The sequence below is a fragment of the Streptomyces sp. NPDC056987 genome (assembly GCF_042673865.1).
Classification (GTDB): domain Bacteria; phylum Actinomycetota; class Actinomycetes; order Streptomycetales; family Streptomycetaceae; genus Streptomyces.
The window spans coordinates 10,207-66,298 of record NZ_JBHURV010000031.1; the positions used below are offsets into that span (position 1 = coordinate 10,207).

Consider the following 56,092-nt stretch of genomic DNA (forward strand, 5'->3'; position numbering starts at 1 on the left):
CGCCCGCTTTGTGGTGGTGTCTCATGGCTTGGGTCCTCGTCGGGGGGGGCGGCGGTGGGGGTGGGGCTCCGCCGCACCCCCCCCGGCCCCAACCCCCCCCCGCTGCTGTCCCCCGCGGCGCACCGCGGAACATTCAGGCCATGCGTCGGGCGAGCGAGATGAGCGCGTCGCGTTCTTCCACGACAGCCGAGTCCGGATGGCCCCCCAAGCAGGCGGTACGTACGTGGAGTGTGTGGCGTGCGGGGCGATGGCAGGCTGAGCGCACGATCCGCCTCTCACCGTTGATCGCCTGGCGTGTTCGGTTGGTGACAGGCGAACTGCGGGAGGGAGGTAAGAGGGGAAGGAAGTCCTGACCGAGTTGATCCGTCAGTAACCAGGCTGTGGGGTGCCGAGCGCCCGGGACCTGCTGACATGCTGAGCGGCATGGTGGAACTGAACGAACAGGCCGTATCAGTGGAAGACTTGCTGCCTCTCGCACTGACGTCTTACGGACACTTCACCTCCATGCGCGTCGGCACAGATCGCCGCATCCGCGGTTTGTCCCTGCACATGGAACGGCTCGTGCGGGACAGCAGGATCGTGTTCGGTGTCGCCGTGGACACCGGTCGTGTCCGCGATCTGGTCGGCAAGGCTTTGGATGGGCGGGACGGGCCCTGTGTCGTCCGCGTCACGCACTTCGACCCGGCGGTGAACATGGCGCACCCCGAGGAAGCCACCGGGCCGCAGATCATGGTGACCGTACGCCCCGCCGGTGGATTGACTCCGCCGCCGCTGACCGCGTTGAGCGTGCGGTACGAGCGTGACCTTCCCGAGGTCAAGCACTGCGGCCTTTTCGGCGCCCTGCATGCCCGCCGCACGGCACGACTCAAGGGTTTCGACGATGCCCTGTTCCTCGGCCCCGACAATCACGTGACCGAGGGCGGAACGTGGAACGTGGGCTTCATCGACGAGGACGGCACCATCCTCTGGCCGGAAGGCCCGGTGCTGCCCGGCGTGACGGCGGCCCTGCTCCAGGAGCGCACCGAGTTCAAGGTCGCCCCGGTCACTCTCGATGAGGCCAAGACCATGCCGGTCGCCTTCGCCACCAACACGTCCATCGGCGTCCGCGCCCTGTCCGCCATCGACGACAGGCCGATGGCGGTTGAGCACCCGGTACTGAGCGCGCTGCGTGAGACATACCTGTCCATCCCGGGCGAGGAGCTGTGAGGGGATGCACGGAGGAACGGTCGCAGTGCCGGGGCGAGACCATCGGCCTGCGTCGCGGCCATCAGGAGGTCCTGGATACCCTCCTCGGTCGCGATGGCGCCCCGTCGAGACTCACGCGCCCCAATGTGCCCTGGCCGCCCGACGGTCCCTTCACGGGCATGAAGAAGGCGGAGCCCGAAAGCCCCGCCCAAACCGCACGTAATCCCGGTTCAGGGCCACACCAAGCAGTACGGCTGGTGTCCCGCCTCGTGCAGGCGGACCGAGAAGTCCTGCCACTCGTGCAGCGAGTGGCGGCGGGAGCCCGCTGACCTGGTCCTTCTCGGTGAAGCGCGCGTTGACCTGGGAAAACTGATCCCGCCAGTTCTCACGGTTCAACGCCGTTTCCCAGGCTCATGTGCCCTGGATGTGCCCTCCGACATCCGGGGTGGAGCGGGCCACGACGGCGGAGGGGGTACGCGAGCACCCCCCTCCGCCGCCCGTGGTGACCCTCCAGGGGTGATGACGACGCCAACCGCCTAGGCAAGGACACGGCGAGGCTGAGGTTGCGACCCCTCCAGGGGTGATGACGACCTGACCACGGTCCTCATCAGCCCAGGAGGGTTCGCAACGCGGCGACCGCTTCTGCACCACGCGCACATCGTCCTCACCGAAGGCTCCAGCCTGCGGCTGACCCAGGCCACCACCGGCCAGGGCGTCGTCCCGCTGAACCAGCCGGGTTAGAACGTGTCTCCGCTGACGGGTTCGCCGGCCGGTCGAGAGGAAGGACCTGGCCAGGAGGCTTTGCTGCCCTCGACGTTGGCGACCATCCTGCGCAGCACCTTGAGCGCGGCTACGTACTCTTCGTCGCTGATGCCCTCGTGGACCACACCGCGCAGCTCGGTCACCAGCTCGCGCAGCCGCACCCTGGCAGCCTCCCCGGCATCGGTGAGCTGCAGGCGCTGCCCGGTGTCGATCCTGAGCCAGCCGCGGTGGAACAGCTGGTCGATGACACGAGCGATCTCGTGCGGCCCGTCCGCGAGGGGCGTCAGCTGGATGACGACCTCCTCGCGGCTCGGCGCCGCGGACCCACCGTTCACCCGGTTGAGCACCCAGTACTGCGGCTGCGTGACGTCGATCCTGGCCATAGCGTCACGCAGCTGCCGAGTGACGGCCACCTGCGCGAGGCCACTCCAGTATCCGATGGGCTGAGTGGCCAGCATGTCGTCGGTGGCAGCCGGATCAGCCGGCGCCTGGTCGGTGGCGGTGTCAGTCAGGGGTCTCATGATGGCGACGCTATATCCACCATCCGAGGGACGAATAGTCGTACCGGCCAGGGAGGTCAACTGTCCGCACACAAGGATCTGAGATGCCCGCTCACCCGGACAGCTCGCTGTCCGTTGACACGCCGCCGCTGCCGGGTCCTCATCAGCCCAGGAGGGTTCGCAACCACATCCAGTCCTGCGGTGCGGCCCACACCAGGCGGCCGAGGTCCTCACCAGCCCAGGAGGGTTCGCAACGTCAGGAGGCCAGGGAGCTGAGTGTGCAGGTGTGGGTCCTCATCAGCCCAGGGGGCTCGCAATATGGCCCAGATCAGCGTGTCGGGCATCTGGGCGAGCGGCCTCATCAGCCTGGGAGGGCGTGCAGCCGCAGTCGGCATGAGCGTACCGATTCGCCACCGCCGTTATCCGAATCGGAAGTTTCCCGGTCGCGCCTTGGCGGGTGCGCGGCGTTGGTCGTTTACGCCCCCAAGGCGGCCTTGCCTTCCTCGCCGAGGATCGTCTCCCGGGCCGCTCGCGCCCAGATGGCTTGCTGGCTCGTGCTGAACCCCATGCGGTTCCAGTGGAACAGGATGTGCCGGGCCAGGATGCTGCGTGTGCCGAGGCTGAGGCGTCCTTCTCGGCCGACATCGGCGAGTGCTCGGCCGGCGTGTTCGACTGCTGTGGTCCAGTCGGCCAAAGGCGCGAGTGAGCCAGCGGCCTCAAGCAAGGGGCCAGCATCGATGGCTAGGAGCTTCCGTAGTGTGCCCGTCAGGGTGCTCACCAACTCGACGGGTACGCCGTACGGCACTGTCCGCTTCGCCTCCACTATCGACCAGACGTCGCCCTGCTCACTCCACTCCTGTCCAGCGGCACGCAGGAACAGGCTGATCAGGAGGAAAGAAGTCGCTTTGGGATCGAGAAGTCCGGGGTCCGTCTTGGTTGCCGTACAGCGCAGGTAGTTGAGGACACCGACGCTGTCGGCGTGGAAGAGTTCGTGAGCGATGGCGGTACCGGCCAGGCCGCCGAACGCGAAGGACTCGGGCTCGTAGAGAGACGGCCACCAGCGCCTCGCCACGCCCCACGAGACCATGCGGTCAAGGGCATCGGCGACGTGCTTCTTGACGTCCTCGACGGCTCCGGCCGGTCCAGGAGAGATCCGGAATCGCCAGCATGGGTGCTTGCGGACGAACCACCAGGCCCCGACCACACCGGCGTTTGTCGCCTCTCCCAGCGCAGGAAGCAGGTAGGCGCAAATGGCCTGTTCGGCAGTCGGGTAGTCCGCGAACTCTACGTACACCTGGTACCAGCCAGAAGGGTCGGGCAGGGCGTCGAGTGCGGTTCGGCCCGCGGAGCGGTACAACTCGACGGCTTCAGCGAGACGTTCGGTGGATGTGGGCACCCTGACGGCGGCTTGCGCGAGTGGCGTTCCGGCGAGGACGGCCAGGATGGCTTCTTCGGAGGCTCCCGTGTCGTACAGGTTCACCAGGACTTCCCTTCGACAAACGGGCGGTTCAGACGAGCAGCAGGCAGACATCCCAGTCGCAGGCAGGCAACTCGTCGGCCTCGGCGCTGTAGAAGGCCAGGGCTGATCCGGCTGAGCCGTCGAGGAAGCCGGCGTCCCTCGGGGGATCCGCCGCGAGGAAGCGTTCGCGGAGCTGCGGCAAGTGGGCGGTGAACGCGGTCGGCGTCTCCGAGTCCGGGGCGACGCGTTGCACGACGCGCATCAGCCCGCCGACACCGTGGCAGAGGCCGCGTCCGGCCAGGTGGTTGAGCTGAACGGAGTCGGCCAGACAGTAGAGAAGGGCCCGTTCGGCCATGCGCTGTCTCGCGCGGTCGCCCAGGGCGATGCCGGCGAGCTGCTGTGCGCGGGCCACACCGGGGGTGCCGTAACACCAGGACGGCGCGGCGGGCCCACGGGGAACGGCGGCTTTCTCGGTGACCCACCGAGCCCACCAGGTGCCGTGGTGGTTCGTCTGGCGTATCCCGTCCAGCCAGCGGCAGATCCGGCGCATCGCATCGTCCTGACCATCCACCGTGATACCGCGTCGGCCGGCCAGCGCGAGAAGAGCGAGCGGTCCGCTGATTCCGTGGGCCACGCCGACGTTCGCGTGGCCGCCGGGCGCGGGTGCGGCAAGGCCGGTGGGGCCATGCCACACCCACCAGCCCGGCAGCGTTCCACCGCCGGGGCCGGATGGAAGGGGTTCGGTCAGACGTACCAGGTAGGAGAGGACTTCCTTCAGGACGTCCCCGTGGGGAGCTCGGCGCAGGAGGAGGGCGCCCAGCCCGGTCAGCCCGCGCAGCAGGTCGTATTCGGCGAAGCTGGTCTGTTCGCCACGGCCGATACGGGCGTGCGCCGCGTCGAGGCGCCGTTGGGTATGTACGGCAACGACGGAGTCCAGGGTGCGCAGCGCTCCCGCGTACCGGTCGCTGTCGGCGGCTGCGAGGTGCATGGCATACGCCATCGCAGGCGCACCGAGGAACAGGCCGGTGGCGCTGCCGTCGATGAGGGGCCGATCGGCCGCGGCGGAGAGCCAACGGTGCACCGTCTGCCAGGTCCCGGTGTCCCGGTGGGCTCGCTCGATGTGGAGCAGCGCGGTACCCAAGGGCCCCTGTGAGAGGGACTGTCGGCCGATGATGTCAGGCTTCACGGCGGGCGGGACGGTTGCGGAGATCGTCACTTCGGTCCTCCTCCATGCTGCGCTGTCCAGGACAGGGCGGCGGCGCGTGCCATACGGCGGCATGTGGCTTCAGCGTCGGTGTCGATACCGGCGGCCCGGTTGTGATGCATGTGGAGCAGTGAGGGCAGGACAACGGTCGGATCGGCGCCGCTGTCCATCAGCGAGGTGCGGTAGAGCGCAAGGGCTTCCCGGCGGTGCCGCCATGCCTCGACAACGTCTTCTCCTCCTGGCAGGGCACGCAGACCAGCGTGATCCGCGTGTGCGGCCGGTCGACGACGCGGCCCGCGGGGAGCTGGTCCTCCGGCGTGCCCGCCGGGAAGACCTGGATCTGGGCGCGGTCGCCGCGGTGTTCGCGGTCCCACACCTGGATCTGTTCGACCAGGCGGTAGGCGATCTCCTTGGCATGCGGGCCGTGGCCGACCACGCCGAGTTCGAAGCGGTCCGGGTCATCGGTGGCACGTACCGTTCGGTAGGCGAAGGTGCCGCCGTCCACCAGCGTGGGGATGCCGTGAGGCGAGATCGACGCGACCAGGCCGCGTGTACGGGCGGCCGGCTTTCCGGCAAGCAGCGGCAAGTTGTCGAACACCGTTGTCAGCCAGATGTCCAGGTGCTCATTCGACTCGTTGCCGGCGAGCGTCACGCCGGACCACGCCTTCACCGGCGGCGTTACCAGAGCAGCGCGCAGGGCTTCGGCGTCGGGCTCAGGATGTCCGTCGAGCCGCAGTCCGACCTCTTCGCCCTCCGTGTCGTGGAGCAGTACCAGGCGGACGCGGTTCTCGCCGATGCCCTGCATCGGGACGAACCCGCACAACTCGAAGCCGTCGCTGACCAGCCGGTCGCCCCGGCGTACGAACGCGACCGTCCTGGTCATACCGCGCATCCGGAGCGGCACGACGAGACGACCACCGTCGACGAGTTGCTCGATCCAGGCCGACGGAATGTCCGCGGCTTGCACGGTGACGACGATGCGGTCGTATGGAGCGTGCTCCGGCACTCCGAGTTCACCGTCGGTCGTGACGACATGCGTCCGGCTGTCGTAGCCGGTCGAGGTCAGGAACCTCTGGGCCCGCTCGGTGACCTCGTGATCGATGTCCGCAGTGACGAACAGGCCGTCCTTGCCGACGATCTCAGCGAGATAAGCCGCGTTGACACCGCCGGATCCGATCTCCAGGATGCGCGTCCCGGGCCTGATGTCGGCCTGTTCGATCTGCATGGCCTGGATGCGCGGTGCGGATACTGAGCTGAGCTGTAGCCCATCGGCGTCCGTCTTCGTGACCACAGCGTCTTCCACGAGGTAGGTCTTCGCCACATCCACGTCGGGGGTGGCGAGATGCCGCGGTACGGCGCGGAAGGCCGCCTCGACCCGTTCGCTCCGGACAGCCCTCATCCTGACCAGGCTGCCGACCATCTCGTTGCGCAATTGCTTGTCGGAAGTGGCGGGTTGAGCTTCTTCGGTCTTCATGTCGGGGACGTCATTCATTGAGGTTCTCCTTCTCGGCGCAGCGCCGAGGGTGGCCGCGACCTTGCTCTGTGCAACCCGGCACGAGGCTTCCGCCTAGCGCGGTGAGCGAGCGTGAAGCCGCTCGCCCCGGGCCGGGATTTGGGACTGCTCAGAGGGCCGGGCCGAAGCATTCGGACCGCCGAGCGGTTGTCTGGGATCACGGTCACACCACCCGGGTCTCCATGGCGTATGGCGTTGACGACCAGCTCGGTCGCGATCAGCCCCATGTCGTCCGCGATCCTGGGAACGCTCCACAGCCGGAGGGCGGCGACGACCGCGTGCCGTACGGGGGCCACGAGGTGGAGCTGCGGGGCGATGCCCACGCGCAGCGCCCGCCGGAGCCCGGTGTCGGCAGGTGCCGATTCCACGGTGAGGAGGGTCGTCTTCACCGCTGCCACCGCCCTTGCCGGACAACGGCATCGAGGCGCCTGAACGGGCGTACCGCTGGGTGCGGTGGTCCGTCTGTGCGGGTTCCCGCGCTGTTTCGCTCGACCATCTCCGGCATGGCAGCAAGCTTCGATGCATCACGAACAGAGGACCCGGACAGTTTGTCAGGGTCCTCTGTTATTGCAGATCAAGGTAGTTGACGCGCCGTCATCCCATTGTTTCCATGGCGCGGTCGATCGCGTCCAGCACCGCCCCCCACGGCAGGTCCCGCCCGGCAGGGGCCGCGCGCGGCTCGTGCAGCGGCCAGATGTCCGGGCCGTGGACGAGGTGAACGCCGGCCTCTTGCAACGCGGCGATATGGCGCCGCCACGCGGGGTGGCGTACATGGGCTGCGTTCACCCTCGGAAAGACGACGACCGGTAGCCCCAGGGTGCCGATGGCTTCCCCCACCTGCGTCAGCGCCTGGTTGTCGGCGATACCCGTCGCGAGTTTGGCCACCGTATTCGCGCTGGCGGGGGCGACCACGTAGCAGTCCACGCTCGGGTGCGGCCTTGCCTCGCCGGGCAGCCGGGGCTCGTCTCGAACAGGCAGACCGGTCAGCTCCTCCAGCCGGTCGACCTCACCGTTCCTCCGCAGCCACCGGCCGGCAGTTGGGGTGAGCGTCACGGCGACCTGCCACCCACGCGCCAGAGCCGGTTCCACCAGCCCGCTGCGCAACGCTTCGATCCCGCCGGCACTCGTGCCCACGACCCCGAGGACTCCGCGCTTCTTGGTGTTCACTCCACCGCCCTGCATCGTTGAGCCATCATGAACAACTCCGACGTACGAGCGCCGCCGGTGACCGGGGACTGCTTGATCAGGTCGCGCAGCGTGTCTCGTACACGGGGATTGTTCCGTACGAGCTGGGGCGACGCGTGCTCGGCTGTGCGCAGTTCCGCGAACGCGCTGTCGCCCCGGCCCGCCAGCGAGAGGGCACGGGCGTAGTCGATGCGGTGGGAGACGCCGCGCTCCGGGGGCATGTGGTCCACGTCGATCTGGCCGTGCCCCACGACATACGAGATGTTGTCGAGGTCCAGCTCCGCCGACAGCCGGTGCAGTACGACGTTCGTCGGCCCGAAGCTCGTCTGCCAGTGATTCCCGTCGGAGCCGAGTTGGTTGGCGAGCACCTCTGCTCGGTTCAGGAGACTCGTTGCCGTGGCCCGGTCCTGATGCCGGGCCGCTGCGATGGCAGCCCGTAGGCAGAACATGCCCAGCAGGCTCAAGGCGGCCGGATCGGTCTCATCGACTCGGGCCGACAACCACGCCGACGCGGTGTTGCCCAGTTCCATCGCATCGTCGTACCGGCCGTTGGCCAGCAAGGCATGTGTGCCGGACCGCGCGGCGGACGCCAGGACCAGCGGGTCGCCGGATTCGTCGGCGGCCCGCATGGCTCGTTCGGCGGCGAGCCACGAGATGTCCGATTCCCCGATCTTGGCGAGCGTGGTGGCGGCGAGGTGGTGTACCCGGGCGGAGACGGCCCAGCAGTCCCGGCGTTCCGCGGCGGAGCGGGCAGCGAGGTCCTCAAGCTCCTGGGCTGTCCGGAGGAGGCCGGGGAGCCCGGCGATCACCTTGCCGAGCCGACCGGACTGGTAGTCGTCCCAGGTCTGTTCCACGAGCTCGGCTGTCGGGCCGGGGCTAGGGAGCTGTGCCTCGGCCTCCGGACCGAACAGCAACCGGGAAAGACGACGCGGACTCATCAACGCGTCCCGCACGGCCGGGACATCGTCCTGCTGCCTCTCATCCTCCATGAGCACGGGTTGGCCGACCAACTCCCCGAGCGGCACGCGGAGCACACGGGCCAGCTCGGCGAGCATGTCGATACGCGGCGGCTTGCGCCGACCGGACTCCGCTTTCGCCAGCCAGTCCGTGCTACGGCCGACGAGACCGGCCAGCACCTGCTGGGTGTAGCCACGGCGTCTGCGGTGGAAAGCGATCCGCTCGCCGATGCTCAGGTGATCTCCGAGACCACGCATACGTGCTGCCTCCCGTGATGTAGGGGCATTCCCCACGATAGCGACGCGGCAGCGTGACGAACGGAGCCGGAGTTTCGGACGATCCGTGCGCTGCACGAGCTCAGCGTGAGAGCAGTGGTGCGTGGAGGCACGGACGATCTGTCCGGGACTGAGTGATCAGCGGAAGCTACTGGCCTTGGTGTCGAGGAACATCGCGAGACTGAGGCCATCGTCGGTGGCGGGTTCGCGAAGCATGGCGCGGACGGCGCCACGTAGGGAGCGGGCGTGCACTCTTCGAGTACCTCGGTCACTCGGACCCGGGCTTCACGCCGCGGATGTACACGCACCTGCTGCCGTCCAGCGAGACCCGCACCCGCAAGGCGATCGACGACGCCTTCACCGAGAACCCCGAACTGGAAGCCCGGGGCACATCGGCGCCCTCACCGAAACCCATGTGCCCTCAAAGTGCCCTGGCCGCCCGACGGTCCCTTCATGGGCATGAAGAAGGCGGAGCCCGAAAGCCCCGCCCAATCCGCGCGTAATCCCGGCTCAGGGCCACACCAAGCAGTACGGCTGATGCCCCGCCTCGTGCAGGCGGACCGAGAAGTCCTGCCACTCGTGCAGCGAGTGGCGGCGGCAGGCCGCTGACCTGGTTCTTCTCGGTGAAACGTGCGTTGACCTGGGAAAACTGATCCCGCCAGTTCTCACGGTTCAACGCCCTTTCCCAGGCTCATGTGCCCTGGATGTGCCCTCCGACATCCGGGGTGGAGCGGGCCGCGACGGCGGAGGGGGGTACGCGAGCACCCTCTTCCGCCGCCCGTGGTGACCCTCCAGGGGCGATGGCGACCGACGACGGAGGCCCAGGAACCCGGTCAGGCGTACGTGTTGCGACCCCTCCAGGGGTGATGAAGACTGCCTTTTGGTGTGAAGTGAACCCACCCCTGAACTGGTTGCGACCCCTCCAGGGGTGATGACGACACCCGTCGGCATCGACCCGAACGACGCCGGGTTCATGTTGCGACCCCTCCAGGGGTGATGACGACACCCGCGACCATCCCCTGGACACGGTCATCTACGCCAAGTTGCGACCCCTCCAGGGGTGATGACGACACATCGAATGGGGCACCCAACGCGCCGTGATCAACAAGTTGCGACCCCTCCAGGGGTGATGACGACACCCGACGGTAAAGCCGCTGGTCACTGCTGCCTTCGTCCGGCGTTGCGCTGCTCATTCTGCAGCGACCCGCCGGTAATGCATCAGTGCAGGTCAGGGCGTCGCGAAACATTGGTGCGGAGCTTGCCACAGGGAGGCTGTCAGTGGTGCCCGCTAGCTTACGGCTCTGAGTGTCCGAGTTGCGTAGGGCGACCACTGAGTCCTGGCGGAAGTCCCCTATAGCATATTTGGTAATGCTTCAGGGGTATTTATAGATTACCGCCACTTCTATTCGCATGGTCCGCTACCTTCCTGTTGTCGCCCCCCCCCTCAACCGATCGGGGTGGCGTAACGCCGTTGTTCTGTAGCGTCCTTGGGGGTGCTGTGCGGGTCAGGGTGGACATCGACGCCGATGTTCCGAGCATGGGCTGGGAGCACGTGCACGGGCCGGCGCGCGCTGTCATGTACGAGTTGCTCGGAAGCCAGGACGCAGCCCTCGCACGGTCGTTGCACGACGAGGGCTGGAAGGGGCAGTCGCTCAAGCCGCTGGGCTTGACCGCGCCTCAGTTCAAGGGCGCGCCGAGGAAGCGCGGTGTGTACACGACTTCGACCGAGGGGTCGGTCTGGCTGGGGTCGCCGGTACCGGAGATCGCAGCGGTTCTCGTGGCGGCCCTCGCTTCCCGTACCGAGATCGTTTGGGGACCGGCGCGGTTGAAGATGCGGGGTTTCACCGTTGATGTCGGGGCTCCGGTGGCGGACGGTCCGGTGGAGCTGGCGACCGCGACTCCGGTCGTGGTCAAGCACGAGGGTCGCTATCTCCTGCCGGGGGAGCCCCATTACGTCGCGCGGCTCCAGCACAACCTGGCCCACAAGGCGGACATCCTGGGGCTTCCGGCGCCGAGCGGGTTACGCGTGCTGGAGGCGGGACCGCGTCGGCGGTTCACGGTGCGGGGGGCGCCGCGCATCGGGGCGCAGGTGCGGGTGGGCATGGAGGCCGATGCCCGGTTCGTGGACGCGTTACGGTCCTGGGGCCTCGGGCTGGACACGGTGCAGGGGTTCGGGTGGATCCGGTGAGCCCGCTCGCCATCGACTCGCCGGGGCTGACCGCGACGAGTCACCCGATCCAGCGGGCGGGAGCCTGGGCGGTCGCCGTACTGGCCGGCCGGGCAGCGCCGCAGGATGTTACCGAGGCCGACCTGGACGCGGTGGCCGCCCGGCTGGTCGAGGACGTGATGACCGCCGCCTTGGCGCCCAAGGACTCGACGGCGTACGACTGGTGGAAAGTTCTCTTCGCGCTCTACCCCAACTCCAAGGCGACGCACAGCAAGCGACCTCGCGATCACGCCGCCCTGCTGCCGGAGATCCTGGCGCTGTTCGTCCCCGATGCCCCGGGCTCCCCGACCTGGCCGTGCACCTTCTGCGGAGTGCCCGCCGCCGTGGTGTGGACGAAGAAGAATCTGCCGATGTACGACACCGACAAGACGCTCAACACGTTGCCGCCGGGCGTCGCGGGCTGGCCGATCTGCCGTGGCTGCCGTGTCGCCGCCTGGGCCTTGCCGTACGGAGCGTGGGTCACCGCCGGGTCGGCGACGGTGCTCTCCTGCGAGCAGGACGCGGCCGAGCGCGAGTTCTCGGCGCGCAATGTGATCCGTGCCAGGCGGATCATGCAACTCGGCTTCGACGGGCTTGCGGCAGGCGCCCGGCCCGAGGCGGTGGTCCTGCGGGCACTGAAGGCGCTGGGCCCGGATCTGCCGGCCGCCGCCACGCTGTGGAGTTTCAAGAACGACAACCAGGATCCGTGGGTGCGGGTCACCCGGACCCGTCGCGCCATGTCTCTCTTCCTGGCGACGGTGGAGGGCAACGCCGAGCCGCGACGCGGGTGGCGCCTGCTGGAGCTGGCTCTCACCCGTCGGGACAAGGAAGGGCAGCCGGTGAAGAGCGGGCCGGCCGAGGCGGCCCGGCTGCTGTTCGAGGCCGAGGACGGCCGTAGCCGGTCGTTGCTGTCCCAGCTCCACCAGCTTCTGGACGAGCCGGAGAAGTCCTGGAGCCTGCGGAATCGGGCAGCCCTGACGCGGCTCGCCTTCATCTACGCCGAGGAGATTCTGGGCATGAACCCGGACCTGAAGCCGGTGGCGACGGTGATCGCCGACTGGATCGAGTACGGCAGCGGCGCGCCCCGGGGGCGCCTCGCGGAGTACCGGAACGTCGCGCTGAGCGACTACAAGCTGGGCGCCCTGCTGATGCAGGCGCATTTCCGCCTGACCCTCGACGGTCGTGCGGTGTCGGCCGGGCCCGAGGACTGGCGTCCGCTGATCCAGCAGCGCCCCCGCGCCTGGGAGCAGCGCATGCTGCTGTCCGCCACCGTGCTTCAGCTCCTTCAGGAACGGGGCGTGGCAGTGAACGAGCGACCGGTCGATCCGGAGGACGAAGCCCGTACGGAACTGCTCGTAGGCCGGCCGATCCTCGGCGGCGAAGACGATGACGACGACAGGGGAGCGGCGTAATGGCCTATCTGGCAGGGAAGATGGTGCTCGCCGTCGAGGCGGGAGCGCCCAACAACGGCAAGGGCGAGGAGACCCGGGCCCGGGTCAAGTACGCCCGGATCCGCGGCAGACAATACCCGTACATCTCCGCTCAGGCGGTACGGCGCTGGACCCGGGACGGGATGGTCGAGCTCGGCTCCGTACCGTCGCCCGTGAGCCGGGTCGGCAAAGCGCAGAACAAGGCGCAGAAGGGCAACACCGAAGCGAACCCGGTGCGTTATGCGGACGACGACCTGTTCGGCTACATGAAGGCCGGCGCGAAGAAGGACGGCGCGGCAACCACCCTGCGGGACAGCCCGTTCATGCTGGGCACCCTCATGTCGGTCGAACCCGCCTACCCGACCGAGGACTTCGGCGTCATGTCGCGCGGCGTGTCCGAGCCGGTCCTGCACGGGCACGAGTTCTACACCGCCGATCTGGCCGCCCCGTTCCTCCTGGACCTGCCGAGGATCGGCACCTTCACCCTCCCCGATGCCGCAGGCGCCGGCCGCCCGAACTACCTCAACCAGGAAGAGGCCATGCAGGTCGCCGAAGCCGCGCAGGCCGGTGCCTCGTCGCTCACCTTCCGCGATCAGCCGGCCGTACGGCTGCCGATCGAGGAGCGCCGTAACCGGGCGGCACTCCTCCTGGAGGCGCTCGCGCACCTGAGCGGCGGCGCCAAGCAGGCACTCCACTACGGGGACCGCGTACCCGCCCTGCTGGTGATGGTCCCCTTCAAGGGAGGCATCAACCCGCTCGCCCACTGCGTGGACGGCCAGGAAGGGACCGGCCTGCGGGTGCGCGGCGAGGTACTGCGCGAGGAGCTGAAGGCGTGGGACGGGGAGTGGGAGGCCCCGGTCCGGATCGGCTGGCGTCCCGGCTTCCGTGATCTCCTGCGGGAGGACTTCGAGAAGGAGTGCGCCCAGGAGATCGAGGACGGGACCATCGTCATCGATCACCCCCGAACGATTCTGCGCGATCTGGCGGCCGAACTGCGGGACGGCCGGCTGGACGGCTGGTTCGACGACCCCGCCCGGTGATCTCCGTGCCGGACACATCCCGAACAGCGCTCCGTACGGCGTGGCGGGCGGAGTTCTGGGCCCCCGTCGCCTCGTTCCGCGATCCGCTCTTCCCAGGGCTCAGCCGCGGCCTTCCCCTGCCTCCTCCCTCGACCGTACGCGGCCTGCTGGCCGCCGCCACGGGGGAGCGGAGCGAACCCCTGGCCTTCGGTATGGCCGCCCGTGCCGAAGGCGGCGGCGTGGACGCCGAGACGTACCACCCCATCTCCGCCGACGGCTCCAACCCGGCGGTCTCCGGCCGCGTGCGCGCCGTCAAGGGAGGCATGACGATCCGCGACCGGCCCTTCCTCGCCCACATACGTCTTACGGTCTGGCTGCCCGGCACCGACGGCGACCGCATCGCGCAGGCACTCCGCCGCCCCCGATGGCCACTGCGCCTGGGACGGTCCCAGGACCTTGTCCACCCGCTGCGGCTTCTGCGTACCACGCTGCGTCCGGCGACGACGGCCACCGTCGATCACGCGCTGGCGCCGACGGGCGGACACGACGTGCCCCAGGCGACCGTGCACCGTATGGCGGCGAGCGTGTCCATCGACCGGCTCTCCACCGCATGGTCCGATTACCTGTGGTGCGACGCCCCCACCGGGGCGCACCCGGTGCGCGACGCGTACGAGGACGACTCGGGGCAGGCGGTATGGCTGCTCGCCCCCTGACCCCGAAGCCCGCGCTGCGTACCCTCTGCGATGTCCGCGCCAAGTCCGCGCCGAAGCATGACCCCGAACGGCTGACGACACACTCGCGCACCGTCCACGACACGGTGGCGCAGATCGAACACCGCGTGGCCACGGCAGGGCCGCTCGCGACGGAACCCGCGTTCTGGACCCGCGTACGGGCTGCGGCCCTCCTCCACGACGCCGGCAAGGTCGCCGAAGGCTTCCAGCAGCAGTTGCTGCCGGGCGGCACGTTCTGGGGGCAGCGCCATGAAGTGCTCTCCCTGGCCTACGTCGACCTTCTGGCAACCGTCACCGGCTGGACGGACGAGGACCGGCTGATGATCGCCACGCTCGTCGCGACCCATCATCGGGCTCTGCACGCGGCGACCTCCGGCGCGGCCAAGGGCAAACAGAGTCTCTCTCAGCAGTACAACTTCCGTACGCGGTGGGACGAAGCCTTCACTCGCACACCACGTCCGAACGGTGACCCCCAGATTCAGGTCACCCGGGGGCTCCACCGGGAACTCCTCGCCTGGTTCTCCGGCGCCCTGCACACGGACCCGCCCTCCCCGCCGAGCGGCGGGCCCACGGTGGCCGACCGTGCACGGCTCGTCCTCGACGAACTACTCGACGCCTGGCGGCAGCCGGTCGCAGCCGACCGAGGATTGCTCGCCGTCCTTGCCCAAGGTGCGCTCACCCTCGCCGACCACGCCGGGTCCGCACATGAACGCCTCCAGACCCACATGCCACTGCCCACCGACTACATCCACCGCCTCCCGTACCCGCCCTACCCGCACCAGCGGCAGGCCGCCGACACCGAGGGGCACCTGGTCCTCATCGCACCCACCGGCAGCGGCAAGACGGAGGCCGGACTGTCCTGGGCCGGGCAGCAGTTGCGTACGATGCCCGGCCTGCCCCGCGTCGTCTGGACCCTGCCGTACCGCGCCTCCCTCAACGCCGCACGACGAAGGCTGCAACGCGACCTGAATCCGGCCTTGGGGGAGGAAACGGCGGATATCGGACTGCTCCACGGCACTGTTGCCCACACGCTTCTCGGCGAGGCGGCGGAGGCCGAATGCACCGACACCCATACCGACACGGATGCCGGCGCGAGCCGAAGAGCCGAACCGACTGCCTCGATGGCCCGCCAGGCGCGGGCCCGCGCCGGAGCCATGCGCCTGTTCACCCAGCGCCTGCGCGTCGCCACCCCGCACCAACTGCTCCGAGGCGCCATCGCCGGTCCCGTCTACTCTTCCGTACTGCTGGAACAGACCAACTCGGTCTTCGTCCTGGACGAACTCCATGCCTACGAACCCGAGACCTTCGGCCGCCTCTGCGCCGCCATGGGACTGTGGGAGCGGCTCGGCAGCCGCGTCGCCGTCCTCTCCGCCACGCTGGCCCCGCCGATGACCACCCTCATCGAGGAGAGCCTGACCCGGCCGGTGACCTGCCATCGCGCGCCCCAGGGCACCAGCCCGGTCCGTCACCGCCTCGTCCTGGACGAGAACCCCCTCACCGACCCGGAGAGCGTCGAACGCCTGCGCACCTGGCTCGACGAAGGCCACAGCGTCCTCGCGGTCGTCAATACGGTGGCCACCGCGCAGGCCCTGTACGAGGAACTGGCCGACAACGCCCGCGCCCGTCTGCCCGACGACCCGCACGCCGCCCTGCTGCTGCACTCCCGCTTCAAGAACCGCGATCGCGACGCCATCGAGAAGAACCTGCTGCGACGGCACCCCGAACGTGACGCGGGCAGTCGTTCCAGCCGCGGCGGGCTCGCCGTCGCCACGCAGACGGTCGAAGTCTCGCTGCAACTGGACTTCGACCGCGGGGCAGTGGAGAACGCCCCCTTCGAAGCCGTGGCCCAGCGCGCGGGCCGCGTCAACCGCCGAGGCCGCCACCCCGAAGGACCCGTCGAATTCCGGGTTCACCGTACGGAAGCCGGCCGACCGTACGACGACGCCGCGGTCGCCGCCTCCTGGGGCGCCCTGACCACGCTCGTCGCGGAAGGCCGCGAAACCCTCAGCGAAGAGGACATCGAACGGCTTCTCCACCTCGCCTACGACACCGACTGGGGCAGGGCGTGGGAAGCAAAGGCCCGCCGGGCCCGGGACGACTTCGAGGCCACCTTCCTCACCTTCACCGACCCGTTCCACGACCGCTCCGAGTTCGCCGACAAGCTGAGCGAACAGTTCGACAGCGTCGAGGTGCTGCTCCGCGAGGACGTAGGCGAATACCGCGACCTCACGACCGGCCCGGAAGGCCACGCCCTGCGCGCGGCCGGCCTCCTCATCCCTCTCCGGTACGGCCAGCTCAGGACATACAACGCGCAGTACGACCGGAATCTGGGAGTCCGTGTGATCGACGGCGCCTACGACGAGACCATCGGGCTGAAGCCACCGACGGAACCGGACACCATCCTGTGAGCCCCTCCGCGGGCCCCGGTAACGGGCCGGACGACGAGGACGCGCAACTCGGCGGCGTCCACATCAAGTACCTCCACCACTGCCCACGTCAGCTCTGGCTCTACACCCGCGGCTACCGGCCCGAGCAGCGCAGTGATCTGGTCGCCTTCGGCGAGGTCGTCGACGACACGACCTTCACGCGCCGCCGCGACATCGATCTCGGCGAAGCGAAGATCGACTGGATCACCACCGGAGCCGTCGTCCACGAGACCAAGTCCTCGCGCGCGCCCTCACCCGCCCACGCCGCACAGGTACGCCACTACTGCCTCCTGCTCGAACGCCGGGGCGTAGCCGTACGCGGCGGCACGATCCATTACCCCCTGATCCGCCGCACCACCGAGGTCCCCTGGGACAGCGAGGCCCGCGCCGAAGCCGAAGCGTCCGAGGCTCAGGCCCGCGCCACCATCGCCGCCGATGAACCACCACCTCGCCTCACCCGCGCCAACTGCCGCGGCTGCTCCTACCTCGACTACTGCTGGGGAGACTGATGCCCGCCGTCGGCCGTACCTACTGGCTGACCGAACCCTGCCGTATCCGCCGCGAGGACAACAGCGTCCGCATCGAGCGCGCCGACGGCAACCCGGTCCGTATCCCCATCACCGACATCCGCGACCTGGTCACCTTCGACCACGTCGACATCAACACCTCGGCCCTCTCACTCCTGAGCCGCAACGGCGTCGCCCTCCACGTCCTGGACCACTACGGCAACCACGCCGGGCACTTCAGCCCCTCGGAATCCATGTCGTCGGCCGCCGTCGTACGCCGACAGGTGGAAATCACCGCCGACCCGGAGCACCGTGCCGCGACCGGCCGCGCGCTCGTACTCGCCACGGCGGAAAACCTGAGGTGGGCACTGGACACCGACCTTCTCGACCCGGCCCTCCAGTCCCTGCGTACGGCTCTGCCCGACTGCGGCGACAGCGACGCGATCATGGGCCAGGAGGGCAACTTCCGCCGTACCGCCTGGGCCGTCCTCGACACCCAGCTACCGGCCTGGCTCCGTCTCAACGGCCGCACCCGCCGCCCGCCGACCAACGCCGGCAACGCCTTCGTCAGCTACCTCAACACCCTCGTCTACGCCCGCGTCCTCACCGCCCTGCGCACCACGCCCCTGCACCCGGCGATCGGCTTCCTCCACGCGGACACGGACCGCCGCCGCAACACCCTCGCCCTGGACCTGGCCGAACCCTTCAAGCCCCTCTTCGCCGAGCGGCTCCTGAAACGAGCCGCGGCCCAGAAGAAGCTGAAGCCCTCCGACTTCGAAACAGACGTCGCTCGCGCCTCCCTCAGCAAGGACGGCCGCAAGAAGGTCGCAGCCCTCGTCAAGGAAGAACTGGCGACGACGGTCCATCACCGCACCCTCAAGCGCAAGGTCAGCTACGAGGAACTCATCCACCTGGAGGCCCTCAAGATCGTCCGTATGTGCCTTGAGGACAAGCCCTACAAGCCCTTCCGGCCCTGGTGGTGAGCGGCCATCTTCGTGATCCTCGTCTACGACACCGCTGTCGAACGCAACCCCAAGGTTCTCAAGACCTGCCGCAAGTACCTCCACTGGACGCAGCGCAGCGTCTTCCAGGGCGAACTCACCACAGCGCAGTACCGCGCGCTGATGGCTGCCCTGAAGACGACGATCGACCCGGACTACGACAGCATCGTCACCTACGCCGCCCGATCCCCCGACATGATCGAATCCAACACCCTCGGCGTTGACCTGGGTGGCCCCGGCGACATCCTCTGAACCGCTTTGACCTGCAGCGATGCACTACCGACGGACTGCTGCAGAAACGCCCCTGGAACGTCGCCGGGGAGGGGCGCTGACCTGCGGCTTTACCGTCGGGTGTCCTCATCAGCCCAGGAGGGTTCGCAACGCGGATGTTGGGGCGCCCTGTGTGGGTGGTACGCCACGAGTGTCCTCATCAGCCCAGGAGGGTTCGCAACGCGGCGGGCGGACATCCATGCGTCCCGGTACCGGTGTCCTCATCAGCCCAGGAGGGTTCGCAACTATCGCGAGGCGGTCACGCGGGAGCAAGACCGCGCCGGTGTCCTCATCAGCCCAGGAGGGTTCGCAACCCGCTCTCAACCCCGAGATCCCGCAGCTCGCGGGTGTCCTCATCAGCCCAGGAGGGTTCGCAACAACGTCACCCTTCGCATGTGGGTCTTCCCGGCCGAGGTGTCCTCATCAGCCCAGGAGGGTTCGCAACTCCAGTGCAACCCGGTCAAGGGCGCGGAATACTACCGTCCTCATCAGCCCAGGAGGGTTCGCAACACCGCGACCGACGAACTGTGGGCCGCCGCGCTCGACGTCCTCATCAGCCCAGGAGGGTTCGCAACAAGAGGGGGCGCCGGAGCCCAGCACGGCCGCCCTGAGTCCTCATCAGCCCAGGAGGGTTCGCAACGTGAAGACGCCCGGCACCCCGCCGGACGCCACCAGCGTCCTCATCAGCCCAGGAGGGTTCGCAACATGACGTGCTGCTGGGCCTCAAGCGCGGCCATGAGCGTCCTCATCAGCCCAGGAGGGTTCGCAACGGGTGCTCGGTGAGCGGGATGCGGCGGCCGAGCTGGTCCTCATCAGCCCAGGAGGGTTCGCAACACGACGACCGCGAGGTCTGGCACTCCCTGCGGATGCGTCCTCATCAGCCCAGGAGGGTTCGCAACGTGTTCAGCAGACGCATCCTGCGGACCTTGGCGCGAGCGGGTCCTCATCAGCCGAGGAGGGTTCGCAACAAGTACACCGGCCGGTACTCCGGCATGGGGACGATGGTCCTCATCAGCCCAGGAGGGTTTGTAACTTCGGCTTCGACGGCGAGGGACAGCCGGTCACCGTGAGTCCTCATCAGCCCAAGCGGGTTCGCAATCCTGTCAACCGACTTCGGCGTGCCCGCGACGGGCCTGACCTCATCAGTCCAGGAGGGTATGGCACACGGCCGCAGCCGTGATTCCTACGCGATGGCCCGCCAGTGCCAAGGCCGTCTCCCCGCGCGGCCCCGGAGGCAGTCCACCCGGTGCTGGGCTTCCCGGCGCCATTCGGGGTGCGTGGCTGCGTGCTGCGCGGCGTATGTCGTCATGCGGAGTTCTCTGGTGCGGCGCATGGTGGCGTAGCCGGGCCATTCGAGTACGTCGGTGCCGTACGCCGTGCAGAACTCGTCGTACTCGGTGGGGGTGATCGTCCCTGTGGTGGTGAGTTTGATCGCGGTGGAGACGAGGTCCCATTCGGGTGGGCCTTGGGAGCAGCGTTCCAGGTCCAGGAGGATCGCATCGCCGCCGTTGAGGGGGCGGGCGACGTTGCCGGTCCAGGCGTCGCCGTGGACTACGCACTCCGGCCGGCCCATCGGCATTTCAGGCCAGGCGGTTTGGAGTTCGGTCAGGAGGGCGTGGAGCCAGGTGCGGTCGGGGGCCGGGAGGGTGGTGGCGGCTTCGATTCGGTTGCTGATGCGGATGAACGGGTCCAGGTGGCCGATGGGGAAGTCGGGGAGAGGGAGGGCGTGGAGTTGTTTGAGGAGGGCTGCTACGTGGAGGACTGTGCCGTCTTCGTGCGGTGGTAGCTCTTCCCAGAAGGTGACGGGGCGGTCGTGGGCGAGGACGGAGGAGTGCGGGCCGGGGTAGGGACGTACGACCGGTATGCCGGTGGTGGTGAGCCAGTGGGCCAGGCGTAGTTCGCGTGCGGCGTGGTGTTGTTGGCCGGGTTTGGCGATTCGGGCGACCAGGTTCCCGCGCAGGCGCCAGATGGCGTTTTCGGCGAGGCGTATGGGTTCTGCGCCGGTGGCGTCCAGGCCGGCGGTGGCGCAGGCGGCCAGGAGTGCGGCGTATGTCTCGTGGTGGGGGGCGGTCATGAGGGGACCGTGGCGGTGATGCGTTCGCGCAGGGTGGTGGCGTTGGGGTTTCTGGGGTGTTTGGCGGCGAGGTGGCTCAGTTCGCGTACGTCGTCGGCGGCGCGCCGGGAGTGCAGGTTGCCGACTTCGGAGAGGGCGCGGTGGCCGATGGCGGCGGCCTGGTCGGGGTCGCCGGTGGCCATGGTGAGGGAGGCGAGCTTGGTGCGGCTGATGGCGCGGGAGCGGGCGTAGAAGTCGTCGTGGCCCTTGACGGCGGTGGTGAGGCGGCGGGCGGCGTGGCGAGGGTCGTGGCCCTGGAGGGCGAGGTCGAAGAGCGCGTGGCCGGTGTCGCCGTGGTGCTGGGCCTCGTCGTAGTACGTCATCCAGGGTGGGTCCTCGTCGGGACGGGCCTGGGCGAAGGCGTCGTCGGCGGCGCCGATCGCGGTGAGGGTTTGCTGGACCTGGCCCATTTTGGCGAAGGCACGGGCGCGGGCGGAGTGGAGCATGGCGCGTTCGGTGGCTGTGAGGCGGTCGGAGCGGGCGAGGCCCAGTTCGGCGTAGGTGAGGCCCTGGTCGGGCTCGCCGATCCAGACGGCCTGGCGGGCCAGGAAGGAGTACGACTTGGCGCGCAGATGCCATTCGTTGGCTTCTTCGGCACAGACGGCGGCGAAGCGGAAGGTCTGGCGCGCGTCCGCGTGGGCGTAGGCGTCGAAGTGGCTCGCGGCGACGACGATGCCGAGGCGGGCGACCGCGGCGAAGAGCACGGGGCGCAGCTCCGTCGGGCACTTCACATGGAGCAGGTCCTCGGCCCACAGCATGGCGGTGGTCGCGGTCTGCTTGACGATGCCGTCGCCGCCGTACTGGTTGTCCAGGCGTGAGATGAACGCCGCAGCTTCGATCAGCTCGCGGATGTCGTGCGGCCGGATCTCGGTGGGGAGCGGTGTCGGCTGGGTCGGTTGGAGCAGGCGGGCGGCGCCGGGCACCGCGAGCGCGGCCAGTCCGGGTACGGCGAGGAAGCTACGTCGGTCCACAGGTTCGATGCCCCCATGCGTGAGCGATGCGTCTGCTGTAAGCATGCGCCCGCGCCGGGAGGGATTCCGAACGGGGTAGGGGCGCGGGGCGGAAGAGTTGTCATCAGGGGCTTTTTTGTTGTCATCGCCGAAGGCGTGACCCCATCCCCTTTCGAGAACTCCGTCCGTTCCCAATGCCTTGTCCAAGGCGAGTGCCGTCTCGATGCGGCAGTTGTAGTCGCCGACCTCGATACGGCGGATGACCTCGCGGCTGACGTGGGATTTCGTGGCCAGTTCCTTGATTGACCAGCCGACGACCTTCGTCCGCCAATAGCGCAGCTCGACGCCGAACCAGGCCCTGGGCTACGTGTTCCCATCGAGTTCCTTCGGTGGCTGCGGCATGCCCTCTCCTGCCTTCTCATGACAACTCTCCTGAAGTTGCCATTGGTTACTGCCCGAACGTGCTTCGTGAGGCGCACATTGGAGTTGAGCCATTCGTACCCAGTACACAGCGCTCCGTGAACTACCCGCTGCAGAAATGGATTTCCCGATGCCTGAACTTCTCGCCCATTCGGCGGTGCAGGACGCGTTGGGCCGGTCACTCTCCAGCCGCTCCTCCGCCGGCCGCTCGCACGCCCTCGGTGCTCAGTGGGAGCTGACGCTGACCGTCACGGAGCGCGGCATCGCACGCATACGGCACGCCGTCCGCGCGCACCTTCGGCGATGGGACCGGGAGGGGGCCGAAGCGGTCACGCTGCTCGGCGTGTCCGAGCTGCTGACGAACGTGCTGCGGCACGCCCACACCCCGGAGGCGCGCATCGTCGTTCGGACGGAGGCGGACGGTGGGTACGTCGTCGTCAGTGATCTCGACCGGCGGCTTCCGGTTGTCGGCGCTGCCGATCTCCTCAGCGAGGACGGACGAGGGCTCGCGCTGCTGGAGGCCCTGGCGGACGTGTTCGGCGTGACGTCCACCCCTTCGGGCAAGCACGTGTGGTTCCGCGTCGCCTGCCCCGGAGGGTGGGGGCCGGCCGACTCGGGAGGCGGCACGTGACGTACTCGGTGAGCTGCGAGTGGACCGACTTGACGGCCCTTGTCCGCGCTCTGTTCGCAGTCGAGCGCGGCTCGGAGGAGATGACCGTCCCCCCGGCACCGGCCCACGCTGCCCCCGGTCGACGTTCCGTCCCAGGTGGTTCTGCCTGCCGGCTGCCCGTGAGCGCCTACGTACCTTGATGAGGAGCAGCCACCATGGAGCAATCGCCCACCACCACTGAACTGCGGAGACTCCGTCTTTCGGGTCCGGGTGCCGCGCCGTTCGTCGTCGCATGGAGCGGTGGGAAGGCCGCCGCCCCGAGCGTGATCGCCACCCGGCGCGGCATCGCCTACGCGGACGAAGCCCTCCACGACCGCGACACCGCCGGCGTTCTGTGGACCCGATACGGGGTCGCCCTGGGACTCGGGGAGCCGCTGTACGGCAGTGTTCACCCGTTTCGGCAGCGACGCGCCATGCGACGCGGCCTCTGCCAGATGTGCGCCGGTCCGCCGGACCACGACGAGGCGGGTGTGCTGTGGCTGTTGGACGACGGCCGCGGCAGCCGCCCCGACTGGCCCGAGGGTGAGGTCACCACTCACCCGCCGGTCTGTCTCCCGTGCGCGCGTCGAGCGGTACGGGCCTGTCCTCACCTGCGTACCGGCTATGTCGCCGTACGCGTACGGCACTTCATCCCCGACGGCGTGTACGGAACCCTGTTCCGGCTGCGCGGCGGACGCCTGGAAGCGGGCAAGGACGCAGTCACGCTCTACGGAGACCCCGCCAACGCGTGGATGCTCGCCGGACAGCAGACGGCGACCCTGACCGGCTGCACGGTCGTGGACCTCGCGGGATCCGAGGGGGATCGGGCCGCGTGACGGCACCTATGCCGGCGTACGTAACGGCTCACGGGCGGTCCGGAAGGCCCACCTGGGCGATCGACATCGGCGGTACGAAGACCCTGCTCGGCCGTCTCGTCGGAGGCGTACCGACGGTGGCGGCGGTGATCCGTACGCCGGATGATCCCGCCGCTTCGCGACCTGGTTGAGGCGCAGTGTGCCCGGGAGCGTCGCTGCGGTGATCGAATTGCTGCTCGGTCTGCCACCATCCGTGCATCGGTGAGCGCCGACAGCATCGGCGTCTCACCGATAAGTTGCGGGCGTTGAATGTCTCGACGTTATTGTTCGTCGACGTGGATGCTGCCGATCTTGAACGACGGGCCCGTACGTACGACGGGTGGGTACCGCCCTGGACAGTCTCGCTGATGATCGAACACGGCCACCTCGACGAGGTGGCGGTCCAGGCGTGCAACGGGGACTGGTACTGCGCGAAGGCGTGGGCGCAGGCGCTGATCGAACAGGGCCGGAGGGATGCGGCGCTGGACGTGCTCGTTCCGTTCACCGAGGCGGGCTGGTGGGGTGCGGCCGTGAAGGTCTCCGAGATCCTTGAGGGCTCGGGACGTACCGACGAGGCGATCGCCCTGGCACGGCCGTACGCGGCTGACGGCGAACGGCTCGCCCTGGCGTATCTGGCGAGGCTGCTGGCCCGGCACGGTCGTGGTGATGAGGCATTCGAGCTGCTGCGCCCGCACACCAAGGACTGGTTCCTCGCCGAGGCGTTGGTCGATGTCTCTGCCGGCTTGGGCCGGGACGAGGAAGCGGCCGACCTGCTGACGCCGCATGTCGAGGCTCTGCGCGGGGCGGACGTGTGGCGGGCGGAGCCCTCGAACGCCATGGAGTTGCTGGCGATGGTGCGCGAGCGGCAGGGCCGGGTGGATGAGGCGGTGGCCCTGTTGCACACGCGTTGCGCCACAGTGGTCAACGGGCAGGATCTGCTGGCCGACCTGCTGGCCCGTCACGACCGTCTGACCGAACTGCGCGACTGCATCGCTGGGCCAGGCGGTGAGGACGCCGCCCACCGCCTGGCCCAGCTGCTGGAGGACCGAGGCGACGCCGAGGGCGCCCTCGACGTACTGCGCCCGTTCGTGGTGGCCGGTTCACCGAACGCGGCGGTGTGGTCGGCCGAGACGCTGACCAGGCTGGGGCGCGTCGATGAGGCCGTCGAGGTTCTGCGCCCGGTACCGGGCCACATCGGCGATCCCGAGTGGGTGGTCCGGATGCTGTGGACGCTGCTGGCCGACCACGGCCGCGAGGACGAGGCGCTGACGTTCATCGACGATCTCGCGGCGCGGTCCGACGGCATGTGGTTCGAGCTGTTCTGCGAACGTGCCTGGCTCCTGTCTCACTGCGGCCGAATTGAGCAAGCGATCACGGAGCTGCGCGCCCGTCCCGAGGCCGACACCTGGTACGGAGCATCGCACCTCGCCGATCTGCTGGCCACCGCCGGCTGATTGGACGAGGCCATCGCGGTCCTGCGGCCCACCTGCGAGACCGGAAGGAACGAGACCAACCTGGCACAGCTGCTCATTCGCCGGGGACACATAAAGGAAGCTGTCGGCCTCCTGCACCGTCGAACGACGAGCCTTTCGCTTGACGAGGATCCTTGGGCGTCGGCAAGCCGGCAGTGATGGTCAGTCGTGTGTCAGCGCGCTTTGAGCGGCGTGCTGCCGACAGTCCTCCAGCGCCTCCTCGACGCCGGCCCGGCCTTCGCTGTCACCGGAGAGCAGAAGCTCGCCGGCGGCCACCAGGGCGGCCCAGTAATCTGACGCGCTGCCGTGGCCGGGCCGGGGGCCGACGCGTGCGAGTGACAGGAAGGCACGGGTTAGCTGTCCGGTGCGGAGTTGGCGCGAGAGACTGAACGCATGGCCGCTTCGCAGTCTGCCCAAGGCGCTGATGGCGGTCTGCAGGAGACGCTTCACCTCCTCGCCCTGCGGGTCCAGTGTCCGGGGAACGTCGAACAGGCCGGTCATCTCAAGGAGACCCGCGCACTCGGTCTCCTCCCCGGGGCGAAACTCCTCGCACAGCCCGGCAAACTCCTCGTCGAGCCGACGCTCCACCTCCGTAGCCGGTATTCCGAGTGCCAAACACACCGCTAGGGCCGTCGCGTGCCAGTCCGCAGTTCGCTCGGCGAGCGCGGCGAAGACTTCGACGGCTGTCGCGCCCGCCTCCAGCTTGGTTCGAGCCTCGCCGACCAACCAGCCGTCGGTATCCGCACCCTTTCTCGTCATGCCCATGCCCTCACTGATCCGCCGATCACACGCACCTAGATGGTGGCCACCATCATCTCCTGGGACCACGACTCCCAAGTGCCCCTGATTTCCTAGCTGTCAATGGTGCCGCCCCGGCGGCGGCGCCGACATCGGCGGCTGTGCTTGCGGGGCATTCGGCACGCTTCGGCCAGGCCGTGCCGTCGGCCCCGACGCGAGCTGCGGTCCCTCAACCAGCCCTCGGCCATCCAGGGGTGGATCCGGACTCTCCAGGACGGCGGCCTCGAAGTGTCCACGATCGAGGGCATCTTCGACATCCTCTCCAGCATCCTCGGTGCGGCCGTCGAGGACGGGCTGCTGCCGAAGAACCCTGCAAGGCGAAGTCGGTCAAACTGCCGACCGCGACCAAGAAGAAGATCATCCCTTGGTCGTTGGAGCGCGTACACGCCGTCATCGCAGGACTCCCGAAGCGCTTCCAGGCCGGCGGCAAGCTCGCCTTCGGCTGCGGCCTGCGTCAGGGCGAGGTGTTCGGCTTCGCCGTCGAGGACATCGATTTCAAGGGCGGCTGGATCCACGTCAACCGGCAGGTGCGGCTCGTCGGCACGAGGCCCGTCTTCGCCCTGCCCAAGGGCAACAAGATCCGGTCAGTGCCCCTGCCGGCCCAACTGGCCGCCGCTCTCAAGGGCCACATGAAGGAGTTCCCGCCGGTCGAGGTCACGCTGCCCTGGGCCAAGCCGGACGGTGAGCCGAAGACCTTCCGCCTTCTCTTCGTGGACGAGAAGAGCCGGGCCTGCAACCGCGGCGTCTTCAACATGGGCGCCTGGAAGCTCGCCCTGGCCGCCGCCGGCGTGATCCCTCCGCGCGAGCGCGGCGCGAGGTACCTCCAGGCGGCCCCGGACGACGGTATGCACGCCCTCCGGCACGCCTACGCCTCCGTACTCCTGGACGCGGGGGAGAGCATCAAGGCGCTCTCCGAATACCTCGGTCACTCGGACCCGGGCTTCACGCTGCGGACGTACACGCATCTGCTGCCGTCCAGCGAGACCCGCACCCGCAAGGCGATCGATGACGCCCTCACCGAAGCCGAGGCGGAAGGCGACCCACCCTTCGGCCAGGGCACATCAGCGCCTCCAGCGAAACCAATGTGCCCTCAATGTGCCCTGGCCGCCTGACGGACGCTTCCGGCACTGAAAGGGGCGAGGTCCGAAGACCCCGCCCGATACCAACGAAACCGCAGGTCAGGGCCACACCAAGCAGTACGGCTGGTGCCCCGCCTCGTGCAGGCGGACCGAGAAGTCCTGCCATTCGTGCAGCAGTTGGTAGACGTTGTACGCGTCCTTCGGGCCGCCCCGGTCCGGGACCGTCGACCAGATGAAGGCCGCCGCGCCCACCGATTCCTCGCCGATTCCGCGCAGCGGGTCCACCACCGTCATGGGGAGCTTGACCACCGCGTAATCCGGGTGGAGCACGACCAGTTCGAGGGGCGGGACCTTGTGCAGGGGCATGCCCTGAATGCCCGTCAGGACCATCGCCGCTATCGTCTCGGGCTTGATCTTGGTGAACATGCCGCCCATGCCCAGCTCGTCGCCGCCCAGTTCCTCCGGGCGCATGGAGATGGGGACGCGGGCCGCCGTGGCGCCGTCGGGCGCGCCGAAGTATTTGTAGGTCACCCCCACCCGGCCACCACTCCTGATTTCCGGAGCCTCCTCGCGCGCCTCGCGCTCGGGGCGCTCGCCGCGTCGGTGTTTTCCACGCCGGGCAGGCTCGGGTCCCAGGTCGTCCGTCCCCTCGCCCAGTCCGCCACCGCGATGCATATCTCCACCCGACCACTCGCAGCCCTGGCCGCGCAACCCGATCATCGTGACAGTGACCTCCCCCACGAACGGCCGGTGAAACACCTGTCCGCAGATACGTCGGAGCCTCTGACACCATGGATTGCGTGAGCTTCCCCTATGACGCCCCAGTTTCGCAGACACTCTTTGACCGTGCGGCCCTCGTGACACCCGGAGGCGTGAACTCTCCCGTCCGCGCCTTCCGGGCGGTGGGTGGTACGCCCCGGTTCATGGTGTCCGGTAATGGTCCATACCTCATCGATGCGGACGGTCGCGAATATGTCGACCTCGTCTGTTCCTGGGGTCCGATGATTCTCGGTCATTCCCACCCGGAAGTGATCGCCGCCGTCCAGGCCGCGGTCGCGCGCGGTACCTCCTTCGGTACGCCCGGTGAGGGCGAGGTCGCGCTCGCCGAGGAGATCGTGGCCCGGATCGCGCCCGTAGAGCAGGTGCGGCTCGTGTCGTCCGGTACCGAGGCGACCATGTCGGCCATCCGGCTCGCCCGCGGCTTCACCGGGCGGGCGAAGGTCGTGAAGTTCGCCGGCTGCTACCACGGGCACGTCGACGCACTCCTCGCCGCGGCCGGCTCCGGCGTCGCCACGTTCGGGCTGCCGGACACCCCCGGGGTGACCGGCGCGCAGGCCGGCGACACGATCGTCCTGCCGTACAACGACCTCGACGCCGTGCGCAGCGCCTTCGCCGCGCACCCCGGCGAGATCGCCTGCGTGATCACCGAGGCGTCGCCGGGCAACATGGGCGTCGTACCGCCGAGGGACGGGTTCAACGCCGGGCTCAAGGAGATCTGCGCCGCCGACGGCGCGCTGTACATCTCCGACGAGGTGATGACCGGGTTCCGTACGTCCAAGGCCGGCTGGTACGGCGTCGACGGCGTCGCGCCCGACCTGATGACCTTCGGCAAGGTCATGGGCGGCGGCTTCCCCGCCGCCGCGTTCGGTGGCCGCGCCGACGTCATGGGGCGGCTCGCCCCCGCCGGGCCCGTCTACCAGGCGGGCACGCTCTCCGGGAACCCGGTCGCCACCGCCGCCGGCCTCGCTCAGCTCCGGCTGCTCGACGACGCGGCGTACGAGAAGGTCGACGCGGTCTCCGCGCAGATCCAAGGGATCGTGACGGCCGCGCTGAGCAAGGAGGGTGTCGCCCACCGGGTGCAGACGGCGAGCAACATGTTCTCCGTCTTCTTCACGGCCGACGAGGTACGTGACTACGAGGGGGCCAAGCGGCAGGAGTCCTTCCGCTTCACCGCCTTCTTCCACTCGATGCTCGCCGACGGCGTCTACCTGCCGCCGTCGTCCTTCGAGTCCTGGTTCGTCTCCACCGCCCACGACGACCGGGCCGTCGAGCGGATCGCCGCGGCGCTGCCCGCCGCCGCCCGTGCCGCCGCCGAGGCCACGGACCCCGACACCCAGCCGGAGAGTGCCGCATGAGTCAGAGTGCAGGGAACAGCGCGGCGAGCGGTGCGGAGATCACCGTCGTCCATCTGATGCGGCACGGTGAGGTGCACAACCCGGACGGTGTCCTGTACGGCAGGCGCCCCGGCTACCACCTCTCCGAGCTGGGGCGCCGGATGGCCGACCGGGTCGCCGAGCACCTCGCGGGCCGGGACATCACCCATGTCGTCGCCTCCCCGCTGGAGCGCGCGCAGGAGACCGCCGCCCCGCTCGCCAAGACGCACGGGCTGACCCTCGACACCGACGGCCGGCTGATCGAGGCGGCGAACGTCTTCGAGGGCAAGACCTTCGGCGTCGGCGACGGCGCGCTGCGCCGACCGGCCAACTGGAAGTACCTCACCAATCCCTTCCAGCCGTCCTGGGGGGAGCCGTACGTCGACCAGGTCGTACGGATGATGGGCGCGCTGAACGCGGCACGGGACGCGGCCCGCGGCCACGAGGCCGTCTGCGTCAGTCACCAGCTGCCGATATGGATCGTGCGGAGCTTCGTCGAGCGGCGCAGGCTCTGGCACGACCCGCGGCGGCGGCAGTGCACGCTCGCCTCGCTGACGAGCTTCACGTATCAGGGCGACAGGATCGTCTCGGTCGGCTATTCCGAGCCGGCCCGCGATCTCGTACCGGCGCACCTGCTCGCCGGTGCCCGGCCGGTGAAGGGCGGGGCCAAGGCGTTCGGTGCCTGAGCGCGGTCCTGTCCTTGGACTCGGACTCGGGCGAGGCCGGTTCTGTCCTCGGGCTTGGTCCCGGTCTCGGTTTCGGGCCCCTGTGACTGCGACTGTTTTTGTCACAGTCACTGTTACGTGCGTAAAGATCTGACACGTTTAGGAACCTCCGCGTTCGGTAGCAGCTCCTACGAGTTGCCGCTTGTAAGACTTGTATGAGCGGCGCACTTACGGACGTACGAGCGCGGATGGGACCTGTATGCGCCACATCAGTCGGAGGAGTCTGCTGGGAGCCGGAATGGGAGCCGCGGCCGCGATGGGTGTCGCGGCCTGCTCCACCGGTCAGGGCGCGTCAGGCGGGAGCGGCGCGGACAAGGCCAGTGGCGGGAGCGGAAGCGGAAAGCCGGACGGCGGCTCCGGGGCCAAGAAAGGCCGGCGTATCGGGGACGGTTCCACTTCCGACACCGGAAAGCAGCCCCACCAGCCGGAGGCGCCGGTCCCGTTGGAGCCCGGCCAGACCCCGCCGCAGTTCGTGGTCTTCTCCTGGGACGGGGCGGGCGAGGTCGGCAACGGCCTCTTCCCCCGCTTCCTCGAACTCGCCAAGGACCACGGTGCGGCGATGACCTTCTTCCTCTCCGGGCTCTACGTGCTGCCCGAGTCGAAGAAGACCCTCTACCGTCCGCCGAACAACCCCGTCGGCGCCTCCGACATCGGTTATCTCACCGACCCCCACGTCAAGGACACGCTCAAGAATGTCCGCCAGGCGTGGCTGGACGGCCATGAGATAGGCACGCACTTCAACGGCCACTTCTGCGGCGGCTCCGGCACCGTCGGGAACTGGACCCCCGAGCAGTGGCGCAGCGAGATAGACCAGGCCGTCTCCTTCGTCACGGAATGGCGCACGAACACCGGCTGGAACGATCTCGACCCGCTGCCCTTCGACTACCGCAAGGAGCTGATCGGCGGCCGTACGCCGTGCCTGCTCGGCCAGGAGAACCTGTTGCCGACGGCCAAGAAGCTGGGCTGGCGGTACGACGCGAGCTCGCCCGGCGGCACCCAGGTCTGGCCGGACAAGCTGCAGGGGATATGGAATTTCCCGCTGCAGGCCGTGCCGTTCCCCGGGCATTCCTTCGAAGTCCTCTCCATGGACTACAACATGCTCGCGAACCAGTCGAAGAACTCGACCAACGGAATGCCGTCCCGCTATCCGGAATGGCGCAAGCAGGCCGCCGGCGCCTATCTCGCCGGATTCAACCGCGCGTACGAGACGAATCGCGCGCCGTTCTTCATCGGAAACCATTTCGAGCAGTGGAACGGCGGGATCTACATGGACGCCGTGGAAGAGGCGCTGAAGGGAATGGCGGGCAAGAAGGACGTACGGCTGGTGTCCTTCCGGCAGTTCACCGACTGGCTCGACGTCCAGGACCCGGCCGTGCTCGACAAGCTCCGCGGACTCGGTGTCGGACAGGCGCCTACCGGCGGCTGGAACGCTTTTCTGAAGACGGCCACCGCTGGAGCCGAAACCGCTGGAGCCGACACCGCCGGAGCCGCCACCGGAGGCTGAGGCATCGGAACTTCGGGCGGGGCTCCGGGGGCTCTTTCGAGGAGCCGCCGAAACGCCGGGGCCGCCGAAACGTCCGCAGAAGTCTTTACATCGGGCTTTTACGGGCACCCAGGGGGGTGCCCAAGATCCTCGAATCGCCCATGCGAAACTTTTCACATGAACTCAGGCCGCGCCCCACGACGCCGTCCGGACCGTCGCCTCCGCGCCATCCTGCCCCTTGTCGTCGCCGCGTCGGCGATGACGTTCTCGGCCTGCGGCAGCGGCGGCAAGTCCGGCGGCGGCGGTGACACCAACTTCGTGACGAACACCGGAGGCATCTCCACCGTCGCGGCGGCGGACCGGCTGCCCGTCAACAAGATCGAGGGCCAGACCCTCGAAGGCGAGAAGCTCGACATCGCCGACCTCAAGGGCAAGATCGTCGTGCTGAACGTCTGGGGTTCCTGGTGTCCGCCCTGCCGCGCCGAGGCCCCGCACTTCGCGAAGGTCTCCAAGGAGACCGAGTCGAAGGGTGTGGCCTTCGTCGGGATCAACACCCGGGACGCCAACAAGGGGCCCGCGCTCGCCTTCGAGAAGGATTACGGCATCGGCTATCCGAGCCTGTACGACCCGGCGGGCAAGCTCATCGTCAGCGGCTTCCCCAAGGGCAGCCTGAACCCGCAGTCGATCCCCTCCACCATCGTGCTCGACCGGGAGGGGAAGATCGCGGCGCGCTCGTTGATGGCGCTCAACGAGGAGAAGCTGCGGAAGATGATCGACCCGCTGATCGCGGAGAAGTGATCCCGTGCAGTTTCAGCTCCAGGGCGACCACCTCGACCAGGCCAGGTTCCTCGCCGAGGCGACCGGCGGGAACGAGACCGTCACCAGCGGGGCGCTGCTGATCGCCCTGCCGATCGCGCTGCTGGCCGGGCTGGTCTCGTTCTTCTCCCCGTGTGTGCTGCCGCTCGTGCCCGGCTACCTCTCTTACGTCACCGGCATCAGCGGCACCGATCTGGCGGACGCCCGGCGCGGGCGGATGCTCGTCGGCGCCTCTCTCTTCGTCATCGGTTTCACCGCGGTCTTCGTCTCGGGCGGGGCGCTCTTCGGCTACTTCGGCAGCACGCTCCAGGAGTACCGCGGGCCCCTCTCCAAGATCCTCGGCGTGCTCATGATCATCATGGGCGTGTTCTTCATGGGCATGATGCCCTGGATCACCCAGCGCGAATTCCGCTTCCACCGGCGTCCGGTGACCGGCCTCGCGGGCGCCCCGCTGCTGGGCGCGCTCTTCGGGATCGGCTGGACGCCCTGCCTCGGTCCGACGTTCTCCTCCGTCAACGCGCTGGCGTTCGACCAGGCGAGCGCCGGCCGCGGGGCCATACTGACCGTCGCGTACTGCCTGGGGCTCGGTGTGCCGTTCGTGCTCGGCGCGGTGGCCTTCCGCAAGGCGCTCGGCGCGTTCGCCTGGATCAAGCGCCATTACACCTGGGTGATGCGGATCGGCGGCGGCATGATGATCGTGACCGGTCTGCTGCTGGTGACCGGTGCGTGGGACAGCATCGTGCAGGCGACACAGACCTGGTCCAACGGCTTCACGGTGGGGATCTAGTTCCATGAGCAAGGCGTCCACGAGCGGGAATTCCATGAGCGACACGGACACGGAAAAGGATAAAAAGGGCACGGAGGGGGAGGTCGGTCGCGACCGTACCGATCCCGCCGACGCCCGGGAACTCGGCGCCGCCGGCTCCCAGCTCTCCACCGCCCCCCGCGAGGAGCGTTACGAGAGCGTCGGCGGCGGCCCCACCCTCGGGATCATCGGCTGGGCCCGCTGGTTCTGGCGGCAGCTCACCTCCATGCGCGTCGCGCTGATCCTCCTCTTCCTGCTCTCCCTCGGCGCCATCCCCGGCTCCCTGATCCCGCAGACCAGCGTCGACGAGCTCAAGGTCCAGGACTTCAAGGACCGCCACGAGACGCTCACGCCGATCTACGACAAGCTCCAGCTCTTCGACGTCTACAGCTCGGTGTGGTTCTCCGCGATCTACATCCTGCTGTTCATCTCGCTCATCGGCTGCATCGTCCCGCGCACCTGGCAGTTCGTCGGCCAGTTGCGGGGCCGCCCGCCGGGCGCCCCCAAGCGGCTCACCCGGCTGCCCGCGTACACCACGTGGCGCACCACCGCCGAGCCCGAGGACGCCCGTACCGCCGCCCTCGCGATCCTGAAGAAGCGCCGCTTCCGCGCCCACACCGTCGGTGACGCCGTCGCCGCCGAGAAGGGGTACCTCCGCGAGGCCGGCAACCTGATCTTCCACATCTCGCTGATCGTGATGCTCCTCGCCTTCGCCGCCGGCCAGCTCTACAAGTCCGAGGGCGGCAAGCTCGTCGTCGAGGGCGACGGCTTCGCCAACACCCTCACCCAGTACGACGACTTCAGGTCCGGCTCCCTCTTCGACACGAACGACCTCGCGCCCTTCAGCTTCCGGCTCGACAAGTTCGTCGGTACGTACGAGCGCAACGGCCCCCAGCTCGGCACGCCCCGCACGTACCAGGCGAACATCCACTACACCGACGGCGCGGAGGGCGAGGAGCGCAAGTCGGTCATCAAGGTCAACAAGCCGCTTGAGGTGGACGGCTCCAAGGTCTATCTGATCGGTCACGGGTACGCGCCCGTCGTCACCGTCAGGGACGGCCGCGACGAGGTGGTCTTCAACGGCGCGGTGCCGCTGCTGCCGATCGACAGCAATGTCTCGTCCACCGGCGCCATCAAGGTGATGGACGGCTACCGGGACAAGAACGGCAAGAAGGAACAGCTCGGCTTCGCCGCGTTCTTCGTGCCCACCTACGGCGGCGGGGAGGGCGGCGCGAACAAGATGTTCTCGCGGTTCCCCGCACTCGACTTCCCGGTGCTCAACGTGGGCGCGTACCACGGCAGTCTCGGTGTCGACGCCGGGATGCCGCAGAACGTGTACCAGCTCGACACCCGCAAGATGAAGGCGTTCAAGGACGCCAAGGGCGACGTGCTGAAGAAGACCCTGCTGCCGGGCGACAAGCTCACGCTCCCGGACGGCGCCGGATCGATCACCTTCGAGAAGGACGTCAAGGAGTGGGCGACGTTCCAGATCTCGCACCAGCCCGGTGACGCCTGGGCGCTCGCCGGGGCGGTCGGGGCCATCGGGGGGCTGGCCGGATCGCTCTTCATCCAGCGGCGCCGGGTCTGGGTCCGGGCCGTGCGGGGCGCCGACGGCGTCACCGTTGTCGAGATGGCGGGCCTCGGCCGCAGCGAGTCCGCCAAGCTCCCCGAGGAACTGGCCGAACTGGCCCACACCCTCCATTCAGAGGCGCCCAGCGCGCCTGCAGCCGCACGTGAGACCGACGAAGCCGAAGGGGCCGAGAAGTGACTCTCGCCGCCGCAGCAACCAACGAAAGCCTGGCGCAGACCAGCAACGTCCTGATCTATTCGGCGATGGCCGTCTACATGCTGGCGTTCTTCGCCCATATCGCCGAGTGGCTGTTCGGCAGCCGCAGCAAGGTCGCCCGTACGGCCGCCGCCCTGACCGGTGACGCCAAGGGCGGCGCGGCGAACGCCGTACGGATCAAGGCCGAGCAGCGGGGCGGGGCCACCGCCGTCCTGGAGCGGCCGAAGATCATCACCCGTTCCGCCACCGGGGCCCGCGACCTCCCGGACGGCCCCGGCGCGGCGGGCGGTGACGAACAGGGCGACCTGTACGGCCGGATCGCCGTCTCCCTCACCGTCCTCGCCTGGGCGATCGAGGCGGCGGGTGTGGTCACCCGCGCGCTGTCCGTACAGCGGGCGCCGTGGGGCAACATGTACGAGTTCAACATCACCTTCACCACGGTCGTCGTCGGGGTGTACCTCGGCCTCCTCCTGATGAAGAAGAACGTCCGCTGGCTCGGCCTGCCGCTGATCACCACGGTCCTGCTCGACCTCGGCCTCGCGGTCACCGTCCTCTACACCGCCAGCGACCAGCTGGTGCCGGCCCTGCACTCGTACTGGCTGTGGATCCACGTCTCCACCGCGATCTTCTGCGGCGCGGCCTTCTACGTCGGCGCGGTCGCCACGCTGCTCTACCTCTTCCGGGAGCGGTACGAGTCCAAGCTGGCCGCCGGGGTGAAGCCGGGCGCCTTCGCCACCTCCGTGCTGGAGCGGCTGCCCGCCTCGCCGACGCTCGACAAGTTCGCGTACCGCGTGAACGCCGCCGTGTTCCCGCTCTGGACCTTCACGATCATCGCGGGCGCGATCTGGGCGGGCGACGCGTGGGGCCGCTACTGGGGCTGGGACCCCAAGGAGGTCTGGTCCTTCATCACCTGGGTGGCCTTCGCCGCGTATCTGCACGCGCGCGCGACGGCCGGCTGGAAGGGCCGCAAGGCCGCCTATCTGGCGCTGATCGCCTTCGGCTGCTGGCTGTTCAACTACTACGGCGTCAACATCTTCGTCAACGGGAAGCACTCGTACGCGGGCGTCTGACGCGTACACATCGGCGGAGGCGCCCCGCGCGGATCACTTCCGCGCGGGGCGCCTCCCTGTCGTACGGCGGTCTCTGCCGTCACCGGGGGGCTCAGCCCTCGCCGATGTCCTGGCCGATGTCGCCGATGTCTTCGCCGATGTCTTCGTGCCACAGCTCCGGGCTCCGCGCGATGAACTCCCGCATCAGCGCCACGCACTCCGCCGCGTCGAGCAGCATGATCTCCACGCCGTGCTCCGCGAGCCAGTCATGGCCGCCGTGGAAGGTCTCCGCCTCGCCGATCACCACGCGCGAGATCCCGAACTGCCGTACCAGCCCGCTGCAGTACCAGCACGGCGAGAGTGTCGTCACCATCGTCGTGCCCCGGTACGAGCGCTGCCGTCCCGCCGCCCGGAACGCGGCCGTCTCGGCGTGCAGCGACGGATCGCCGTCCTGTACGCGGCGGTTGTGGCCCCGGCCGAGCAGGGTCCCGTCCGCGCCGTACAGCGCCGCGCCGATCGGGACGCCGCCCTCGGCCAGCCCGGCCCGCGCCTCGGCGACGGCGGTCGCCAGCCACTCGCGCGCCCGCGTCGTGCCCGGTCCCGTCACGGCCGTCAGGGCTTCGGCGGGGTGTCGTCGGCGCTGCCGCCGCCCTTCTCGCGCCGCTCGATCTCCTCCTCGCGGCGGCGCAGATCCGCCTCCCACCGTTCAAGGTGCGTGGAGTCGTCGTCCTCGGGCGTCTTGGCGGCCCTGTCCTGGGCGGCGTCGTCGGCACCGGCGCCCTCGTCGTCGTGCTTCTTGTCCTTGAGGGAGTTCAGGAAGTCCGGGTTGTCGTCCGGCGCCACCCAGCCGCCGCCCCGCGCCTTCGGCGTCCGCTCGCGCCCCACGATCAGCCAGGACACCGACCCGACCAGCGGGAAGAGCAGCACCAGGGTCGCCCAGATGGGCTTCGGGAGATACCGGATCTCCTTCTCCTCGGTGGTGATGCAGTCGATGAACGCGTAGATGCTGAGAGCCAGCGGCACCAGAATCATCAGCACCCGAAGCATGGAGCTCCCCCTGGTAAGTGGAGTTCGAGACCGGATCGCGGCCCCCGTGACAAGTCCAGCGTACCGAGTAGCAGATACTGGAGCGTATGGCTTACGACGATCTTCGCTCGCTCCTCCGGGCGCTGGAGCGCGACGGCGACCTCAAGCGCGTCAAGACCGAAGTCGACCCGCATCTGGAAGTCGGGGAGATCGTGGACCGGGTGAACAAGGCCGGCGGGCCCGCGCTGCTCTTCGAGAACGTGCGCGGCTCGTCCATGCCGCTGGCGATGAACGTGTACGGGACGGACCGCCGCCTGCTCAAGGCGCTCGGGCTCACCTCGTACAGCGGCATCAGCGACAAGATCGGCGGACTGCTCAAGCCCGAACTGCCGCAGGGCTTCATCGGGGTGCGCGAGGCGTTCGGGAAGCTCGGCGCGATGACCCATGTCCCGCCGAAGAAGATCAAGCACGCGCCCGTCCAGGATGTCGTCCTCACGGGTGACGACGTCGATCTCGACCAGTTGCCCGCGCTGTTCACCTGGCCCCAGGACGGCGGGGCCTTCTTCAACCTCGGGTTGACGCACACCAAGCACCCGGAGACCGGTGTCCGCAATCTCGGGCTCTACCGGCTCCAGCGCCATGACCGGCGCACCATCGGGATGCACTGGCAGATCCACAAGGACAGCCGGAACCACTACCAGGTGGCGGCCAAGCGCGGGGAGCGGCTGCCGGTCGCGATCGCGTTCGGCTGCCCGCCCGCTGTGACGTACGCCTCGACCGCGCCGCTGCCCGGTGACATCGACGAGTACCTGTTCGCGGGGTTCGTGCAGGGGCAGCGGATCGAGATGGTCGACTGCAAGACCGTGCCGCTCCAGGTCCCGGCCAACGCCGAGGTCGTCCTGGAGGGGTGGCTGGAGCCCGGGAAGACGCTGCCGGAGGGCCCGTTCGGGGACCACACCGGCTTCTACACCCCGCAGGAGGAGTTCCCCGCGCTCACCATCGACTGTGTGACGATGCGGGAGCGGCCGCTGCTCCAGTCGATCGTGGTCGGCCGGCCGCCGACGGAGGACGGGCCGCTGGGGCGCGCGACGGAACGGTTCTTCCTGCCGCTGCTGAAGATCATCGTGCCGGACATCGTGGACTACCACCTGCCCGAGTCGGGCGGGTTCCACAACTGTGCGATCGTTTCGATCGACAAGAAGTACCCCAAGCACGCCCAGAAGGTGATGCACGCGATCTGGGGCGCGCACATGATGTCGCTGACCAAGCTGATCGTGGTCGTCGACGCGGACTGCGATGTGCACGATCTGCACGAGGTGTCCTGGCGGGCGCTGGGCAACACCGACTACGCGCGCGACCTCACCGTCGTGGAGGGCCCGGTCGATCATCTCGACCACGCGTCGTACCAGCAGTTCTGGGGCGGCAAGGCGGGGATCGACGCGACGCGCAAGCTCCCCGAGGAGGGGTACACCCGGGACGGCGGCTGGCCGGAGATGGTCGAGTCCGACCCGGAGACGGCGGCGAAAGTCGACCGCCGGTGGAGGGAGTACGGGCTGTGACCAGCGCAGCGGCGGCAGTACCGCAGCCGGGCCGGACGAAGGCGTTCCTGCGGCTGGTGATGATCGAGCACTCGGTCTTCGCGCTGCCCTTCGCCTACATCGCCGCGCTGACCGCGATGTTCCAGCTCGACGGGACCGTCCACTGGGGCCGGCTGCTGCTGGTCACGGTCGCGATGGTCGGGCTCCGTACGTTCGCGATGGCGTGCAACCGGATCATCGACCGGGAGATCGACGCGCGCAATCCGCGCACGGCGGGGCGCGAGCTGGTGACGGGCGCCGTCTCCGTGCGCTCCGCGTGGACGGGCGCGCTGATCGCCGTCGTCATATTCCTCGGGGCGGCGGCGGCGCTCAATCCGCTCTGTCTGGCGCTCGCGCCGATCGCCGTGATCCCGATGGTGGTCTATCCGTACGGGAAGCGGTTCACCAACTTCCCGCACGCCATCCTCGGGGTCGCGCAGGCCATGGGCCCGGTCGGCGCCTGGCTCGCGGTCACCGGGAGCTGGTCGTGGGAGGCGGTGATCCTGGGCCTGGCGGTGGGGATCTGGATCGGCGGCTTCGACCTGATCTTCGCCTGCCAGGACGTGCAGGCAGACCGGGCGCACGGGGTGCTGTCCGTGCCGGCGCGCTTCGGTATCCCCGCGGCGCTGTACGGGGCGCGCGCGTCCCATGTGGTGACCACGGTGCTGCTGGTCTGGTACGCGCTGGCCACCGGCGCGGGGGTGTTCTTCTGGACCGGGCTGGTGATCGTCGTGGGCGCCTTCCTCTACGAGCACACGATCGTGAAGCCGCACGACCTGTCGCGCCTGAACCGGGCGTTCTTCTCCGTGAACGGGTTCATCGGGATCGCCCTGTTCGTGTGCGCCCTGCTGGATCTGCTGGTGCGCGGCCTCACTCTGTGACAGGCCCCGGGGCGGCCCTGAGCCGCCTCAGCCTATGAGTTCGTTCATGGGCGGCTTCCTGCGGTACATGAAGGCCGCCATGACGCCGCCTATCAGCCCGAAGAGATGGCCCTGCCAGCTCACCGCCGGGTTGGTCGGCAGGACGCCCCAGAGCGCCGAGCCGTAGACCGCCAGCACCAGCAGCCCCGTCACCATGTCCACCGCGCTGCGGTCCACGAAGCCGCGCACCAGCAGATAGCCGAGCAGGCCGAAGACCACGCCCGAGGCGCCCGCCGTGACGGAGTGGTCGGCGGCGGTGAGCCAGACGCCGAGACCGCCGACGACCATGATCGTCAGCACCACGGCGGCGAACCGGCGCAGCCCGTTCAGCGCGGCGAGGAAGCCGAGGATCAGCAGCGGCACGGTGTTGGACGCGAGGTGGTCGAAGCCGTGGTGCAGGAACGCCATCGGGATGACGTCCCGCAGCTCACCGAACTCGCGCGGGCTCAGCCCGTACGTACTCAGCGAGCCCGTCGCGCTGTTGAAGGCCTCCAGGACCCAGAGCAGCGCGACCCAGCCGGCCATGAGAGCGGCCGCGCCCTTCACCCGGTCGGTGCGGGTGCGCGGGGTCGATGTGGTCGGGTCGACGGGCGAGTACGGCATCGCAGGCCCCCCTGAGGTCCACGGTGATCCATGTGTTCCGTTGTGCGGAGAACGTCCGGGACCCGGCCGTCGGTTCCCGGCCGGGACCGCCGGATAGGCTCGGTGCCGTGAAGCCCGGATCGTACGCAGACCACCGCACCCCGAGCCCGACGGGGCGGCCGAGGCGGCCCTGGGTCGTCGGAGTCTCCGGCGCGTCCGGGACGCCGTACGCCGCCGCCGTGCTGCGCGGGCTGCTGGCGGCCGGTGAGAGCGTCGACCTCGTCGTCAGCAGGGCGTCCCGGCTGACCCTGCTCGACGAGACGGGCACCGGCTTCCGGGACGCGCACTGGCGGGAGGACCTGGCCGCCTGGCTGGCGCGCGGCGCCGACGGCAAGCCCGACACCTTCACCGGCGGGTCGGCGCCCGACCTCTCGGACGTACGGTACTGGGCCGCCGGGGACCTGGCCGCCGGGCCGTCCTCCGGTTCGTACGCGTCGAAGGGCATGCTAATCGTCCCCGCGTCCACGGCGTGCGTGGCCGGGGTGGCGCTCGGGCTCTCCAAGGACCTGCTCCAGCGCGCGGCGAGCGTGACGCTGAAGGAGCGCCGGAAGCTGGTCGTCACCGTACGGGAGACGCCGCTGAACGGGCAGACGCTGGAGCACCTGGTGACGCTGGACCGGGCGGGCGCCGTGGTACTGCCCGCCTCCCCGGCGTTCTACGCGGGCGCGACCCACATCCAGGACCTGGTCGACTTCGTCGCGGGGCGGGTGCTGGACGCGGCGGGGGTGGCGCACGGGCTGTACCGCCGCTGGGAGGGGGAGCTGGGAGGCGCGGGGGGCTCGGGGAGCCCGGGAGACTCCGGCGAGCGGTGAGGCTCGGCTGATCATTTCCTGAACCGGTTTGCTAAATTCGCAGGACTTCACCTCTTCATGCCTTAGATTCTCTCTATAACTTTGCGGGATTGCTGAACAATGGAAGGTTTCAGGCATATGGACGCCGTGGATCGGCAGCTCATCCAGGCCCTCAGGGAGAACGGCAGAGCCTCCTACGCCGAACTGGGCCGGCTCGTCGGGCTCTCCGGGCCCAGCGTCACCGACCGCATCAACCGGCTCGAAGCGGCGGGCGTCATCACCGGCTACCGCGCCACGGTCGACTCCGCCTCGCTCGGCCTCGGGGTCACCGCGCTGATCGGGATCTCGCTCTCCGACGCCGCCGACCACGAGGACGTGGCGCGCCGGATGCGCGACCTCGGGGAGATCGAGGACTGCTGGTTCATCGCGGGCGACGACTCGTTCATGCTCAAGGTCCGCGCGAGCGACGTCGACGGCCTGGAGAAGACGATCCGGCGGCTGAGCGGCACCAAGGGCGTCTCCCGGACCCGTACGACCATCGTCCTCTCCACGAAGTGGGAGAACCGGGTGGGCGAACTGCCCGAGGACTGACCGGGAAGCGGGGCGCGGAGGCGTGAGAAGGGGCGGACGGAGGGCCGCCTCGGGTTCTGTCGGTCCGGGGGCGTAGGCTCGACTGGCCCGATTGGTAGACGTATGGGAGGCGGCCTGATGACCGCATCTGTCCAAGATGTAGGCCTCAAGCGCGAGCTGGAAGCCAAGGTCCTGGCCGGTGAGCGGCTGACGCGCGAGGACGGCATCGCCCTGTACGAGTCGGACGACCTCGCCTGGCTCGGCGGGCTCGCCCACGAGGTACGGACCCGCAAGAACGGTGACGTGGTCCACTTCAACGTCAACCGGCACCTCAACATGACGAACGTGTGCACCGCGTCGTGCGCGTACTGCTCGTTCCAGCGCAAGCCGGGCGAGAAGGACGCGTACACGATGCGCATCGAGGAGGCCGTCCGCCTCGCCAAGGCGATGGAGGGCGAGAGCCTCACCGAGCTGCACATCGTCAACGGCCTCCACCCGACGCTCCCGTGGCGCTACTACCCCCGCTCGCTCAGCGCGCTCAAGGAAGCCCTCCCGCAGGTCTCCCTCAAGGCGTTCACCGCCACCGAGATCCACCACTTCGAGACGATCTCTGGGCTCTCCGCCTCCGAGATCCTCGACGAACTGATCGAGGCCGGCCTGGAGTCGCTCACCGGCGGCGGCGCCGAGATCTTCGACTGGGAGGTCAGGCAGCACATCGTCGACCACCGGACCCACTGGGAGGACTGGTCGCGCATCCACCGCCTCGCGCACGAGAAGGGGCTCAAGACCCCGTGCACGATGCTGTACGGGCACATCGAGGAGCCCCGGCACCGGGTGGACCACGTGCTGCGGCTGCGTGAGCTCCAGGACGAGACCGGCGGCTTCCAGGTCTTCATCCCGCTGCGCTACCAGCACGACTTCGTGGACATGAAGGACGGCAAGATCCGCAACCGCCTCCAGGCGCGCACCTCGATGGCGACGGGGGCCGAGGCGCTGAAGACCTTCGCGGTCTCCCGGCTGCTCTTCGACAACGTCCCGCACGTCAAGGTCTTCTGGGTGATGCACGGCGTGCAGACCGCCCAGCTCGCGCTCCAGCACGGCGCGGACGACATGGACGGCTCGGTCGTCGAGTACAAGATCACGCACGACGCGGACAACTACGGCACGCCCAACAAGCTCGGCCGGGAGGACCTGCTCGACCTCATCCGTGACGCGGGCTTCCGCCCCGTCGAGCGGAACACCCGGTACGAGATCATCCGCGAGTACCCGGGCCCGGACCCGGACCGCCGCGAGACCCCGCAGGCGATGCGGCTCTGAGGCGGGGGTTCTGATGGCGCTCACGTTCGAGCTGGATCCGGCGGTGGACCGCGCCCTGCGGGACGGGCTCCTCACGCTGTGGACGGACGTCTCCAACGCCGGTGGCGCGGTCGGGTTCGTGCCGCCGGTGACGGCCGAGGACATCCGGCCCGAGCTGGTCAGGCACTTCGCGTCGATGGACGAGGGCCGCACCCGGCTGCTGGTCGGGTACGACGAGGCGGGGGACGTCGCCGCGGTGGCGTTCCTCACCCTCAACACCCACCGGCTGATGCGCCACTGGCTCTGGCTCTACACGGTGATGGTCCACCCCCGGTACCAGGGCCGGGGGTACGGCCGCGACCTCATGGCCGCCGCGGCCGACGCGGCGCGCTCCGTCGACGGCATCGAGGCGATACGGCTCACCTGCCGGGGCGGCACGGGCGCGGACGCGTTCTACACGGCCTGCGGCTACAAGGAGGTCGGCCGGGTGCCGGACGCGATCCGGGTCGCCCCGGGCGACGACCGCGACGACATCACGATGCTGCTCCCGCTGAACCGGCACTGAACGGGGCGTGCTTCACTGTTCGTACGCCTTTCGGACATCCAGGAAGAGAGAGAAGGCCCGCTGTGACCGCTGTGAAGACAGGCGCCACCCTCCGGTACACCGCGATGCGCCTGGGCATCTTCGTCGGAAGCTTCGTCGTCGTCGCCGGACTGGTCCAGTTCGGTGTGCTGCCCAAGGGGCTCGGGGACTCGAACTTCATCTGGGTGCTGCTGCTGGCGATCGTCATCTCGGCGCCGCTCAGCTTCGTGCTGCTGCGCAAGCAGCGTGACGCCATGTCCGAGCAGATCGTCGGCAAGGTCGGCACCGCGAAGGCCCGGCTGGAGGCCAACCGGTCGCAGGAGGACGGCGCCGCCGTCCAGTCCCAGTCGTAACGGCGAAGGGTCCCTACGCGCGGCCCTACGAGCCCGTCCAGGAGGGCGGGTCGTGGTCGCCGGGGGCGACGAGTCCCGTCTCGTAGGCGACGACCACCGCCTGGGCCCGGTCCCGCAGGGCCAGCTTGGCGAAGATCCGGGCCACATGGGTCTTCACCGTCGCCTCGCTGAGCGTCAGGGCCCGCGCCAGTTCGGCGTTGGAGAGCCCCCGCCCCAGCAGGGTCAGCACCTCGTGCTCGCGGGGCGTCAGCGTGGCGAGATCACGGTGCACGGCCGGGGCACGGCCGCCCGGGGCCGCGCGCGGGGGACGACCGGACTCCGCGAAGCGCTCCACCAGACGGCGGGTGATCGACGGCGCGAGCAGGGCGTCGCCCGTGTCGACGAGGCGCACGGCGGCGGCGAGATGCGCCGGGGTGACGTCCTTCAGGAGGAAGCCGCTGGCACCGGCGGCGAGGGCGGCGTACACGTAGTGGTCGAGGTCGAACGTGGTCAGCATGATCACCCGGCACTCCGGGGCCCGGGCGAGCACGCGCCGGGCCGCCTCCAGACCGTCCATCACGGGCATCCGGATGTCCATCAGCACGACGTCGGGCCGCAGCTCGGACACCGCCGCCACCGCCTCGGCCCCGTCGCCCGCCTCGCCGACGACATCGATTCCGCGCGCCCGCAGGATCAGACAGAAGCCGGTACGGACCAGCTCCTGGTCGTCGGCGATCACCACCCGGGGCCCCGGCCCGGCCCCCGGCATCCCGGCACCCGGTGTTGCCGCCAACGCCGTCACGGCCGGTCCAGCGGGATCCGGGCGCGCACGCGGTAGCCGCCGCCGAGCCGGCGCCGGGCGTCCAGGTCGCCGCCGTAGACGGCCACCCGTTCCCGCAGCCCGATCAGCCCCCGGCCGGTACCGTCCGCCGGCCTCCCGGCCGTCCGGTCACGGGGGGCCGGCCCACCGCCGGAGAGCGTGCTCGGCCCGCTGTTCAGCACCTCGACCCGCAGGCTGCGCTCCGCGTACCGCACCGTCACCTCGGCCTTCACCCCGTCCCCGTGTTTGAGCGCGTTGGTCAGCGCCTCCTGGATGATCCGGAAGGCGGTGGCGTCGACACCGGCCGGCAGCGGACGCGGCTCCCCGGAGATCCGCACCTCCACGGAGAGCCCGGCGAAGGAGACCCGGTCGATCAGCGGGCTGAGCCGGCGCAGGCTCGGCTGCGGCGCCAGGACCGTACCGTACGGATCCGTACCGTACGGATCCACGGCGCCCGAGCCCGCACCGTACCGATCCGTACCGTACGGCGCGTCCTCGCCGTTCTGCGCCGGGGCCAGCAGGCCGAGCAGATGGCGCAGTTCGGTCATCGTGTCCCGCCCCGCGGTCTCGACGGCGGCCATCGCGGCCGCGGCCTCGTCGGGCAGCGCGGCCAGCACCTCGCGGGCCGCCCCGGCCTGGACGACCATCAGGCTCACGTTGTGGCTGACGATGTCGTGCAGCTCCGCCGCGATCCGGGACCGCTCCGCGTCGACCGCGGTACGCGCCGCGCTCTCCCGTTCCCGCTCCAGCAGCCAGCCCCGCTCCTCCACGGCCGCCCGGTGCGCCCGCCGGGCGCGCGCCAGCAGCACCGCCAGCCACCCCGCGGCCGCGCACGCCGCCACCAGGGCCGCGGTCAGCCATCCCACCGCCGCTGAACTCCCCACCCGTACCCCCGCCTCCGCCCGCCTCCGCGCGTCCCTGACACCCCCAGCCTCACAGCGACCGGCGCCGTCCGCGTCATCCTCCGGGCTGGCCGCGTACATCGCCGGGATGACGGTCCGGACCGGATACATCCCGCGCGTGACGCCGCGCACCGACGCCGCTTCTAGGTTCGTGCCATGACAACTGATGACGGCAGCCCGCCGCGGATCGTCGTACGGCTGGACGGCGTGCGCAAGGAGTACGGCGAGGCCAGGGCCCTGGACGGGATGTCGGTGGAGATCCGGGCGGGGGACGCGGTCGCCGTGATGGGGCCCTCCGGCTGCGGCAAGTCCACCCTGCTCAACCTGGTCGCGGGCCTCGACCGCCCCACCTCGGGCACGGTCGAGGTCAACGGCCAGGACCTGGGGGAGCTGAACGAGACCGGGCTTGCGCTGTTCCGGCGGCAGCACATCGGGATGATCTTCCAGTTCTTCAACCTCATCGACGACCTGCCGGCGCTCGACAACGTGGCGCTGGCCGCCCAGCTGACCGGCACCCCGGCCCGGCAGGCCCGGCTGCGCGCGCTGGAACTCCTCGACGAACTGGGCGTCGCCGACCGCAGGAACAGCTATCCGGCCACCCTCAGCGGCGGCGAGCGCCAGCGCGTCTCCGTGGCCAGGGCGTTGATGAACCGTCCGGCGCTGCTCCTGGCCGACGAGCCGACCGGAGCCCTCGACAGCCGCTCCGGCGAGCAGGTGATGGACCTGCTGATCGACCTCAACCAGATCGGCCAGACCCTGCTGATCGTCACCCACGACCCGCACCTCGCCACGCGCTGTGCCAGCCGCCTGGTCGAGATGGCCGACGGCCGGGCGGTCCGTACGAGCGCGCTGGAGCCGACCGTATGAGCGCCGTGTGGCGGGCCTCGCGCGGGGCCGTGCGGCGCCGCAGGCTCCAGACCTTCGTCATCGGTCTCGTCGTCCTCTGCTCCACGGTGACCGTGCTGCTGGCGCTGGCCGTGCTCGACGCCGCCTCCGCCCCCTTCGACCGGGCCTTCGCCGAGCAGCGCGGAGCCCACGCGGTGGCGAGCTTCGACGCCGCGAAGGTGTCGGACGAGCAGCTCGCGCGGACCGCCGGACGGCCCGGGGTCGCCGCGGCCGCCGGGCCGTTCGGGCAGGCCGTCCTTCAAGTGCCCGACAGCTGGCTGGGGAGGCCGTCCGGTCCCCTCACCGTGGTGGGCCGGGCCGCCACGGCGGGGCCCGTGGACCGGATCCGGCTGCTGACCGGACGCTGGGCCACCGCGCCCGGGGAACTCGTCGTCGACTGGGGGATCCAGGGCACGCCCGACTTGGACATGCTGGGCACCGAGCTGAAGAGCCCCGGCGCCCCGACGCTCACAGTCGTCGGCTTCGCCACCAGCATGAGCAAATCCGCCGGTGGCTGGGTCTCGCCCGAGCAGATGGCCGCGCTGCACCCGGCCTCGACCCAGATGCTCTACCGCTTCCCGGATTCGCGGACGGGGACGGAGAGGGGGCTGCGGGCCGCGCTGGACACCGCGACCGCTGGACTGCCCGACGGCGCGCTGACCGGGACGCAGTCGTACCTCACCCTCAAGCAGGCCTTCTCCGCGCAGGCCGACGCGTACCTCCCGTTCATGACGTTCTTTGGGGTGCTCGGGCTGCTGGTCTCGGTCCTGATCGTCGGGAACGTGGTCAGTGGGGCGGTGGTCTCCGGGTACCGGCACATCGGCGTGCTGAAAGCCCTCGGGTTCACGCCGAACCAGGTCGTCGCCGTCTACCTGACGATGGTGTCCGTGCCCGCGGTCGCCGGCTGCGTCCTCGGCACCGCGCTCGGCAATGTGCTGGCACAGCCCATTCTGGGGCTGGCCTTCGGCGGCATCGAGATCGGCACCGCTTCCATCGGCGTCAGCCCCTGGCTCTCCGCCGGCTGCCTGCTCGGCATGCCCGCCCTCGTCGTGCTCGCCGCGCTGATCCCCGCGTTGCGCGCCCACCGGCTGCCCGCCGCGCAGGCGATCAGCGCGGGCAGCGCACCACGGACCGGGCGCGGGCTGCGGGTGCAGCGGTGGCTCGGCGGTACGCGGCTGCCGCGCCCGGTGAGCCTGGGGCTCGGCCAGCCGTTCGCCCGGCCGGGCCGGACACTGCTGACCATGGCGGCCATCGTCCTCGGGGTCACCACCGTGACCCTGACCACCGGCCTGACCAGCACGATGGTCGCGTACGCGGGCGGGGCCCAGGGCGACGGCGCCGACCGGGTCAGGGTGGAGATGGCCGACCCCGGGGCAGGCGGGGCGGCGCCCGAGCTCGACGACCGCGGGATCGAGGCGCGGCTGCGCGCGCTGCCCGGTACCGACCGGATCACCGTCCGCGCGCTCACCAAGGCGCGCCTCACGGGCAGCGGCACCGCCACGCCGTTCCTCGATTTCTACTGGGGGGACACCCGGCCCCTCGCCGACCGGATCGTCCAGGGGCACTGGCCGGGCGGGCCGCGTGAGATCGCGGCCGGGCCGGGGTTCCTGAAGCAGAACGGGCTCGCGGTCGGCGACCGGACCACTCTGGACCTGAACGGCAGGCAGCTGCCCGTGACCGTGGTCGGCAAAGTCATCGACGGCGATGCCCGGTCCATGGAGGCGGGCCGGCGCACCATGGCCGAACTGGCACCGGACACCCCGGTCGTCGGCTACACGGTCCGGCTCGCTCCCGGCACCGACACCCGGTCCTATCTCAAGGCCGTCCGGGCGATCGATCCGGCGCTCCGCGCGTCGCCGCTCACCGCGAGCGCCGCCCCCGTCGTGGCCGTCATCACCTTCTCGACGGTGTTCACCGTGCTGCTGACCGTCGTCGCGGCCCTCGGCGTCTTCAACACCGTCCTGCTGAACACCCAGGAACGGCGGCGGGACCTGGGCATGCTCAAGTCGATCGGGATGACTCCCCGCCAGACGGTGCTGATGACGGTGACATCGGTCGCCGGGCCGGGCGCGGCCGGCGGGCTGCTCGGCATCCCCCTCGGGATCGTGGCGCACCGGCTGGTCGTGGACAACGTCGGGATCATCGCGTTCCCGGAGTCCATGAAGAACGTCTGGCACGCACCGCAGTTGACGGGCCTGGCGCTGGCGGGCGTCACGATCGCCGTGCTCGGCGCGCTGGTCCCGGCCCGGTCGGCGGCCCGCCTCACCATCGCCAGGGTGCTGCACAACGAGTAACCGCTGCGGGCTGCCGGGCCCCTGACGGGCCATAGGGTGGGCCCGGCAAGGCAGAACTGGTGGGGGCGGGAAGAGGGAGTCGGGAGTGGCTGCGGGTGGTGCGGCAGGGGCCGCAGGGGCTACGGAAGTCGCGGAAGCCGTGGGGGCGGTGGGGGCCGCGGGGACCACAGAGGTCATAGGGGATACGCGAGCGGCAGGGGGCACGGGCGCCGCGGAAACCGCCGCGAGCGGGCGGTCCGGCAGGCGGATGCCGCGTGCGGTGCGGGAGCGGATGATGATGGACGCCGCCGTACGGACCTTCGGGCGGCGCGGGTACCGCGCCGCCTCGATGGACGACATCGCCGAAGTGGCCGGGGTGTCCAAGCCGTTGGTCTATCTGTATCTGAACTCCAAGGAGGAGCTCTTCATCGCCTGTATCCGCCGCGAGGCCGCCGCACTGCTCGAAGCGGTCACCGCGGGCGTCCAGGCCGGGGTGTCGGCCGACCTCCAACTGCGCTCCGGGCTGGGGGCGTTCTTCGCGCACACGGCGGAGAACCCGGACGGCTGGTCCGTACTGCACCGTCAGGCGCGCACGCACGGGGAGCCGTTCGCGGGGGAGGCGGCGAAGGTACGGGACGAGCTGGTGGCGTTCGTGACGGGGCTCATCGGCGCGGCGGCACGCGAGGCGGCCACCGGCCGCGAGGCGGCCACCGGTCGGGAGAGCAGCCCGGGAGGCGGCGCGGGCGAGCTGGCCGACCGGGATCTGGCCGGGCTGGCACAGGCCCTGGTGGGGGCCGCGGAGTCGTTGGCCGGGTGGGCCATCGAGACGCCCGGCGTCTCGGCCAAGGAGGCCGCGGCCACGCTGATGAACTTCTCCTGGATGGGCCTCGGCCGGCTCATGGACGGCGAGCGCTGGCCGACCACAGCCGGCCGGTGACATGGACGCGCGCCCCGGCGCCGTCGCGCAGTTCGAAGGCGACACCCGAGGGCGAGGACCTCGACACGTAGGTCACGGTGCCCGGCAGCGGCACCGGCGCGCGGAACTCCGCCCGCGCACGGGTCGCCGGGGGCGTGCCCCGGCCCGTCTCCGCCTCCGCCACACAACGGGCGAACGTCCACATGCCGTGCGCGACGGCGCGCGGGTAGCCGAAAGGTTTCGCCGCCAGCGGGTGCAGATGGATCGGGTTGCGGTCGCCCGACACGGCACCGTAACGCCGCCCGAGCCGGGCCGGCAGCCGCCACCGCGCCGTCGCGGCCAGCAGCGCCGCGGCGTCGGGGGCGTCGTCGGCCGGGGCGGCGCCATGGGAGGGATGGGAGGCAGGGGCGCCGTACAAGGAATGCGGGGTATGGGTGCCGTGCCGGGCGAGATAGGCGCCGCGTGACGTCCAGACCGGCTCGTCACCGATCCGCGCCTCGGTCACCATGATCACCTCTGTGCCCCGCCGGTGCGGTGCCAGCCGCTCCGCGTACACCGTGAGCGCGGGCCGGTCGCCGGCCGTCAGGGCCCGCCGGTCGCTGACCTCGATCCAGGTGTGGACCAGCCCGAGGACCGGCAGCGGGAAGTGGTGCTCCGTCATGATCCGCAGGGCGAGCGGGAATCCGAGCACATGCGGATACGGGAGCGGTACGGCGCCGTCCCGGGGGAAGCCGCAGATCCGGGCGTACGAGGCGAGCCGCTCCGGGTCGATCCGGGCGGCCGGGAGGACGAGCCGGGTGCCGGGCAGGGACGCGTCCTCGCGCGGAGGCAGGCGCTTGAGCGGCGCGGTGACCGCGCCACGGACCAGGGCGGGCAGCAGCCGGGGCGGCGCGGAGAGCGTCCGGGCGAGGCTGTCACGCATGAGTGGGACGTGCTGCTCGGGGCGTCTCCCGTATCCACCGGCGCGGGGCCACCGGTCGCGGAAGTCCGGGTTTTTCGGTGAGGAATCGGCCGGGTGCTGTGCCGGAGAGGTGCAGATAGCGATCGGCCATTGTCCTGACTCCCTGGACGGTCATAGTTTAACTATTAAGTAAGGTGACTGTCTGTAAGGTTACTGAAGAGTCAGGAGCTGGTCGAGGTGATCCCCCTTCGTGCCCGCTGAGATGCGCCCCGCACCGCCCGCACCGCTTCCCGCGCCGCCGGAGGATCCGTCGGCCGAGCCGGTGAAGGTGCGGGAGGACGGGGTCGTCAGAGAGGTGTCCGTACCGCCGCTCGCGCGGCCCGTACGGCGCGGCTCGCTGGCCGGCATCCCCTTCGACAACGCCCGCGAGGCGCCGGACGCGATCGTCCTGAGCCGTAAGCGGACCGCGACCGGCCGGAACGCGGAGCCGGCGGCGGCACGCGGCAGGCGTGGCGGCGGCAGGACCGGCAGCGGCGCGGCGTGGCAGGACGTCACGGCCGCCACCTTCGCCGGCGAGGTGCTGGCCGTCGCCAAGGGGCTGATCGCGGAGGGGCTGCGTCCCGGCGACCGGCTCGCGATCATGTCCCGTACGACCTACGAGTGGACGCTCCTCGACTTCGCCGCCTGGGCCGCCGGTCTGATCACCGTACCCATCTACCCGACCTCCTCGGCCTTCCAGGCCCGCTGGATCCTCCAGGACTCGGGCGCCGTGGCCTGCGTCGTCGAGGACGGCATCCAGGCGCGCGTGATCGGCCAGGAGCGCGACCGGCTGCCCGGACTCACCCGGCTGTGGACCGTGGAGAAAGGCGCCGTCGACACCCTGTGCGCGGCGGGGCGGGAGGTCCCGGACGACGAGGTCACCGCGCGGCGCGCGGCCCTCGGCCCCGACTCCGTCGCGACCATCAGCTACACCTCGGGGACGACGGGGCGCCCGAAGGGGTGCGTCCTCACGCACGGCAACTTCTTCGCGGAGGTGGACAACGCGATCGAGCTGCTGCATCCGGTCTTCAAGGCGCCGGGCCAGGCCCCTTACGCACCGCCCGCCCCCGCCGACGCCTGGGCCCAGCACAACTCCGCCGCCTCGTACGACCCCTCCACCCCGTACGACCCCTCCGCCCCGCACGGCTCCGCCACCCCGTCGGACACGTCCGGGACGCTCTCCACCCTGCTCTTCCTGCCGCTCTCCCATGTCTTCGGCCGGATGGTCGCGGTCGCCTGTCTGCGCGCGCGGGTACGGCTCGGCCACGCGCCCTCCATCAGGACCGAGGACCTGCTCGCGGACCTCGCGGGGTTCCGCCCGACGTTCCTGCTGGCCATCCCGTACGTCCTGGAGAAGGTCTACAACACCGGCCGCGCCCGGGCGGAGCGGATGGGGCGCGGCGCGTCCTTCGACCGTGCGGCGCGGATCGCCGAGGCGTACGGCGCCGCGGTCGAGGCGGCCGGCCACGGCGAGGGCCCCGGCCCGTCCCTCGGGCTGCGGGCCCTGCGGGCGCTCTACGAGCCGCTGGTCTACCGGCGGATCCGCGGGGCCCTGGGCGGGCGGGTGAAGTATGTGATCTGCGGCGGTTCCCCGCTGGGGCGCAGGCTGGCGGCGTTCTACTCGGGCGCCGGGGTCATGACCTTCGAGGGGTACGGCCTGACGGAGACCACGGCGGCGTCGACCGTCACCCCGCCGCTCCGGCCCCGGCTGGGCACCGTCGGCCGGCCGATGCCGGGGACGTCCGTACGGATCGCGGACGACGGGGAGGTGCTGCTGCGCGGCGGCCAGGTCTTCGCGGGCTACTGGGACGCGGAGCGCGGTGAGGCCGTACGGGTCCTGGAGCCGGGCCCGGGCTCCGGCCCCGGCTCGGCGGAGGGGTGGTTCGCCACCGGGGACCTGGGGGCGCTGGACGAGGGCGGTTATCTGACGATCACCGGGCGCAAGAAGGACGTCATCATCACGTCCAGCGGCAAGAACATCGTCCCGGCGCCGCTGGAGGACTGGCTCCGCGCCCATCCGCTGGTCAGCCAGTGCCTGGTGGTCGGCGACAACCGTCCGTACGCCGCCGCCCTGATCACCCTGGAGCCGGAGGGCCTGGCCCACTGGCGGCTGATGCGGGGGAAGCAGGGCGCTCCGCTCGCCGCCCTCGTCCACGACAAGGAGCTGCGCGGCGCGCTCCAGCGGGCGATCGACGAGGCGAACCGGCTGGTCTCGCGCGCCGAGTCCATCCGCCGCTTCCGGGTCCTCGACGTGGACTTCACGGAGGAGGCCGGCCATCTCACCCCCACGCTGAAGCTGCGGCGCGCGGCGATCGCCGAGGGCTTCGCGGCGGAGATAGCCGAGTTGTATACATAAAGGCTTTGTAAGCAGTGGCCAGGTGTTCGGTGAACGGATGTTCTCTTTGGATCTCCGGGAATTTCAGGCCGCGGGCAGGGTAGGCGCGGGAAAAGGCAGGAGCCCCGCCTTCCCTCGCCTGAGCGGGAGAAGCAGGGCTCCTTGGGTACTGCGTGTAAAGACGTCTACTGGGTGTAAGACGTCCGCGATCGCCGGACCTGGCAACTAGGCCGGGGTGACGTTCTCCGCCTGCGGGCCCTTCGGACCCTGCGTGACGTCGAAGGTCACTACCTGGTTCTCCTCAAGGGCGCGGAAGCCGCTTGCGTTGATCGCGGAATAGTGGACGAAGACATCCGGGCCGCCGCCGTCCTGGGCGATGAAGCCGAAGCCCTTTTCAGCGTTGAACCACTTGACGGTTCCGGTAGCCATAAGCCCTCCTTGGGCCAAAGGGTTGCCCTGCTCCAGAACCTGCAAAGAAGTCTGAAAACTACAAAAGCCTGCGGGTCACATGCTCCGCAGGCTCTGTACTGCAAGGGAAACCAAACTGCAACTTGCGGCGAGCCTAGCACGCAGCATGTGCGCAGCGGTAGAGGGAAAGATCACTTCACCCGGACGTTTGTATAAGGGCCTGACGCGCTGACGAAACGGGGGCCGCCGACACCCCGCCGACACCCCGTCGGCCCCCCTGCCGGCACCCCGCGGCGGGACGACACAGGTCCGGCTCCGCCGCCCCCGGAGCCGTTCCCCCGACGGCCCGGGGCTAGCCTCACGCTGTGGACAGTCCAGAGGAAAAGACAGCGGCAGAAGCAGCGGCAGAAGCGGCGGCGGGAGCGCCCGCCCGGGCCGGAGGTGACACGGGCGGCGACGCCGGCGCAAACAGCGGTGGCGGCGCAAGGCGCGACGCCGGTGGTCACGGGACCCGGCCGCGCGTCGGCCATATCCAGTTCCTGAACTGCCTGCCCCTCTATTGGGGGCTCGCGAGGACCGGAACGCTTCTTGATCTGGAACTGACGAAGGACACACCCGAGAAGCTCAGTGAACGGCTGGTGCGCGGCGAGCTGGATATCGCCCCCATCACGCTCGTCGAATTCCTCCGCAACAGCGACGATCTCGTCGCCTTCCCCGATCTCGCGGTCGGCTGCGACGGCCCCGTCATGTCCTGCGTGATCGTTTCGCAGGTGCCGCTGGACCAGCTCGACGGCGCCCGCGTCGCCCTGGGCTCCACGTCCCGTACCTCGGTGCGGCTGGCGGAGCTGCTGCTCAGCGAGCAGTACGGCGTACGGCCCGACTACTACACGTGCCCGCCCGACCTCGGCCTGATGATGCAGGAGGCCGAGGCGGCCGTCCTCATCGGCGACGCCGCCCTGCGCGCCTCGCTCCACGACGCGCCCCGGCTCGGCCTCCAGGTCCACGACCTGGGGCAGATGTGGAAGGACTGGACCGGGCTGCCGTTCGTCTTCGCGGTCTGGGCGGCGCGCAAGGAGTACCTGGCGCGCGAACCGAAGGTCGTGCGGGAGGTCCACGAGACCTTCCTGGCGTCCCGGGACCTCGCCCTGGCGGAAGTGGCGACGGTCGCCAAACACGCCGCACGCTGGGAGGCCTTCGACGCGGAGCTGCTGGAGCGCTACTTCACGACGCTCGACTTCCGCTTCGGCCCCGAACAGCTCGCGGGCGTCTCGGAGTTCGCCCGCCGGACCGGACCGACCACCGGATTCCCCGCCGATGTCCGCGTCGAACTCCTGACCTCCTAGGCTGACCCCCTAAAAGCACGAAGGGCGGGCCTTCGCCAGGGCCCGTCTTCGACCAGAGGGGACCGGCATGCAGCCGCTCGACACAGGCGACCCGTCGGAGATCGGCCCGTACCGCTTGCTCGGGCGCCTGGGCGCCGGCGGGATGGGCCGCGTCTATCTCGGACGCTCGGTCGGCGGCCGTACGGTGGCGGTCAAGGCCGTCCATCCGCACTTCGCGACGGACGACGAGTTCCGGGCCCGCTTCCGCCGTGAGGTGAAGGCGGCGCGGCTGTTCGGCACCGGCGCCGGCGGGCCGCGCTGGTCGGCGCCGGTGCTGGACGCGGACCCGGAGGCGCCCGTTCCGTGGGTGGTCACGGGCTATGTGGCGGGCCCCTCGCTGACCCAGGCCGTCGCCGGCCACGGGGCGCTGCCGGAGTCCTCCGTGCGGGCGCTGGGCGCCGGGCTCGCCGAGGCGCTGACGGCCGTCCACGCCCTGGACCTGGTCCACCGCGACGTCAAGCCGTCGAACGTGCTGCTCGCGCTGGACGGCCCCCGGCTGATCGACTTCGGCATCGCGCGCGCCACCGACGGCACCTCCTCGCTCACCTCGACGGGCGTCTCGGTCGGCTCGCCCGGCTACATGTCGCCCGAGCAGATCCTCGGCAGGAAGATCACCGGCGCGGCCGATGTCTTCTCGCTGGGCGCGGTTCTCGCGTTCGCGTCGACGGGCACCAGCCCCTTCCCCGGCGACTCCTCGGCCTCGCTGCTCTACAAGGTGGTGCACGAGGAGCCCGAACTCGACGACCTGCGGGGCGATGTGCGGGATCTCGTCGTGCGCTGCCTGGACAAGGACCCGGCCGGGCGGCCCACCCCCGCGGAGGTCGGCCAACTCCTCGCCCCCGAGGGCGCGGAGTCGCTGGTGGCGGGCGGCTGGCTGCCGGGGCCGCTGGTCGAGGAGGTCAGCCGGTCGGTGGTGCGGCTGCTGGACCTGGAGACGTCGGTCCACGGCCCCGACGTGCCCGGCCACTCCGCGGCGGCGAGCGCCGGACAGCCGTCCGCCTCCCTCCCGACCGGGCCGGTGGCCTTCAGCAACCCGTCCCTCGGCGGCCCCTCGCCCACCGAACCGGCCGGCGCCTCTCCGGCCGGTCCCTCCCTCGGGACCTTCGGCCCGCCCGTCGAGCCGACGGCCCTGGACGGCGCGCCGAGCCTTCCGGCCACCGCCGGCGCGCGGACCCGGACCGCCGCGGTCCGCGGCGACGGCCCCGGTGCGGACGCCCCGCACGCGCCCGCCGCCGACGCCGCGCCCGGCCGCCCCCGCCCCCGCCGCCGTACCGCCCGCAGACTGGGCTGCGCCCTCGCCGTGTTCGTGGTGGTCGGCCTCGGCGTCACGGGCGTCTTCGCCGCCTCGGGTTTCGGCTCGTTGATCCTCGAACAGGTACGCGACGACATCCTCAACGAGGGCACCACGGAACCCCTGCCCTCGGACCGTGGCACCACGGGTCCCCTGTACCCCGCGGACGGCGGCGCCACGGACGGGGCTTCCGGGGGAAGTTGGGAGGAGAGCGAGGGCGGATCGGCCACCGAGGTCCCCAAGACCTTCGTCGGCACCTGGAGCGGGCCGGTCACCGAGCGCAGCGGACTGCCGCACGGCACGCTCACCGCGGAGATAGTCCAGGGCGCGAAGGGCGAGGACATCGTCCGCACGACGAGCCGGATCACGGTCCTCGGCGCCAAGGTGGAGTGCTTCGGCGTCGGCAAGCTCGTCTCCGCCAC

General features: G+C 69.9%; 50 protein-coding genes, 3 pseudogenes and 2 CRISPR repeat arrays (1 of these 55 cut by a window edge). Of the genes and pseudogenes, 34 read left to right on the plus strand and 19 right to left on the minus strand.

Translation table 11 applies throughout. The features are described 5' to 3' along the window. Positions 1-411 precede the first annotated feature (411 nt). On the plus strand, positions 412-1,206 hold the full coding sequence (locus ACFTZC_RS29695) for an aminotransferase class IV (protein ID WP_382894878.1): 795 nt from the start codon (positions 412-414) through the stop codon (positions 1,204-1,206). 716 nt (positions 1,207-1,922) lie between these two features. Here the strand turns inward: ACFTZC_RS29695 and ACFTZC_RS29700 are convergent. The 7 genes from ACFTZC_RS29700 to ACFTZC_RS29730 all read right to left on the minus strand — a co-directional run bounded on the left by ACFTZC_RS29700 (position 1,923) and on the right by ACFTZC_RS29730 (position 9,022). Beyond that, complete coding sequence (locus ACFTZC_RS29700) at positions 1,923-2,468, minus strand: MarR family winged helix-turn-helix transcriptional regulator (RefSeq protein ID WP_382894880.1); 546 nt, start codon at positions 2,466-2,468, stop codon at positions 1,923-1,925. A gap of 454 nt (positions 2,469-2,922) precedes the next feature. Continuing rightward, positions 2,923-3,927, minus strand: coding sequence for a thiopeptide-type bacteriocin biosynthesis protein (locus ACFTZC_RS29705; RefSeq protein ID WP_382894881.1), 1,005 nt, complete (start codon positions 3,925-3,927; stop codon positions 2,923-2,925). Positions 3,928-3,955: 28 nt separating this feature from the next. Continuing rightward, positions 3,956-5,122, minus strand: coding sequence for a lanthionine synthetase C family protein (locus tag ACFTZC_RS29710; protein WP_382894883.1), 1,167 nt, complete (start codon positions 5,120-5,122; stop codon positions 3,956-3,958). Beyond that, a complete protein-coding gene (locus ACFTZC_RS29715) occupies positions 5,119-5,364 on the minus strand; it encodes a lantibiotic dehydratase C-terminal domain-containing protein (RefSeq protein WP_382895016.1) in 246 nt (81 codons plus the stop codon). Before ACFTZC_RS29715 ends, ACFTZC_RS29710 begins: the two co-directional genes overlap by 4 nt. Beyond that, a complete protein-coding gene (gene fxlM / locus ACFTZC_RS29720; RefSeq protein WP_382894884.1) occupies positions 5,280-6,602 on the minus strand; it encodes a methyltransferase, FxLD system in 1,323 nt (440 codons plus the stop codon). The genes ACFTZC_RS29715 and fxlM overlap by 85 nt, the downstream gene beginning before the upstream one ends. Before the next feature lie 615 nt (positions 6,603-7,217). Continuing rightward, the gene (locus ACFTZC_RS29725; RefSeq protein WP_382894886.1) at positions 7,218-7,790 is read right to left on the minus strand and encodes a flavoprotein; all 573 of its coding nucleotides are present in this window, start codon (positions 7,788-7,790) and stop codon (positions 7,218-7,220) included. After that, positions 7,787-9,022 (minus strand): helix-turn-helix domain-containing protein, encoded by a 1,236-nt coding sequence (locus ACFTZC_RS29730; protein ID WP_382894888.1) that lies wholly within the window; start codon positions 9,020-9,022, stop codon positions 7,787-7,789. Before ACFTZC_RS29730 ends, ACFTZC_RS29725 begins: the two co-directional genes overlap by 4 nt. A 263-nt stretch (positions 9,023-9,285) precedes the next feature. Between ACFTZC_RS29730 and ACFTZC_RS29735 the strand changes: the two are divergent. The 9 genes and pseudogenes from ACFTZC_RS29735 to cas2 all read left to right on the plus strand — a co-directional run. After that, positions 9,286-9,543, plus strand: a pseudogene (locus tag ACFTZC_RS29735) (hypothetical protein); the annotation flags it as partial. 276 nt (positions 9,544-9,819) lie between these two features. Beyond that, a CRISPR array of direct repeats spans positions 9,820-10,181; the repeat unit is 29 nt; unit sequence GTTGCGACCCCTCCAGGGGTGATGACGAC. A 396-nt stretch (positions 10,182-10,577) separates the two neighbouring features. After that, positions 10,578-11,228 carry a CRISPR-associated endoribonuclease Cas6 gene (gene cas6, locus ACFTZC_RS29740; RefSeq protein WP_382894890.1) on the plus strand — a complete coding sequence of 217 codons (651 nt, stop codon included), beginning with the start codon at positions 10,578-10,580 and terminating at the stop codon, positions 11,226-11,228. After that, positions 11,225-12,658, plus strand: coding sequence for a hypothetical protein (locus ACFTZC_RS29745; protein WP_382894892.1), 1,434 nt, complete (start codon positions 11,225-11,227; stop codon positions 12,656-12,658). The genes cas6 and ACFTZC_RS29745 overlap by 4 nt, the downstream gene beginning before the upstream one ends. After that, positions 12,658-13,716 (plus strand): type I-B CRISPR-associated protein Cas7/Cst2/DevR, encoded by a 1,059-nt coding sequence (gene cas7i / locus ACFTZC_RS29750; RefSeq protein ID WP_382894893.1) that lies wholly within the window; start codon positions 12,658-12,660, stop codon positions 13,714-13,716. Before ACFTZC_RS29745 ends, cas7i begins: the two co-directional genes overlap by 1 nt. A gap of 5 nt (positions 13,717-13,721) precedes the next feature. Then, on the plus strand, positions 13,722-14,408 hold the full coding sequence (gene cas5, locus ACFTZC_RS29755; RefSeq protein WP_382894896.1) for a CRISPR-associated protein Cas5: 687 nt from the start codon (positions 13,722-13,724) through the stop codon (positions 14,406-14,408). Beyond that, on the plus strand, positions 14,390-16,834 hold the full coding sequence (gene cas3, locus ACFTZC_RS29760) for a CRISPR-associated helicase Cas3' (protein ID WP_382894898.1): 2,445 nt from the start codon (positions 14,390-14,392) through the stop codon (positions 16,832-16,834). The genes cas5 and cas3 overlap by 19 nt, the downstream gene beginning before the upstream one ends. After that, positions 16,831-17,361 carry a CRISPR-associated protein Cas4 gene (locus ACFTZC_RS29765; protein WP_382894900.1) on the plus strand — a complete coding sequence of 177 codons (531 nt, stop codon included), beginning with the start codon at positions 16,831-16,833 and terminating at the stop codon, positions 17,359-17,361. Before cas3 ends, ACFTZC_RS29765 begins: the two co-directional genes overlap by 4 nt. Then, on the plus strand, positions 17,361-18,341 hold the full coding sequence (gene cas1b, locus ACFTZC_RS29770) for a type I-B CRISPR-associated endonuclease Cas1b (protein ID WP_382894902.1): 981 nt from the start codon (positions 17,361-17,363) through the stop codon (positions 18,339-18,341). Before ACFTZC_RS29765 ends, cas1b begins: the two co-directional genes overlap by 1 nt. A gap of 12 nt (positions 18,342-18,353) precedes the next feature. Further along, a complete protein-coding gene (gene cas2 / locus ACFTZC_RS29775; RefSeq protein ID WP_365638484.1) occupies positions 18,354-18,611 on the plus strand; it encodes a CRISPR-associated endonuclease Cas2 in 258 nt (85 codons plus the stop codon). A 101-nt stretch (positions 18,612-18,712) separates the two neighbouring features. Continuing rightward, positions 18,713-19,793: a CRISPR direct-repeat array (repeat unit 29 nt; unit sequence GTCCTCATCAGCCCAGGAGGGTTCGCAAC). A 19-nt stretch (positions 19,794-19,812) separates the two neighbouring features. Here the strand turns inward: cas2 and ACFTZC_RS29780 are convergent. The 3 genes and pseudogenes from ACFTZC_RS29780 to ACFTZC_RS29790 all read right to left on the minus strand — a co-directional run. After that, a complete protein-coding gene (locus tag ACFTZC_RS29780; RefSeq protein WP_382894904.1) occupies positions 19,813-20,703 on the minus strand; it encodes a phosphotransferase in 891 nt (296 codons plus the stop codon). Then, positions 20,700-21,713, minus strand: a complete 1,014-nt coding sequence (locus tag ACFTZC_RS29785) for a hypothetical protein (RefSeq protein WP_382894905.1) — start codon at positions 21,711-21,713, stop codon at positions 20,700-20,702. Before ACFTZC_RS29785 ends, ACFTZC_RS29780 begins: the two co-directional genes overlap by 4 nt. Positions 21,714-21,878: 165 nt before the next feature. After that, a pseudogene (locus ACFTZC_RS29790) lies at positions 21,879-22,034 on the minus strand (helix-turn-helix transcriptional regulator); the annotation flags it as partial. A 208-nt stretch (positions 22,035-22,242) separates the two neighbouring features. Between ACFTZC_RS29790 and ACFTZC_RS29795 the strand changes: the two are divergent. From ACFTZC_RS29795 to ACFTZC_RS29805, 3 genes are all read left to right on the plus strand, one after another. Beyond that, the gene (locus tag ACFTZC_RS29795) at positions 22,243-22,743 is read left to right on the plus strand and encodes an ATP-binding protein (protein ID WP_382894907.1); all 501 of its coding nucleotides are present in this window, start codon (positions 22,243-22,245) and stop codon (positions 22,741-22,743) included. A 194-nt stretch (positions 22,744-22,937) separates the two neighbouring features. Then, positions 22,938-23,597, plus strand: a complete 660-nt coding sequence (locus ACFTZC_RS29800) for a hypothetical protein (RefSeq protein WP_382894909.1) — start codon at positions 22,938-22,940, stop codon at positions 23,595-23,597. Between the two features lie 386 nt (positions 23,598-23,983). After that, on the plus strand, positions 23,984-25,069 hold the full coding sequence (locus ACFTZC_RS29805) for a tetratricopeptide repeat protein (protein WP_382894911.1): 1,086 nt from the start codon (positions 23,984-23,986) through the stop codon (positions 25,067-25,069). A 180-nt stretch (positions 25,070-25,249) separates the two neighbouring features. On the opposite strand, the gene ACFTZC_RS29810 is transcribed toward ACFTZC_RS29805, so the two are convergent. After that, positions 25,250-25,852 carry a hypothetical protein gene (locus tag ACFTZC_RS29810; RefSeq protein WP_382894913.1) on the minus strand — a complete coding sequence of 201 codons (603 nt, stop codon included), beginning with the start codon at positions 25,850-25,852 and terminating at the stop codon, positions 25,250-25,252. A gap of 183 nt (positions 25,853-26,035) precedes the next feature. On the opposite strand from ACFTZC_RS29810, the pseudogene ACFTZC_RS29815 reads away from it, so the two are divergent. Next, positions 26,036-26,997, plus strand: a pseudogene (locus ACFTZC_RS29815) (tyrosine-type recombinase/integrase); the annotation flags it as partial. Between the two features lie 66 nt (positions 26,998-27,063). Here the strand turns inward: ACFTZC_RS29815 and ACFTZC_RS29820 are convergent. Then, positions 27,064-27,639 (minus strand): hypothetical protein, encoded by a 576-nt coding sequence (locus ACFTZC_RS29820; RefSeq protein ID WP_382895018.1) that lies wholly within the window; start codon positions 27,637-27,639, stop codon positions 27,064-27,066. A gap of 116 nt (positions 27,640-27,755) precedes the next feature. Between ACFTZC_RS29820 and hemL the strand changes: the two genes are divergently transcribed. From hemL to ccsB, 7 genes are all read left to right on the plus strand, one after another. Further along, entirely contained in the window at positions 27,756-29,099 is a 1,344-nt protein-coding gene (gene hemL, locus ACFTZC_RS29825; RefSeq protein ID WP_382894915.1) for a glutamate-1-semialdehyde 2,1-aminomutase, read from the plus strand. Next, positions 29,096-29,803: a histidine phosphatase family protein gene (locus tag ACFTZC_RS29830; RefSeq protein ID WP_382894916.1), complete on the plus strand. Its 708-nt coding sequence runs from the start codon at positions 29,096-29,098 to the stop codon at positions 29,801-29,803. Before hemL ends, ACFTZC_RS29830 begins: the two co-directional genes overlap by 4 nt. A 238-nt stretch (positions 29,804-30,041) precedes the next feature. Further along, the gene (locus ACFTZC_RS29835; protein ID WP_382894918.1) at positions 30,042-31,346 is read left to right on the plus strand and encodes a hypothetical protein; all 1,305 of its coding nucleotides are present in this window, start codon (positions 30,042-30,044) and stop codon (positions 31,344-31,346) included. A gap of 156 nt (positions 31,347-31,502) precedes the next feature. Beyond that, a complete protein-coding gene (locus tag ACFTZC_RS29840; RefSeq protein WP_382894920.1) occupies positions 31,503-32,123 on the plus strand; it encodes a TlpA family protein disulfide reductase in 621 nt (206 codons plus the stop codon). 4 nt (positions 32,124-32,127) lie between these two features. Then, complete coding sequence (locus tag ACFTZC_RS29845; protein ID WP_382894922.1) at positions 32,128-32,928, plus strand: cytochrome c biogenesis CcdA family protein; 801 nt, start codon at positions 32,128-32,130, stop codon at positions 32,926-32,928. Between the two features lie 34 nt (positions 32,929-32,962). Then, positions 32,963-34,714: a cytochrome c biogenesis protein ResB gene (locus ACFTZC_RS29850; protein WP_382894924.1), complete on the plus strand. Its 1,752-nt coding sequence runs from the start codon at positions 32,963-32,965 to the stop codon at positions 34,712-34,714. Beyond that, a complete protein-coding gene (gene ccsB, locus ACFTZC_RS29855; RefSeq protein ID WP_382894926.1) occupies positions 34,711-35,802 on the plus strand; it encodes a c-type cytochrome biogenesis protein CcsB in 1,092 nt (363 codons plus the stop codon). Before ACFTZC_RS29850 ends, ccsB begins: the two co-directional genes overlap by 4 nt. A gap of 91 nt (positions 35,803-35,893) precedes the next feature. On the opposite strand, the gene ACFTZC_RS29860 is transcribed toward ccsB, so the two are convergent. Both ACFTZC_RS29860 and ACFTZC_RS29865 read right to left on the minus strand, forming a co-directional pair. Further along, positions 35,894-36,388 (minus strand): nucleoside deaminase, encoded by a 495-nt coding sequence (locus ACFTZC_RS29860; RefSeq protein ID WP_382894928.1) that lies wholly within the window; start codon positions 36,386-36,388, stop codon positions 35,894-35,896. 5 nt (positions 36,389-36,393) lie between these two features. Continuing rightward, positions 36,394-36,828, minus strand: a complete 435-nt coding sequence (locus tag ACFTZC_RS29865) for a PLD nuclease N-terminal domain-containing protein (RefSeq protein WP_382894930.1) — start codon at positions 36,826-36,828, stop codon at positions 36,394-36,396. A gap of 86 nt (positions 36,829-36,914) precedes the next feature. On the opposite strand from ACFTZC_RS29865, the gene ACFTZC_RS29870 reads away from it, so the two are divergent. Continuing rightward, positions 36,915-38,366, plus strand: a complete 1,452-nt coding sequence (locus ACFTZC_RS29870; RefSeq protein WP_382894932.1) for a menaquinone biosynthesis decarboxylase — start codon at positions 36,915-36,917, stop codon at positions 38,364-38,366. Beyond that, positions 38,363-39,265: a menaquinone biosynthesis prenyltransferase MqnP gene (gene mqnP / locus ACFTZC_RS29875; protein WP_382894933.1), complete on the plus strand. Its 903-nt coding sequence runs from the start codon at positions 38,363-38,365 to the stop codon at positions 39,263-39,265. The genes ACFTZC_RS29870 and mqnP overlap by 4 nt, the downstream gene beginning before the upstream one ends. Before the next feature lie 27 nt (positions 39,266-39,292). On the opposite strand, the gene ACFTZC_RS29880 is transcribed toward mqnP, so the two are convergent. Then, positions 39,293-39,907, minus strand: coding sequence for a rhomboid family intramembrane serine protease (locus ACFTZC_RS29880; protein WP_382894935.1), 615 nt, complete (start codon positions 39,905-39,907; stop codon positions 39,293-39,295). A 107-nt stretch (positions 39,908-40,014) separates the two neighbouring features. Between ACFTZC_RS29880 and ACFTZC_RS29885 the strand changes: the two genes are divergently transcribed. The 5 genes from ACFTZC_RS29885 (at position 40,015) to ACFTZC_RS29905 (ending at position 43,539) form a co-directional block, all read left to right on the plus strand. Beyond that, positions 40,015-40,758, plus strand: coding sequence for a UbiX family flavin prenyltransferase (locus ACFTZC_RS29885; RefSeq protein ID WP_382894937.1), 744 nt, complete (start codon positions 40,015-40,017; stop codon positions 40,756-40,758). A gap of 117 nt (positions 40,759-40,875) precedes the next feature. Further along, on the plus strand, positions 40,876-41,328 hold the full coding sequence (locus ACFTZC_RS29890) for an Lrp/AsnC family transcriptional regulator (protein WP_382894938.1): 453 nt from the start codon (positions 40,876-40,878) through the stop codon (positions 41,326-41,328). Between the two features lie 102 nt (positions 41,329-41,430). Beyond that, entirely contained in the window at positions 41,431-42,624 is a 1,194-nt protein-coding gene (gene mqnE, locus ACFTZC_RS29895; protein WP_382894940.1) for an aminofutalosine synthase MqnE, read from the plus strand. A gap of 13 nt (positions 42,625-42,637) precedes the next feature. Continuing rightward, positions 42,638-43,168 carry a GNAT family N-acetyltransferase gene (locus tag ACFTZC_RS29900; RefSeq protein WP_382894942.1) on the plus strand — a complete coding sequence of 177 codons (531 nt, stop codon included), beginning with the start codon at positions 42,638-42,640 and terminating at the stop codon, positions 43,166-43,168. Positions 43,169-43,230: 62 nt separating this feature from the next. Further along, positions 43,231-43,539 carry a DUF4229 domain-containing protein gene (locus ACFTZC_RS29905; RefSeq protein ID WP_382894944.1) on the plus strand — a complete coding sequence of 103 codons (309 nt, stop codon included), beginning with the start codon at positions 43,231-43,233 and terminating at the stop codon, positions 43,537-43,539. A gap of 25 nt (positions 43,540-43,564) precedes the next feature. On the opposite strand, the gene ACFTZC_RS29910 is transcribed toward ACFTZC_RS29905, so the two are convergent. Both ACFTZC_RS29910 and ACFTZC_RS29915 read right to left on the minus strand, forming a co-directional pair. Then, on the minus strand, positions 43,565-44,287 hold the full coding sequence (locus ACFTZC_RS29910; RefSeq protein WP_382895020.1) for a response regulator: 723 nt from the start codon (positions 44,285-44,287) through the stop codon (positions 43,565-43,567). Between the two features lie 29 nt (positions 44,288-44,316). After that, positions 44,317-45,204 (minus strand): sensor histidine kinase, encoded by an 888-nt coding sequence (locus ACFTZC_RS29915; RefSeq protein WP_382894946.1) that lies wholly within the window; start codon positions 45,202-45,204, stop codon positions 44,317-44,319. Positions 45,205-45,396: 192 nt separating this feature from the next. Here ACFTZC_RS29915 and ACFTZC_RS29920 point away from each other — a divergent pair, with 192 nt between their 5' ends. The 3 genes from ACFTZC_RS29920 to ACFTZC_RS29930 all read left to right on the plus strand — a co-directional run bounded on the left by ACFTZC_RS29920 (position 45,397) and on the right by ACFTZC_RS29930 (position 49,335). Beyond that, positions 45,397-46,107 (plus strand): ABC transporter ATP-binding protein, encoded by a 711-nt coding sequence (locus ACFTZC_RS29920; RefSeq protein ID WP_382894948.1) that lies wholly within the window; start codon positions 45,397-45,399, stop codon positions 46,105-46,107. Beyond that, positions 46,104-48,419, plus strand: a complete 2,316-nt coding sequence (locus tag ACFTZC_RS29925; RefSeq protein WP_382894950.1) for an FtsX-like permease family protein — start codon at positions 46,104-46,106, stop codon at positions 48,417-48,419. The genes ACFTZC_RS29920 and ACFTZC_RS29925 overlap by 4 nt, the downstream gene beginning before the upstream one ends. A 247-nt stretch (positions 48,420-48,666) precedes the next feature. Continuing rightward, complete coding sequence (locus ACFTZC_RS29930; RefSeq protein WP_382894952.1) at positions 48,667-49,335, plus strand: TetR/AcrR family transcriptional regulator; 669 nt, start codon at positions 48,667-48,669, stop codon at positions 49,333-49,335. Here ACFTZC_RS29930 and ACFTZC_RS29935 read toward each other — a convergent pair. Then, positions 49,295-50,236: a MaoC family dehydratase gene (locus ACFTZC_RS29935; RefSeq protein ID WP_382894954.1), complete on the minus strand. Its 942-nt coding sequence runs from the start codon at positions 50,234-50,236 to the stop codon at positions 49,295-49,297. The genes ACFTZC_RS29930 and ACFTZC_RS29935 overlap by 41 nt on opposite strands. Positions 50,237-50,477: 241 nt before the next feature. Here ACFTZC_RS29935 and ACFTZC_RS29940 point away from each other — a divergent pair, with 241 nt between their 5' ends. After that, positions 50,478-52,610, plus strand: coding sequence for an AMP-dependent synthetase/ligase (locus ACFTZC_RS29940; protein ID WP_382895022.1), 2,133 nt, complete (start codon positions 50,478-50,480; stop codon positions 52,608-52,610). A gap of 204 nt (positions 52,611-52,814) precedes the next feature. On the opposite strand, the gene ACFTZC_RS29945 is transcribed toward ACFTZC_RS29940, so the two are convergent. Beyond that, the gene (locus ACFTZC_RS29945; protein WP_365814426.1) at positions 52,815-53,018 is read right to left on the minus strand and encodes a cold-shock protein; all 204 of its coding nucleotides are present in this window, start codon (positions 53,016-53,018) and stop codon (positions 52,815-52,817) included. 509 nt (positions 53,019-53,527) lie between these two features. On the opposite strand from ACFTZC_RS29945, the gene ACFTZC_RS29950 reads away from it, so the two are divergent. Continuing rightward, on the plus strand, positions 53,528-54,340 hold the full coding sequence (locus ACFTZC_RS29950; RefSeq protein WP_382895024.1) for a menaquinone biosynthetic enzyme MqnA/MqnD family protein: 813 nt from the start codon (positions 53,528-53,530) through the stop codon (positions 54,338-54,340). 67 nt (positions 54,341-54,407) lie between these two features. Next, positions 54,408-56,092: the 5' portion of a serine/threonine-protein kinase gene (locus ACFTZC_RS29955; protein WP_382894956.1), read on the plus strand. The gene runs 178 nt beyond the window's last position; only the first 1,685 of its 1,863 coding nucleotides appear in the window; its start codon is at positions 54,408-54,410; its stop codon lies off the right edge, out of view.

What these genes read in the sequence shown, in the direction of transcription:
- ACFTZC_RS29925 (WP_382894950.1), top strand. Translation starts at nt 46,104, where the DNA reads ATGAGCGCCGTGTGGCGGGCCTCGCGCGGGGCCGTGCGGCGCCGCAGG.
- ACFTZC_RS29890 (WP_382894938.1), top strand. Translation starts at nt 40,876, where the DNA reads ATGGACGCCGTGGATCGGCAGCTCATCCAGGCCCTCAGGGAGAACGGC.
- ACFTZC_RS29920 (WP_382894948.1), top strand. Translation starts at nt 45,397, where the DNA reads ATGACAACTGATGACGGCAGCCCGCCGCGGATCGTCGTACGGCTGGAC.
- ACFTZC_RS29780 (WP_382894904.1), bottom strand. Translation starts at nt 20,703, where the DNA reads ATGACCGCCCCCCACCACGAGACATACGCCGCACTCCTGGCCGCCTGC.
- ACFTZC_RS29695 (WP_382894878.1), top strand. Translation starts at nt 412, where the DNA reads ATGCTGAGCGGCATGGTGGAACTGAACGAACAGGCCGTATCAGTGGAA.
- cas6 (WP_382894890.1), top strand. Translation starts at nt 10,578, where the DNA reads ATGGGCTGGGAGCACGTGCACGGGCCGGCGCGCGCTGTCATGTACGAG.
- ACFTZC_RS29930 (WP_382894952.1), top strand. Translation starts at nt 48,667, where the DNA reads ATGCCGCGTGCGGTGCGGGAGCGGATGATGATGGACGCCGCCGTACGG.
- ACFTZC_RS29865 (WP_382894930.1), bottom strand. Translation starts at nt 36,828, where the DNA reads ATGCTTCGGGTGCTGATGATTCTGGTGCCGCTGGCTCTCAGCATCTAC.
- ACFTZC_RS29935 (WP_382894954.1), bottom strand. Translation starts at nt 50,236, where the DNA reads ATGCGTGACAGCCTCGCCCGGACGCTCTCCGCGCCGCCCCGGCTGCTG.
- ACFTZC_RS29730 (WP_382894888.1), bottom strand. Translation starts at nt 9,022, where the DNA reads ATGCGTGGTCTCGGAGATCACCTGAGCATCGGCGAGCGGATCGCTTTC.
- fxlM (WP_382894884.1), bottom strand. Translation starts at nt 6,602, where the DNA reads ATGAATGACGTCCCCGACATGAAGACCGAAGAAGCTCAACCCGCCACT.
- ACFTZC_RS29700 (WP_382894880.1), bottom strand. Translation starts at nt 2,468, where the DNA reads ATGAGACCCCTGACTGACACCGCCACCGACCAGGCGCCGGCTGATCCG.
- ACFTZC_RS29820 (WP_382895018.1), bottom strand. Translation starts at nt 27,639, where the DNA reads ATGCATCGCGGTGGCGGACTGGGCGAGGGGACGGACGACCTGGGACCC.
- ACFTZC_RS29870 (WP_382894932.1), top strand. Translation starts at nt 36,915, where the DNA reads ATGGCTTACGACGATCTTCGCTCGCTCCTCCGGGCGCTGGAGCGCGAC.
- ACFTZC_RS29900 (WP_382894942.1), top strand. Translation starts at nt 42,638, where the DNA reads ATGGCGCTCACGTTCGAGCTGGATCCGGCGGTGGACCGCGCCCTGCGG.
- ACFTZC_RS29940 (WP_382895022.1), top strand. Translation starts at nt 50,478, where the DNA reads ATGCGCCCCGCACCGCCCGCACCGCTTCCCGCGCCGCCGGAGGATCCG.
- cas1b (WP_382894902.1), top strand. Translation starts at nt 17,361, where the DNA reads ATGCCCGCCGTCGGCCGTACCTACTGGCTGACCGAACCCTGCCGTATC.
- ACFTZC_RS29805 (WP_382894911.1), top strand. Translation starts at nt 23,984, where the DNA reads ATGATCGAACACGGCCACCTCGACGAGGTGGCGGTCCAGGCGTGCAAC.
- ACFTZC_RS29850 (WP_382894924.1), top strand. Translation starts at nt 32,963, where the DNA reads ATGAGCGACACGGACACGGAAAAGGATAAAAAGGGCACGGAGGGGGAG.
- hemL (WP_382894915.1), top strand. Translation starts at nt 27,756, where the DNA reads ATGGATTGCGTGAGCTTCCCCTATGACGCCCCAGTTTCGCAGACACTC.
- ACFTZC_RS29810 (WP_382894913.1), bottom strand. Translation starts at nt 25,852, where the DNA reads ATGGGCATGACGAGAAAGGGTGCGGATACCGACGGCTGGTTGGTCGGC.
- ACFTZC_RS29945 (WP_365814426.1), bottom strand. Translation starts at nt 53,018, where the DNA reads ATGGCTACCGGAACCGTCAAGTGGTTCAACGCTGAAAAGGGCTTCGGC.
- cas7i (WP_382894893.1), top strand. Translation starts at nt 12,658, where the DNA reads ATGGCCTATCTGGCAGGGAAGATGGTGCTCGCCGTCGAGGCGGGAGCG.
- mqnE (WP_382894940.1), top strand. Translation starts at nt 41,431, where the DNA reads ATGGGAGGCGGCCTGATGACCGCATCTGTCCAAGATGTAGGCCTCAAG.
- ACFTZC_RS29830 (WP_382894916.1), top strand. Translation starts at nt 29,096, where the DNA reads ATGAGTCAGAGTGCAGGGAACAGCGCGGCGAGCGGTGCGGAGATCACC.
- ACFTZC_RS29835 (WP_382894918.1), top strand. Translation starts at nt 30,042, where the DNA reads ATGCGCCACATCAGTCGGAGGAGTCTGCTGGGAGCCGGAATGGGAGCC.
- ACFTZC_RS29840 (WP_382894920.1), top strand. Translation starts at nt 31,503, where the DNA reads ATGAACTCAGGCCGCGCCCCACGACGCCGTCCGGACCGTCGCCTCCGC.
- ACFTZC_RS29910 (WP_382895020.1), bottom strand. Translation starts at nt 44,287, where the DNA reads ATGCCGGGGGCCGGGCCGGGGCCCCGGGTGGTGATCGCCGACGACCAG.
- ACFTZC_RS29795 (WP_382894907.1), top strand. Translation starts at nt 22,243, where the DNA reads ATGCCTGAACTTCTCGCCCATTCGGCGGTGCAGGACGCGTTGGGCCGG.
- ACFTZC_RS29800 (WP_382894909.1), top strand. Translation starts at nt 22,938, where the DNA reads ATGGAGCAATCGCCCACCACCACTGAACTGCGGAGACTCCGTCTTTCG.
- cas3 (WP_382894898.1), top strand. Translation starts at nt 14,390, where the DNA reads ATGGCTGCTCGCCCCCTGACCCCGAAGCCCGCGCTGCGTACCCTCTGC.
- ACFTZC_RS29880 (WP_382894935.1), bottom strand. Translation starts at nt 39,907, where the DNA reads ATGCCGTACTCGCCCGTCGACCCGACCACATCGACCCCGCGCACCCGC.